General features: G+C 67.3%; 49 protein-coding genes, 1 pseudogene and 1 other annotated feature (1 of these 51 cut by a window edge). Of the genes and pseudogenes, 17 read left to right on the top strand and 33 right to left on the bottom strand.

Going from position 1 to position 50,295, the window contains the following annotated elements:
* The 5 genes and pseudogenes from CGK74_RS08050 to CGK74_RS08030 form a co-directional block, all read right to left on the bottom strand.
* Positions 1–407, bottom strand: a pseudogene (locus tag CGK74_RS08050) (transposase); the annotation flags it as partial.
* Positions 13–129: a sequence feature (AL1L pseudoknot), on the bottom strand. (Overlaps the previous pseudogene by 117 nt.)
* A 117-nt stretch (positions 408–524) precedes the next feature.
* Positions 525–1,247 (bottom strand): ABC transporter ATP-binding protein, encoded by a 723-nt coding sequence (locus tag CGK74_RS08045; protein WP_094267949.1) that lies wholly within the window; start codon positions 1,245–1,247, stop codon positions 525–527.
* A 1-nt stretch (position 1,248) separates the two neighbouring features.
* Positions 1,249–2,454 carry an ABC transporter permease gene (locus CGK74_RS08040; RefSeq protein ID WP_094267948.1) on the bottom strand — a complete coding sequence of 402 codons (1,206 nt, stop codon included), beginning with the start codon at positions 2,452–2,454 and terminating at the stop codon, positions 1,249–1,251.
* The gene (locus CGK74_RS08035; protein ID WP_094267947.1) at positions 2,451–3,602 is read right to left on the bottom strand and encodes an efflux RND transporter periplasmic adaptor subunit; all 1,152 of its coding nucleotides are present in this window, start codon (positions 3,600–3,602) and stop codon (positions 2,451–2,453) included. Before CGK74_RS08035 ends, CGK74_RS08040 begins: the two co-directional genes overlap by 4 nt.
* Entirely contained in the window at positions 3,590–4,201 is a 612-nt protein-coding gene (locus CGK74_RS08030) for a TetR/AcrR family transcriptional regulator (protein ID WP_094267946.1), read from the bottom strand. The genes CGK74_RS08035 and CGK74_RS08030 overlap by 13 nt, the downstream gene beginning before the upstream one ends.
* 78 nt (positions 4,202–4,279) lie before the next feature.
* On the opposite strand from CGK74_RS08030, the gene CGK74_RS08025 reads away from it, so the two are divergent.
* The gene (locus CGK74_RS08025; RefSeq protein WP_276206052.1) at positions 4,280–5,389 is read left to right on the top strand and encodes a DMT family transporter; all 1,110 of its coding nucleotides are present in this window, start codon (positions 4,280–4,282) and stop codon (positions 5,387–5,389) included.
* 60 nt (positions 5,390–5,449) lie between these two features.
* Here CGK74_RS08025 and CGK74_RS08020 read toward each other — a convergent pair whose 3' ends face one another.
* The 3 genes from CGK74_RS08020 to CGK74_RS08010 form a co-directional block, all read right to left on the bottom strand.
* Complete coding sequence (locus CGK74_RS08020) at positions 5,450–6,370, bottom strand: DMT family transporter (RefSeq protein WP_094267944.1); 921 nt, start codon at positions 6,368–6,370, stop codon at positions 5,450–5,452.
* A 61-nt stretch (positions 6,371–6,431) separates the two neighbouring features.
* On the bottom strand, positions 6,432–6,794 hold the full coding sequence (locus CGK74_RS08015; protein ID WP_094267943.1) for a hypothetical protein: 363 nt from the start codon (positions 6,792–6,794) through the stop codon (positions 6,432–6,434).
* Positions 6,795–6,930: 136 nt separating this feature from the next.
* On the bottom strand, positions 6,931–7,134 hold the full coding sequence (locus CGK74_RS08010; RefSeq protein ID WP_094267942.1) for a cold-shock protein: 204 nt from the start codon (positions 7,132–7,134) through the stop codon (positions 6,931–6,933).
* Positions 7,135–7,398: 264 nt separating this feature from the next.
* Between CGK74_RS08010 and arsS the strand changes: the two genes are divergently transcribed.
* The 7 genes from arsS to CGK74_RS18935 all read left to right on the top strand — a co-directional run bounded on the left by arsS (position 7,399) and on the right by CGK74_RS18935 (position 14,078).
* Positions 7,399–8,361: an arsenosugar biosynthesis radical SAM (seleno)protein ArsS gene (gene arsS, locus CGK74_RS08005; protein WP_094267941.1), complete on the top strand. Its 963-nt coding sequence runs from the start codon at positions 7,399–7,401 to the stop codon at positions 8,359–8,361.
* Between the two features lie 20 nt (positions 8,362–8,381).
* Positions 8,382–10,526 carry an FAD-dependent oxidoreductase gene (locus tag CGK74_RS08000; protein WP_094267940.1) on the top strand — a complete coding sequence of 715 codons (2,145 nt, stop codon included), beginning with the start codon at positions 8,382–8,384 and terminating at the stop codon, positions 10,524–10,526.
* A 79-nt stretch (positions 10,527–10,605) separates the two neighbouring features.
* A complete protein-coding gene (locus CGK74_RS07995; RefSeq protein ID WP_094267939.1) occupies positions 10,606–11,376 on the top strand; it encodes a DUF3047 domain-containing protein in 771 nt (256 codons plus the stop codon).
* Between the two features lie 3 nt (positions 11,377–11,379).
* Positions 11,380–12,123: a TIGR04283 family arsenosugar biosynthesis glycosyltransferase gene (locus tag CGK74_RS07990; protein ID WP_240498665.1), complete on the top strand. Its 744-nt coding sequence runs from the start codon at positions 11,380–11,382 to the stop codon at positions 12,121–12,123.
* Complete coding sequence (locus tag CGK74_RS07985) at positions 12,120–12,776, top strand: TIGR04282 family arsenosugar biosynthesis glycosyltransferase (RefSeq protein ID WP_094267937.1); 657 nt, start codon at positions 12,120–12,122, stop codon at positions 12,774–12,776. Before CGK74_RS07990 ends, CGK74_RS07985 begins: the two co-directional genes overlap by 4 nt.
* The gene (locus CGK74_RS07980; protein ID WP_094267936.1) at positions 12,773–13,888 is read left to right on the top strand and encodes an FAD-dependent oxidoreductase; all 1,116 of its coding nucleotides are present in this window, start codon (positions 12,773–12,775) and stop codon (positions 13,886–13,888) included. Before CGK74_RS07985 ends, CGK74_RS07980 begins: the two co-directional genes overlap by 4 nt.
* Before the next feature lie 37 nt (positions 13,889–13,925).
* Positions 13,926–14,078, top strand: a complete 153-nt coding sequence (locus tag CGK74_RS18935) for a hypothetical protein (protein WP_165770056.1) — start codon at positions 13,926–13,928, stop codon at positions 14,076–14,078.
* A 2-nt stretch (positions 14,079–14,080) separates the two neighbouring features.
* Here the strand turns inward: CGK74_RS18935 and CGK74_RS07975 are convergent, their stop codons facing one another.
* From CGK74_RS07975 to CGK74_RS07960, 4 genes are all read right to left on the bottom strand, one after another.
* Entirely contained in the window at positions 14,081–14,776 is a 696-nt protein-coding gene (locus tag CGK74_RS07975; protein ID WP_094267935.1) for an alpha/beta hydrolase, read from the bottom strand.
* 173 nt (positions 14,777–14,949) lie between these two features.
* Positions 14,950–16,173, bottom strand: a complete 1,224-nt coding sequence (locus CGK74_RS07970; protein ID WP_094267987.1) for a ComEC/Rec2 family competence protein — start codon at positions 16,171–16,173, stop codon at positions 14,950–14,952.
* Between the two features lie 17 nt (positions 16,174–16,190).
* A complete protein-coding gene (locus CGK74_RS07965; protein ID WP_094267934.1) occupies positions 16,191–19,232 on the bottom strand; it encodes a hypothetical protein in 3,042 nt (1,013 codons plus the stop codon).
* A gap of 46 nt (positions 19,233–19,278) precedes the next feature.
* Positions 19,279–20,289, bottom strand: coding sequence for a patatin-like phospholipase family protein (locus tag CGK74_RS07960; RefSeq protein WP_094267933.1), 1,011 nt, complete (start codon positions 20,287–20,289; stop codon positions 19,279–19,281).
* Positions 20,290–20,501: 212 nt separating this feature from the next.
* Between CGK74_RS07960 and CGK74_RS07955 the strand changes: the two genes are divergently transcribed.
* Entirely contained in the window at positions 20,502–22,298 is a 1,797-nt protein-coding gene (locus CGK74_RS07955) for an EAL domain-containing protein (protein WP_094267932.1), read from the top strand.
* Positions 22,299–22,314: 16 nt separating this feature from the next.
* Here CGK74_RS07955 and CGK74_RS07950 read toward each other — a convergent pair whose 3' ends face one another.
* On the bottom strand, positions 22,315–22,746 hold the full coding sequence (locus tag CGK74_RS07950; protein WP_240498664.1) for a MarR family winged helix-turn-helix transcriptional regulator: 432 nt from the start codon (positions 22,744–22,746) through the stop codon (positions 22,315–22,317).
* A 91-nt stretch (positions 22,747–22,837) separates the two neighbouring features.
* Here CGK74_RS07950 and CGK74_RS07945 point away from each other — a divergent pair, with 91 nt between their 5' ends.
* On the top strand, positions 22,838–24,019 hold the full coding sequence (locus CGK74_RS07945) for an aminotransferase-like domain-containing protein (RefSeq protein ID WP_094267930.1): 1,182 nt from the start codon (positions 22,838–22,840) through the stop codon (positions 24,017–24,019).
* A 72-nt stretch (positions 24,020–24,091) separates the two neighbouring features.
* On the opposite strand, the gene CGK74_RS07940 is transcribed toward CGK74_RS07945, so the two are convergent.
* The 8 genes from CGK74_RS07940 to CGK74_RS07905 form a co-directional block, all read right to left on the bottom strand.
* A complete protein-coding gene (locus CGK74_RS07940) occupies positions 24,092–24,670 on the bottom strand; it encodes a flavin reductase family protein (protein WP_094267929.1) in 579 nt (192 codons plus the stop codon).
* Positions 24,671–24,709: 39 nt separating this feature from the next.
* Positions 24,710–25,870 (bottom strand): GGDEF domain-containing protein, encoded by a 1,161-nt coding sequence (locus CGK74_RS07935; protein ID WP_094267928.1) that lies wholly within the window; start codon positions 25,868–25,870, stop codon positions 24,710–24,712.
* Positions 25,871–25,912: 42 nt separating this feature from the next.
* Positions 25,913–26,632 (bottom strand): molecular chaperone TorD, encoded by a 720-nt coding sequence (torD, locus tag CGK74_RS07930; protein ID WP_094267927.1) that lies wholly within the window; start codon positions 26,630–26,632, stop codon positions 25,913–25,915.
* Positions 26,629–29,148: a trimethylamine-N-oxide reductase TorA gene (gene torA, locus CGK74_RS07925; protein WP_094267986.1), complete on the bottom strand. Its 2,520-nt coding sequence runs from the start codon at positions 29,146–29,148 to the stop codon at positions 26,629–26,631. The genes torD and torA overlap by 4 nt, the downstream gene beginning before the upstream one ends.
* Before the next feature lie 16 nt (positions 29,149–29,164).
* Positions 29,165–30,388: a pentaheme c-type cytochrome TorC gene (torC, locus tag CGK74_RS07920; protein ID WP_094267926.1), complete on the bottom strand. Its 1,224-nt coding sequence runs from the start codon at positions 30,386–30,388 to the stop codon at positions 29,165–29,167.
* A gap of 75 nt (positions 30,389–30,463) precedes the next feature.
* Complete coding sequence (locus CGK74_RS07915) at positions 30,464–30,649, bottom strand: periplasmic nitrate reductase, NapE protein (RefSeq protein WP_094267925.1); 186 nt, start codon at positions 30,647–30,649, stop codon at positions 30,464–30,466.
* Positions 30,650–30,935: 286 nt separating this feature from the next.
* Positions 30,936–31,172: a DUF2789 domain-containing protein gene (locus tag CGK74_RS07910; RefSeq protein WP_094267985.1), complete on the bottom strand. Its 237-nt coding sequence runs from the start codon at positions 31,170–31,172 to the stop codon at positions 30,936–30,938.
* A 137-nt stretch (positions 31,173–31,309) separates the two neighbouring features.
* The gene (locus CGK74_RS07905; protein ID WP_094267924.1) at positions 31,310–32,254 is read right to left on the bottom strand and encodes an MBL fold metallo-hydrolase; all 945 of its coding nucleotides are present in this window, start codon (positions 32,252–32,254) and stop codon (positions 31,310–31,312) included.
* A 150-nt stretch (positions 32,255–32,404) separates the two neighbouring features.
* On the opposite strand from CGK74_RS07905, the gene trmA reads away from it, so the two are divergent.
* From trmA to CGK74_RS07890, 3 genes are read left to right on the top strand one after another with little or no spacing between them, the layout of a single operon-like run.
* A complete protein-coding gene (trmA, locus tag CGK74_RS07900) occupies positions 32,405–33,499 on the top strand; it encodes a tRNA (uridine(54)-C5)-methyltransferase TrmA (RefSeq protein ID WP_094267923.1) in 1,095 nt (364 codons plus the stop codon).
* Between the two features lie 47 nt (positions 33,500–33,546).
* The gene (locus CGK74_RS07895) at positions 33,547–34,149 is read left to right on the top strand and encodes a lipocalin family protein (RefSeq protein WP_094267922.1); all 603 of its coding nucleotides are present in this window, start codon (positions 33,547–33,549) and stop codon (positions 34,147–34,149) included.
* A complete protein-coding gene (locus CGK74_RS07890; protein WP_094267921.1) occupies positions 34,146–34,397 on the top strand; it encodes a VF530 family protein in 252 nt (83 codons plus the stop codon). The genes CGK74_RS07895 and CGK74_RS07890 overlap by 4 nt, the downstream gene beginning before the upstream one ends.
* 67 nt (positions 34,398–34,464) lie before the next feature.
* On the opposite strand, the gene CGK74_RS07885 is transcribed toward CGK74_RS07890, so the two are convergent.
* Positions 34,465–36,564, bottom strand: a complete 2,100-nt coding sequence (locus CGK74_RS07885) for a putative bifunctional diguanylate cyclase/phosphodiesterase (protein ID WP_094267920.1) — start codon at positions 36,562–36,564, stop codon at positions 34,465–34,467.
* A 162-nt stretch (positions 36,565–36,726) separates the two neighbouring features.
* Here CGK74_RS07885 and CGK74_RS07880 point away from each other — a divergent pair, with 162 nt between their 5' ends.
* Positions 36,727–38,541, top strand: a complete 1,815-nt coding sequence (locus CGK74_RS07880) for a M61 family metallopeptidase (RefSeq protein ID WP_094267919.1) — start codon at positions 36,727–36,729, stop codon at positions 38,539–38,541.
* Between the two features lie 55 nt (positions 38,542–38,596).
* Here CGK74_RS07880 and CGK74_RS07875 read toward each other — a convergent pair whose 3' ends face one another.
* From CGK74_RS07875 to CGK74_RS07830, 10 genes are all read right to left on the bottom strand, one after another.
* Positions 38,597–38,803 carry a hypothetical protein gene (locus CGK74_RS07875; RefSeq protein WP_094267918.1) on the bottom strand — a complete coding sequence of 69 codons (207 nt, stop codon included), beginning with the start codon at positions 38,801–38,803 and terminating at the stop codon, positions 38,597–38,599.
* A 243-nt stretch (positions 38,804–39,046) separates the two neighbouring features.
* On the bottom strand, positions 39,047–39,769 hold the full coding sequence (gene arsH / locus CGK74_RS07870) for an arsenical resistance protein ArsH (protein WP_094267917.1): 723 nt from the start codon (positions 39,767–39,769) through the stop codon (positions 39,047–39,049).
* Positions 39,762–40,184 (bottom strand): arsenate reductase (glutaredoxin), encoded by a 423-nt coding sequence (gene arsC / locus CGK74_RS07865; RefSeq protein WP_094267916.1) that lies wholly within the window; start codon positions 40,182–40,184, stop codon positions 39,762–39,764. The genes arsH and arsC overlap by 8 nt, the downstream gene beginning before the upstream one ends.
* Positions 40,185–40,221: 37 nt before the next feature.
* Positions 40,222–40,566, bottom strand: coding sequence for an ArsR/SmtB family transcription factor (locus CGK74_RS07860; RefSeq protein WP_094267915.1), 345 nt, complete (start codon positions 40,564–40,566; stop codon positions 40,222–40,224).
* A 75-nt stretch (positions 40,567–40,641) separates the two neighbouring features.
* Positions 40,642–42,054 (bottom strand): MATE family efflux transporter, encoded by a 1,413-nt coding sequence (locus CGK74_RS07855; protein ID WP_094267914.1) that lies wholly within the window; start codon positions 42,052–42,054, stop codon positions 40,642–40,644.
* Positions 42,051–42,629, bottom strand: coding sequence for a hypothetical protein (locus tag CGK74_RS07850; RefSeq protein ID WP_094267913.1), 579 nt, complete (start codon positions 42,627–42,629; stop codon positions 42,051–42,053). The genes CGK74_RS07855 and CGK74_RS07850 overlap by 4 nt, the downstream gene beginning before the upstream one ends.
* A gap of 93 nt (positions 42,630–42,722) precedes the next feature.
* Positions 42,723–44,183, bottom strand: a complete 1,461-nt coding sequence (locus tag CGK74_RS07845) for a Y-family DNA polymerase (protein WP_094267912.1) — start codon at positions 44,181–44,183, stop codon at positions 42,723–42,725.
* A 6-nt stretch (positions 44,184–44,189) separates the two neighbouring features.
* Positions 44,190–44,882: a translesion DNA synthesis-associated protein ImuA gene (gene imuA / locus CGK74_RS07840; protein WP_106408399.1), complete on the bottom strand. Its 693-nt coding sequence runs from the start codon at positions 44,880–44,882 to the stop codon at positions 44,190–44,192.
* 32 nt (positions 44,883–44,914) lie between these two features.
* Complete coding sequence (gene lexA, locus CGK74_RS07835) at positions 44,915–45,523, bottom strand: transcriptional repressor LexA (protein ID WP_094267911.1); 609 nt, start codon at positions 45,521–45,523, stop codon at positions 44,915–44,917.
* Positions 45,524–45,637: 114 nt separating this feature from the next.
* On the bottom strand, positions 45,638–46,681 hold the full coding sequence (locus CGK74_RS07830) for a zinc-dependent alcohol dehydrogenase family protein (RefSeq protein WP_240498663.1): 1,044 nt from the start codon (positions 46,679–46,681) through the stop codon (positions 45,638–45,640).
* Positions 46,682–46,899: 218 nt separating this feature from the next.
* Here CGK74_RS07830 and CGK74_RS07820 point away from each other — a divergent pair, with 218 nt between their 5' ends.
* The 3 genes from CGK74_RS07820 (at position 46,900) to CGK74_RS07810 (ending at position 50,035) form a co-directional block, all read left to right on the top strand.
* The gene (locus tag CGK74_RS07820; RefSeq protein ID WP_094267908.1) at positions 46,900–47,382 is read left to right on the top strand and encodes a peroxiredoxin; all 483 of its coding nucleotides are present in this window, start codon (positions 46,900–46,902) and stop codon (positions 47,380–47,382) included.
* Positions 47,372–47,857 carry an FKBP-type peptidyl-prolyl cis-trans isomerase gene (locus tag CGK74_RS07815; protein WP_094267907.1) on the top strand — a complete coding sequence of 162 codons (486 nt, stop codon included), beginning with the start codon at positions 47,372–47,374 and terminating at the stop codon, positions 47,855–47,857. The genes CGK74_RS07820 and CGK74_RS07815 overlap by 11 nt, the downstream gene beginning before the upstream one ends.
* A 72-nt stretch (positions 47,858–47,929) precedes the next feature.
* Positions 47,930–50,035 carry an ABC transporter ATP-binding protein gene (locus CGK74_RS07810; RefSeq protein WP_240498662.1) on the top strand — a complete coding sequence of 702 codons (2,106 nt, stop codon included), beginning with the start codon at positions 47,930–47,932 and terminating at the stop codon, positions 50,033–50,035.
* Positions 50,036–50,053: 18 nt separating this feature from the next.
* Here the strand turns inward: CGK74_RS07810 and CGK74_RS07805 are convergent, their stop codons facing one another.
* On the bottom strand, positions 50,054–50,295 hold the 3' end of the coding sequence (locus CGK74_RS07805) for a transglycosylase SLT domain-containing protein (RefSeq protein WP_094267906.1). 1,252 nt of this gene lie beyond the right edge of the window; the window shows 242 of its 1,494 coding nt (coding positions 1,253–1,494); its start codon lies beyond the right edge, outside the window; its stop codon occupies positions 50,054–50,056.

Here is a 50,295-nt window from a genome sequence, read left to right as displayed (position 1 = left end):
CCAGTAACAGGACGGGGCCATCTGCAAAACCCGGCAGATGGGCTCGACCCCGAACCTGTGACGGTGTTGGTCGATGAAGCGCTTCAGCTCTTCAAACGGCGGTCGAGCTCCGCCTGGGCGAAAAACGCGCTCGCTGCCTTGAGGATGTCGTTGGCACGGCGCAACTCCTTGTTCTCTCGCTCCAGTTGTTTGAGGCGCTCGCGCTCACTGTTCGTCAGCCCATCGCGCTGGCCACCGTCAATCTCCTCGCGCTTGACCCAGTCATGCAGGGTCTGCGGCACGCAGCCAATCTTGGGGGCGATCGATTCAATCGCCGCCCACAGCGAGGGGTACTCGCCTCGGTGTTCCTGCACCATGCGCACAGCGCGCTCACGCACTTCCGGTGAAAACTTCGATGATTTGTTCATGGCTCCATCTTCTCAAGAGTTGGAGCCTCCTCAAAACCCGGGGCGATTCAAACCCCCGCCGTACCGTATTTCGACTCGACCTGTTTGTTGACAGGTTGCCGATGTGAATGACTGGTCTCAGGCGCTGAGACTGCGACCTTCTCCCGCCTCTTCGTGCGTCACCCCGTCGCGTATGTGATAGATCCGCTTGAAGGTCGGGATGATCTTCTCGTCATGCGTCACTACGATGATGGCGGTCTGAAATTGGGAGGCCATGTCATTCAGGATGCGGACCACCGCCATCGCTCGGGCGCTATCGAGCGGTGCCGTCGGCTCATCGGCGAGGATCACCGGCGGGCGGTTGACCAGACCGCGTGCGATCGCGACCCGCTGTTGTTCCCCGCCCGACAACTGGGACGGCATCGCCTCGGCGCGGTGCTGGATGTCGAGCGCGGTCAGTAGCGCCAATGCCTGCGCGCGCGCTGCCGCGTTGGGTATGCCGGCGAGCATCGGCAGCAAGGCGACGTTGTCCGTCACATTCAGGAAGGGAATCAGGTACGGGGCCTGGAACACGAAGCCGATCTTGTCCCGTCGAAGGGCGCGCAGGTCGCGCACCTTCCAGCCGTTGTCGAAGATTGACTCATCACCAAGCGTCATCCGTCCGGCAGTGGGGTCGATAACGGCACCAAGGCATTTCAGCAGGGTGCTCTTGCCGGAGCCAGAGGGGCCGATCAGGCCGACCACTTCGCCCGGCGCGACATGCATGTTCACACCTTTGAGCGCATCGACAGCCGTATCGCCGTGCCCGTAGCGCTTGACCAGACCTTCGATGCGGATACCTCTGCCTGCATGGATGCTCATCTCAACCCCCGATCGCTTCGGCCGGATCGACCCGTAACGCAAGCCGAATCGATACCAGGCTGGCGAGCACGCAGATGATCATCACCGCCGCAAAGCCGGCAATCGTGTCGGCGGGCACGAGCAGGACATACTTCGGAAAGAACGGTGCCGAGAAGGTGGCGGCAATCTTGCCGACCACAAAGCCGATCAGTCCGAGCGCCACCGCCTGCTGCAGGATCATCCCCGCGATCGTCCGGTTGCGCGTGCCGATGAGCTTGAGCACGGCGATCTCACGGATCTTGTCCATCGTCAGCGTGTAGATGATGAAGGCGACAATGGCCGCGCTCACGACCGCAAGGATGACGAGGAACATGCCGATCTGTCGGGCCGAGGTGGCGATCAGCTTGCCCACCAGGATGTCTTCCATCTGTGCCCGGGTATAGACGGTAAGCCGCTGCCAACGCCGGATCGAGTCCGCGACCTCGTCAGGCGCGTAGCCCGGTTCGAGGGTGACGAGTACGGCATTCACATAAGGGTTGGTACTCTGCGACGCCAGCACCGCATCGAGCAGGCCGGGCACCCCGGGACGGTTCAGTGCCGGGTTGGCCTCGGTGCGACGTCGGCTCTGCCAGATGGCGTCGTTGTCCTTCAGGAACTGCGCCTCCTGCGCGTCCTTGAGCGGTATGAACACCATCGGGTCGCCGGACGAAGACACCATGCGCCGGGTAAGGCCGACGACGGTGTATTGATTGCGCCGGATGCTGAGTCGGTCGCCTATCCGGAAGCCGGTCGCGATATCGGCCACCGCTTCGTAGTGCCCGCGCGTGATCTGCCGCCCCGCAACCAGATAGGGCGGCCAACCGGGCACCTGCCCTGGTTGCCCGGCCGTAATGCCGACAACCATCGCACGCACGTCCTGCGTGCCTTTGCGCACCTGCATGGTGAGATAGGTGATGTTGGCCGCGCGCTCGACGCCACGCAGGCCAAGCAGCCCCCGGTAGGTGTCGTCATGCACGCTGGAGGACTCCGCGTAGGGCCCGAGCGTATCTCGCTGCACCACCCAAAGATCTGCGCCGCTGTTGTCGAGTAGCGCCTTGCCATCATCGACCATGCCCCGATACACGCCTGCCATCACCAGCGTGACGCCAATCAGCAGACCCAGGCCAATCCCGGTGAAGACGAATTTCCCCCACCCGTGCAGGATGTCGCGGCTGGCAAGGCTGATCACCTTTCAGCTCCGGGCAGCGAGGGAACGACATCAATGCGGCTGTCGCGGCTGAGTGCTCGCTCGCTGTAGAGCACAATCTCATCCCCCTCCGTCAGTCCCTCCCGAACCTGAACCCGCCCGTCGAGATCCGTCGCGCCCAACTTGAGCGGCGCAAACTGCAAGCGTCCTTCCTTCACCTGCCATACGCCCACCTCACCGGCCTCGCGCCGCAGCGCTGCGTTTGGAATCACTACGGCGGCCTGCACGAGGGGCAGTGCGACCGTGACCTCTGCCAGTTCGCCTATCGGCGGAATGGGTTCGGGCGGATGCTCGAATACGACCTTGGCGAGGAGTTCCTCGGTGACGGCATCCGCTTTCGGTTCCACCCGCAACACACGCCCCGGCAACGTCTCTGCGCTGCGCGAGCGCAGGACGATATCGGCGGATAGGTCACTGGCCAGGCCGCCCGCGTTGACCTGGTCCAGACGCAGGTTGATCCAGAGGCTTGCGGGATCGATCAATTCCACCACCGCCTGTCCGGCGACGACCGTGGTGCCCGGTTCGGCCTCCCGCAGGGTCACCACGCCATCGACTGGCGCAACGAGTTTAAGGTTGTCCAGTTGGGCGACGAGGGCGGCACGCTCCGACTGCGCGCCCGCAAGTGCTTCTCGCGCCGCGATGAGTCCGGCTTCGGCAATCTCACGCTCCTGGCGCCGCGTGATCGCGAGTTCCTCGCTGGTGGCTTGCAGTGCGCTGAGCTTGTCGTAGCGCCGCGCTTGCGCCTGGGCAAAGGCTTGGCGTGCCTCGGCCTCACGGATGCCTGCCTGGGCGCGCTTCAGCGTAGCCTCTTGGGCACGGACGCGATCAGACAAATCGACTGCATCCATCTCGCCAATCAGCTGGCCCGCTCTCACCCGGTCGCCGACATGCACATCGACGCGTTTGACCCGGCCTGCCAGGGTCGGACCGATGCGATGGGTGTGGCGCGCCTCTACGGTGCCGATGCCGAACAAAGCGGGGGAGACTGTGCCCTCCTGTGCGCGCACCACCGTCACCTTGACCGGCGCCAGAGGACCTGAGCGCATCGCGACATAGGCGAACACGAGCACGAGCGGCACGATGATCGCAATCATGGCAACGGTGCGCCCCTGCAGCTTCAGTGCGCGCATGTCGAGCCCCGGATACCGGCAAGATAGATGGCGAAAACCCGTGGTGCGTTATCGCGGATCAGCCCCATGTCGCCCGCGATCAGGGACTGCATGACCAGGCCCTGGATCGTGCCGACGAAGAGCGTAGCTGCTGCATCAAGGTCAAGTTCCGGCGAGATCTCGCCCGCCGCCTTGCCCGCCTGAAGATGCACCCGGATACGCTGGCCGTAGCGCTGGAGCAAGGTCTGGGCCGCCCGTTTGGCAGGCGTGGCCTCCGCACGTTGAAGTTCGCCGAACAGCATGCGCGGAACACCGGGGTGCTCGGTCACGAAGTCAACATGCGCCTCGAACATCGCCTGCAGGGCGGCGAGGGGCGATGCGCACGCGGCGGACGCGCGATCGACGCGGGCAAGCAGGCGATCGGTGACCCACCCCATGACCGCCTCCCAGATCGCGTCCTTGGTCGGGAAGTGTCTGAACAGGGCGCCTTGCGTCAGCTTCATGTGGCTGGCGATCGCCGCAGTGGTGATGTCGCTGGGGTTTCGTTCGGCCGCCAGAGCCACCACAGCTTCGACGGTCACCTCTCGACGTGTTTCAGCTGGAAGATGCTTGGTGGGCACGGGCTATTCCTAAAAGTAAGTGAGCAATTACTATCTTAATCACAACTCAATGCTCCGGAAAGCATTTTTTGGGTTACGGTGGCTTTCGCCCACGGAAATTCGGTCATTGCTTCGACTGGGATTCTGCTTCAGCCTGTGCAGGCCATGAACAACATCTACGTCATCCGCGCGCTGCTCGCAGCGGCCTTGTTCGGTGCGAGCACTCCGTTCGCCAAGCTGCTGGTCGGTGAGATTTCGCCCTGGCTGCTCGCGGGACTCTTGTACCTCGGGAGCGGGTTGGGGTTGGCCGTTGTGCGGCTGGTGCGGGATCGGGGCTGGACGCCGTCCGGACTGGCCAACGGCGAATGGCCCTGGCTGCTCGGGGCAATCTTCTTCGGCGGGGTACTTGGCCCACTCGCGTTGATGTTCGGGCTGACACGCACCAGTGGCTCGACGGCCTCGTTGCTGCTGAACCTCGAAGCCGTGTTGACCGCCGTGATCGCGTGGGTCGTCTTCAAGGAGAGCGCAGGCCGGCGCATCGTGCTCGGCATGCTCGCCATCGTCGCGGGCGGGGTGGTCCTGTCCTGGTCGGGTGGTGACGCAGAAACCCGCGACGGGGTCGGACCGCTTGCCATCGTCGTCGCCTGCCTGTGCTGGGCCATCGACAACAATCTGACGCGGCGTGTCTCGGCCTCGGATGCGCTGTTCATCGCCGGCGCGAAAGGTGCCGTGGCGGGCTCGGTCAACGTCGTGCTGGCCTTCGCGCTCGGGGCGAGTCTGCCAGGTGGCCCGATGCTGCTCGGAACGCTGGCCGTCGGCCTGCTGGGCTACGGCATCAGCCTGGCGCTTTTCGTGCTGGCGCTGCGCGGACTGGGCGCGGCGCGCACCGGCGCCTATTTCTCGACTGCGCCCTTCATTGGTGCGGCGGTCTCGGTCGTGCTTCTGGGCGAGTCAACCTCGACGGCGTTCTGGATCGCTTTCGTCCTGATGGCTTGGGGCGTGTGGCTGCACCTCACCGAACACCATGAGCATGAACACGTACATGAGTCGATGGAGCACCGTCACCGCCATGTCCATGACGCTCACCATCAGCACGCGCATGCGTTCGCATGGACCGGCGACGAGCCCCACGAACATTGGCATCGGCACGAGGCGATGGTGCACAAACACCCGCACTTCCCCGATATCCACCACCGGCATCCCCATTGAACAAACCTGCATCGAGCAGGATCGCAGCGACCCGGCTGGTTTAAGCGGAAGCAGGGGGGCTCATCGCGATCCCCTGGAAAAAAGACGCGTCAGCGAGCCCGGCGGCGACGCGCCGAGCAGGGCGCCCAGCGATACGACGACGATGCCGATGACTGTCTTGATGCCCAGTGCTTCGTCCAGGATCAGCCAGCCGCCGACCGCGGAGAACGCGGGCACCAGCGCGAGCATCATCGACGCCTGGCAGGCGCCGATCTTCTGGTTCGCGTAGCTGTACATGCCCGCGGCCAGCAGGGCGGCGATGATGCCCTGGTACACCGCCTGCAGCCCGATCTCGCCCCAGCCGGCGTTGGCGATGTTGCCCGGCAGCCACAGCAGGTAGACCGGCATGTAGGCAAGCAGCGAAAAGCTCGCGATGCCGAGGATGCCCAGCTGCGGACGGATCTGCCAGCGTCGCATCAACAGCCCGAAAATGGCCCAGCTCAGCGCGGCAGCGAGGAAGAGTCCGTCACCGATCCATTCGTCCTGGGCCGATGCGGCAAACAGGCTCTGGAACCCGATCAGCACGAGTCCGGCGCTCGACAGCAGCAAGGCGAGCACGGTCTGGCGCGCGACGTGAAAGCCCGCCATGACGGCGACGATGACGACGGTCCAGAATGGAATGCCGCCATTCACGAACACGCCTGCGTGTGCGCTCGGCGCGAAAGCAAAACCCGAATACACCAGCAGGCCGTAGCCCAGTCCGCCCACCAGGGCCAGCACCGCGTGACGCGGCCACTCCCGCGGCGGTACGAGCTTGAGGAAGAAGGGCAGCGCAAGGGTGCCCGACACGCCATAGCGCATCGCGGCGAGATCGAAAGGCGTGAAGGTCGCCGTGCTGCCGAAGCGCGACACGATGTTGAAGCCCGACCAGCAGATGACCACGACCAGCGCGGCCAGCAGGCCTTTGGTCGTGTCGGAAAGTGCGATGAAATGGCTGCGCAAATCGACCTCTCGTTCTGGAAGTGGGAAGGAGGTGGGTGATTCTCTCGCAGACAGCGCTTGCTTACTCGATCGGCGCGAAACCGTAGTAGGAGCCGTAGGCGGAGGGGCTGGGCGCGTAGGCGGCGACCTTGATTGCGTCGGCCACGCTCACCGTGTCGGTGAATCCATCAATGCCGCGCTCGTCCTGCATCCATCGTGCCTCGACTTCCTGCTCCGTCATCCCGTCGAGCTGGAGATTCTCGTCGAGACGCGCCGATCGATATTCGAAGGCGGTGTCGTGGGCGATGAAGAGCGTGTGCGAGCAGGCGGTGATGCGGGTCTCGTCGACCGGGTCGGCGCCCATGACGCGCACGCCACAGAAGGGGCAATGGACCGGCGTGTAGTAGACGGTCTTGAGTTCGGTTCGCTGTATGAGCTGGGACATCGGGCTTTCCTTGTTCGATGGGCGTGAGCGGGCAGGACGCCGCTCCGGAGGTGTTCCGGGGGCCGGAAAGCAAAAGGCCCGACGTCTGTCGGGCCTTTGGACGACCTGCGCCGAAAGCGCGAGGCCGCAGTGCAGCTTAGGCGGCGCGGATGTTGGACGCCTGCAGACCCTTGGGGCCGTTCGTCACGTCGAAGGTCACGCGCTGGCCTTCGGTGAGGGTCTTGAAGCCCTGGCCCTGGATGGCCGAGAAATGGGCGAAAAGGTCATCGCCACCGGCTTCCGGCGTGATGAAGCCAAAACCCTTGGAATCGTTGAACCACTTGACGGTACCTGCTGCCATGTCTTGAATCTCCTGAAAATGGGGAAAGCCCCCTGAGTGGGGCGAGTATCAAGACAGCGAGGTATGACTTGGGGGAATACGACCGAAAGAATCGGAGAAACCAACAAACAAACTGCACGACTTGAATATCGCTGCGGCGCAGTATGCGCGAAAGTTGGCAGCAGGGATAGCGATATCTTCGTTCGGGCGTCCCGACCGGCAAATATTGTTGTAAGGATTTGCCTGCTTCGCCGACTAAGGAAGAAACCGACCAGGAGCAATGCAATGCGCGATACCTTCCCCCTGTTGGTCAAGACCGACTTCCCCGCGCTCACGCGCGGCCGTCTCGAAGTACTGCAGGCAAACCTCGGCTATCGCTGCAACCAGGCCTGTCTGCACTGCCACGTGGCGGCCAGCCCGCGCCGCACCGAGGAAATGAGCTGGGACACGATGGCGCTGCTGCTCGAGGTCGCCCGCCGACATCGGGTGCGCACGCTGGACCTCACCGGCGGCGCGCCGGAGATGAATCCCAACTTCCGGCGGCTCGTGACCGAAGCGCGGGCGATGGGGCTTCATGTCATCGACCGCTGCAATCTCACCATCCTGGGCGAGCCGGGCTATGAATGGCTGGCTGACTTTCTGGCCGCACAGCGGGTCGAGGTCATTGCCTCGTTGCCGTGCTACCTGGAGGACAACGTCGATGCCCAACGGGGCGAGGGCGTGTTCCGGCAAAGCGTGGAGGGCTTGCGCAGGCTCAACGCGCTCGGTTATGGCCAGGCGGACTCAGAGCTTGTGCTGAACCTGGTCTACAACCCGCTCGGCCCCAGCCTGCCGCCCGACCAGCATGGACTGGAGCAGGCGTACAAGCGCGAGCTGGCGGCACGCTACGGCATCGTCTTCAATCAGCTCTTCGCGCTCGCCAACATGCCCATCCAGCGCTTCGGCAGTCAGCTCGTTTCGCGCGGGCAGTTCGAGGACTACATGGCCTTGCTCAAGGGCGCTCACCGGCTGGAGAACCTGGGCGGGGTGATGTGCCGGGCGCTGGTGTCGGTCAGCTGGCAGGGGCAGGTGCACGACTGTGACTTCAATCAGATGCTCGGGCTGCCGCTCGGCGCCCGGTCACAGGTCACGCGTCTGTCGGATCTTCTGGGTGATGGCCTGGAGGACGGAGAAATCCGGGTTGGCGAGCATTGCTATGGCTGCACCGCCGGGCAGGGGAGCAGTTGTGGCGGCGCGCTCGAGCATTGAGCGCATTGGCAGGCATCCGGATGAATCCGCGCAAACTCACCGTCCTCGTAGTCCTCGCCGCCGCGATCGGCAGCTTCTTCCTGTTCGATCTCGGCCAGTACCTCAACCTGCAGACGCTCAAGGCGCAGCAGGCCGCCATCGCGGATTATCGTGACCACAACCCGGTCTCGAGTGTCGCCCTCTACTTCGTCATCTATGTGCTCGTCACGGCATTGTCGGTACCCGGCGCGGCCTTGCTGACGCTGGCAGGTGGCGCCGTCTTCGGGGTGCTGTGGGGGACCGTGATCGTCTCCTTCGCGTCGACCCTGGGCGCCACCGCGGCTTTTCTCATCGCGCGCTTCCTGCTGCGTGACTGGGTCGGGCAGCGCTTCGGCCGGCGCCTGGCGGCCATCGACGAGGGCATCAAGCGCGAGGGTGCGTTCTACCTGTTCACGCTGCGCCTGGTGCCGGTGTTTCCCTTCTTCCTGGTCAATCTGCTGCTGGGCCTGACGGCGATGCGCACCTGGACCTTCTTCTGGGTGAGCCAGCTCGGCATGCTCGCGGGCACCGTGGCGTATGTGAATGCTGGCACCCAGCTCGCACGCATCGACAGCCTGGGCGGCATCCTGTCGCCCGCCTTGCTCGGCTCGTTCGCCATCCTCGGCGTGTTCCCGCTGCTTGCGCGGCGCGTGGTGGAGCGCATCCGCCGCAACCGGGTCAATGCGCGCTGGCCCCGGCCGAGGCGGTTCGACCGCAACCTGGTGGTGATCGGCGGTGGCAGCGCAGGTCTGGTCACGTCATACATCGCCGCGGCCGTCAGGGCCAAGGTGACGCTGGTCGAGCGCCACAAGCTGGGCGGCGACTGCCTCAACACCGGCTGCGTGCCGTCGAAGGCGCTGATCCGCTCGGCGAAGTTCCTGTCGCACGTCTCCCGCGCGTCCGAGTTCGGCATTGCCGCGGCCGATGCGCGTTTCGACTTCGCCGAAGTCATGGAACGCGTGCAGCGCGTCATCGCCCAGGTCGAGCCGCACGACTCGGCCGAGCGCTACACCGGGCTGGGGGTCGATGTTGTGCAGGGCGCCGCGCGCATCGTGTCGCCGTGGGAAGTCGAGATCGACACCGCCGACGGCGAGCGCCGACGCCTTACGACGCGCGCCATCGTCATCGCCACCGGCGCGCGACCGACGGTGCCCGAACTGCCGGGCATCGAGGACATGGGCTATCTCACCTCCGACACCGTCTGGTCGCTGCGCGCGCTGCCGCGCCGCCTGCTGGTGCTGGGCGGCGGACCGATCGGCTGCGAGCTGGCACAGGCCTTCGCCCGCTTCGGCGCCCAGGTCATTCAGGTCGAGCGCGGGCCGCGCCTGCTGTCGCGCGAGGACGCGGACGTGTCCGAGCTGGTGATGCAGCGCTTTCGCCACGAGGGCATCGACCTGCGCCTTCAGCACCAGGCCAAGGCCTTCATCAAGGACCGCGAACAGAAGATCCTGATCGCCGAGCATGCGGGCGAGGAGGTGCGCATTGCCTTCGACACCGTGCTGATCGCGCTCGGGCGCAGCGCCAATCTGACGGGCTACGGGCTGGAGGAACTCGGCGTGCGCTGCGGACGCACGATCGAGACGAATGCGCTGCTGCAGACCAACTACCCGAGCATCTACGCTGCGGGCGACGTGGCCGGACCTTACCAGTTCACCCACACCGCAGCGCATCAGGCCTGGTATGCCGCGGTCAACGCGCTGTTCGACCCGATCAAGACCTTCAGGGCGGACTACCGTGTCATCCCCTGGGCCACCTTCATCGAGCCCGAGGTTGCCCGCGTCGGGCTTAACGAGCAGGAGGCCCGCGAACAGGGCATCGCTTACGAGCTCTCCACCTTCGGCATCGACGACCTCGACCGCGCCATCGCCGACAGCGAGGCGCACGGCTTCATCAAGGTGCTGACGGTGCCGGGCAGGGACCGCATCCTGGGGGTGACCATCGTCGGCGAGCACGCGGGCGACCTCATCGCCGAGTACGTGCTGGCGATGAAGCAGGGCATCGGGCTGAACCGCATCCTCGGCACCATCCATATCTATCCGACCCTGGCCGAAGCCAATAAGTACGTCGCCGGCAACTGGAAGCGGGCACACGCACCCGAGCGCCTGCTGCAATGGGTGGAACGCTTCCACACCTGGCGTCGCGGATAGGCATCAAGGCTCAGGCGCCGTTCGACCCCAAGGCACGCAAGAAAATGATCCTCCTGCACACCCGGATCGAGGCCATCCTATGAACCCGCGTCGTCACGTCTCCTGGGCCACCGGCCTGCTGCTCCTGCTGCTCGCCCCTGGCGCGCTGTCCGCCACGGTCTGGGTGGGGCGCTTTGAGGGAGAAGGGCGTCCACCCGACCCCTGGCGCATCCAGCAACTCGACGAGCGCATTCCGCCCACTCGATACACGCTACGCGAGTGGGATGGCGTGCCTGCCGTCGAGGCGCAGGCCGAGCGCAGCATGGCGCTGCTCGGCCGTCCGATCGAGGTGGACCTAGCGGCAACGCCGCACCTGTGCTGGCTGTGGCGGGTCGATGCGCCAGTGGCAAACGCCGACATGACGCGCAAGGCCGGTGACGATTACGCGGCGCGCGTGTACCTGACCTTCGACGTCGCGCCCGAGGCACTCGGCTTCGGCACCCGGACCAAGCTGGCCCTCGCGCGCTCGATCTACGGCAACCAGGTGCCCGACGCCGCACTCAATTACGTGTGGGACAACCGCCACCCGATCGGCACGCTGCGCGACAATGCCTACACCGATCGCGCGCGCATGCTCGTGCTGCGATCGGGTGCGGAGGATGCCGGGCGCTGGGTGCTGGAGCGGCGCAATGTCGCCGAGGATTTCCGGCGCGCGTTTGGCGATCTGCCGGCCAAGCTGAGCGGTCTGGCACTGGCTTCCGATACGGACAACACGGCGAGCGTGGCGCGTGCCGGCTTTGCGCAGTTCCGCTTCGTTGCCGATGCCGACGAATGCGAGATGTCGCGGGCGGGGGCCATGCATGGAGGCTGAAACGTGAGTGATCCGATGCCGGAACCGGAACGGGCGCCGAGGTCCGTGGCCGATGGCGCCGAGAGCGGATTGTCGATCGTGATGCCGGTGCTCGATGAGGCCACCGGCATCGTCGCGCGCCTGCAGTCGCTGCAGTCGCTGCGCAGGGAGGGGGTCGAACTCATCGTTGTCGACGGCGGCAGCCAGGATGACACCGTCGCACTGGCCGGGCCCCTGGCGGACCGGGTCGTGGCTACGGGTCGGGGGCGCGGGCGGCAGATGAATGCCGGTGCCGTCTGCGCCCGCGGCACAACGCTGCTTTTTCTCCATGCCGACACCGCGCTGCCCCCCGACGCAATGTCGGCGGTGCGCCATGCGCTCGCAGGCGGTGCCGCGTGGGGGCGCTTCGATGTTCGGATCGTGGATGGGCCTGCGGGCGTCGCGGTGGTCGCCTGGGCGATGAACCTGCGCTCGCGCATCACCGGCATCGCGACCGGAGACCAGGCCATGTTCTGCACACGCGAGGCCTTTTCGGCGGCGGGTGGCTTTCCCGAGATCGCGCTGATGGAGGACATCGTGCTCTCGCAGCGGCTGCGTGCGATCTCGCGTCCCGCCTGCCGGCGCCAGCGGGTGGAGACGTCCGGTCGGCGCTGGGCGCATCATGGGCTGGTGCGCACGGTGCTGACCATGTGGTGGCTGCGGCTGCGCTTCTGGCTCGGCGCCTCGCCGGATGCGCTTGCCCGCGCCTACGGATACACCCCCCGATGAACGAAATCGCCTCGACGCGCATCGAGCTGGCGATCCTCGCCAAGGCGCCGCTGCCCGGCCTGTGCAAGACCCGGCTTATTCCGCACCTCGGCGCGGCCGGTGCGGCAGCGCTGCAAGGCTGGCTGCTGCAGCACACGGTGGCCACCGCGGTGACCGCCGACATCGGGCCGGTCAGTCTGTGGTGTGCCCCTGACGAGACGCATCCCGACTTCCAGCGCTGCCGGGCTTTGGGGGACGTCCGTCTGCTGCCCCAGCCACAGGGCGATCTTGGCGCACGCATGCATGCCGCCGTTGCCGCATCGCGCACACCGGCGGGCACGCTGGTCATCGGCACCGACTGCCCGGTGCTGACGCCCGACTTGATCCGGCAGGTGGCCGATGCCCTTGACCGCCACGATGCGGTGCTGGTCCCGGCCGAGGATGGCGGCTATGTGCTGATCGCGCTGCGTCGCGCAGATCCACGGCTGTTCGAGGCCATCGACTGGAGCACGGATCGTGTCATGGCACAGACGCGCCAGCGCCTGCGCGCGCTCGGCCTCGACTGGCACGAAACAGCGCCGTTGTGGGATGTCGACCGCCCGGCGGATTTCGAGCGGCTGGCCACACGCTTTCCGGCGCTGCGCTCGGTGCTCGCCTCGTCGGGGCAGGCATGAAACGGCTCGTACTTGCAGGCGCAGGGCACGCCCACCTGCACGTGCTGCGCGCCCTCGGCGAGGCACCGTGGCCGGGCGTGGAGGTCGTCCTCGTGACACCGTATCCGCGCCAGATCTACTCCGGCATGGTGCCGGGCTGGATCGCCGGGCACTACCGTCTCGACGAATGCGTGGCCCCCGTCCTGCCGCTGGCGGGCGCGGCGGGTGTGCGCGTCGTCGGGGATGCCGTGTGCGCGCTGGATGCGAACCGGGGCCATGTCACGCTGGCGGACGGAGGCAGCATCGAATTCGACGTGTTGTCGCTCGACACCGGCGCACGTCTCGCCCTGGGCGCAGGCCTTGCGAATCATCCGGGGCTGCTGCCGGTGCGCCCGCTCGAGTCCTTCGTCGAGAAATGGACGCAGGTGCTGCCAATGCTCCTTGATGATGACAATGCACGCGTGGCGGTGATCGGCGGCGGCGCGGCGGGCGTCGAGCTTGCACTTGCGGTCGCGTACCGGCTGCGTCGTGAAACCGGCGTCACCGCGCCGCGGGTGATGCTTGCGTGTGGGGGTGGGTTGTTGCCCGGGCACGCGCCTGGCGTTGTCCGGCGGGCACGCGCGGCACTGGCAGGGCAAGGCGTCGAGCTTGTCGAGCAGCGGGTGCGGGCCGACGGATCCGCGCTGGAGACCGAGGCGGGCGTTCCGCTTGCCGCTGACTGGGTGATTGCGGCAACCGGCGTCGGCCCGCCGGACTGGCTCGCGCAGTCGGGGCTGACGCTCGCGCCGGACGCCTTCATCGCGGTCGGGCGCGGCCAGCAGAGCGTGTCGCACGCGAACGTGTTCGCCGCGGGCGATGTTGCCTCGCGCATCGATGCACCACATGCCAAGTCGGGCGTCTACGCGGTGCGTGCCGGACCGGTACTGACCGGGAACCTGCAGCGTGCGCTTGCGGGGCGTCCCCTCGAGCCCTATCGGCCGCAACGCCGCAGCCTCTACCTGCTGGCCGCGGGCCCTCGCGAGGCGATCGTCTCCTGGGGGGCATTCTCGGCGAGCGGCCGGCTCGCGTGGCGATGGAAGGACTGGATCGACCGGCGTTTCATGAGGCGGTATCAGTGCCCGGGCAAGCGGTGAGCTAGACGTCCCGGCGTGCTGGCGACCTGAGCGGTCGATGGCGGTGCAGCTTCAAGCTTCCCGCCGGAGCGAATCGGTGGCGGCGACCTCACTTGTTGTTGCCGCCTTGCTTGCTGAGGGTATCGATGTAGGACATGTCGCGTTGAACCTGCTTGGTGTTGAAAAACCGGCCTGGCAGCCGCTCATCTGACGCTAGCGCGCCTGGCTGATGACGCGCGCCAGCCATGCCCCGATATCGACGACCTCGTCCAGGCACACCGAGTGCGGCATCGAATACGTGCGCCACTCGGGCACAACGCCGACCTTGCGCACCACGTCGAGTGCGTGTTCGCCGAGCTCGAGCGAGACGACGTCATCGTCGGTGCCATGCGCTGCAAAGACCGGAATGCGGCCGTTCGGCGCGGCGAACTCGTCGAGCAGCAGGGCGGGGCTCGGAATGTAGGTCGACAGGGCGATGATGCCGGCCAGCGGCGCGGGGTGGGTGAGGCCGGTCAGGTAGGCGACGGCGCCGCCCTGGGAGAAGCCGGCGAGGACGATGCGCTCGCTCGGGGTGCCCCGGGCCGCCTCGCGCGCGATCAGGTCGCGGACGATGGTGCGGGACTCGACAAGGCCGGCCTCGTCGATCTCACGGCTGCCGGGCGCGAGGGAGATGATGTCGTACCAGGCGCGCATGACGTAACCGCCGTTGCAGGTCACCGGCCTGTAGGGAGCGTGCGGGAAGATGAACCTTACCGCGGGTGATTCGGGCAGGTTCAGCTCGGGGACGATGGGTGCAAAGTCGCTGCCGTCCGCGCCCAGCCCGTGCATCCAGATCACGGTGAACTGCGGGTTCGACCCCGTCTCGATCTCGAGCGCCGGGGTGTCGGGGAGGGGGGCGAGAGTGTTCATGCCGGTCGTCAGGGTGATTGGGGAGCAAACTGTACGAGTTTTCCCCAGCGGATGGGGATACGGTTGTGAGTCGCGCTGTGGATAAGCGGCGCGAGCCCTTGCGAGCCGCGGAAACGAAAGGGCTGCTCATTCATGAGGCAGCGGGTTTGCACGGCCTGAGTGGTGACGCACTGTCAGAACGAGACCGCCTGCCCTTTCGGATGCGTGGCACGGTAGCGCCGGCTGGTCTGATCCGCCCGGTTGCTCCAGGGTTCCGTGCAGCGCGTGAGGTAGTTGAAGTGCAGCGTTGGCCGCCCCGCCCCAGCGTGGCGCTCGAGGATGAGGTCGAGCGCGCGCTTGTGCGGGTGGCGGAACAGCGCGCCGCTCGTCGACACCAGGTAATGGTTGCAGCGCAGGCGGTCGAGCAGGCTGGCGCTGAGATTGGCGACACTGCCGTGGTGCGGCAGCTTGAAGGCGTCGAGGGCGAGGCGCTTTGTCGGGTCGCCGAGCAGGGTGGCGAGCGAGCTCTCCAGCACGCCCGGCCAGGCATCGCCGGCCAGCAGCAGGCGCACTTCGGGCGAGGTCGCCGGGTATTCGAGCAGCAGGGCGATGCTGCTGCCATTGGCGGCACTGGCGTCGCCGCCGAAGGGGGCATCGCCACCCGGTTCGCCACTGCCGCGGCCGAGGGTGTCTTCCAGTTCGGCGCCGAGGTCGCTGTCGTCGTCCTCGGGCAGTTCATGGCGGCCGCTCATCGCTTCGGCCTCGTCGGCGTCGTCTTCCGCGCCGAGCACGTCGCCGAGGGGGCGCAGGCTGCGGCTGGCGGCGAGCCGGGCGCGCAAGGCGGCGACGTCGCCCGAGGCGATGCCGGCACGGTCGAGTTCCTTTTTCCAGCGGTCCTTGAGAATCAGCAGGCGTTCGTGGTCGGGCGACAGCAGGGTGAGCCGGCAGTCGCCCGGCAGCTCGACCGTGGGCAAGGCGGGTTGCAGGCGGTCGATGGCGGCCAGCGCCTGGTCGAAACCGAGGTTCCACACCGCGGTGCCGGTGCGGGCTTCGTAGTCGGCGATCAGCACGCCGAGGATTTCGCCCTGCAGCGCGCCCAGCGGCTCGCCCGCCGGGTCGGGTACGGCGTTGAGCTGGTCGCGGCCGTTGAACCAGATGCGGTCGAAGCGGCAGTGCAGGGCTTCGGCGTCGAGCAGCAGGCGGATCACGCCCTCGATGTGGTCGGCGTCGACATGCGTGATCACCAGCAGGTCGAAATGCCTTTCGCTGGCCGGCAGATGCAGGATGCGCTCGCGCAGCGCGGGATAGGTGTGGGCGGGGCCGCCGTCGATCAGGATGCGATGGACGGTAGTGCCGCTGCCGTACTCGATCCACAGGCAGTCACCGTGGGCGGCGGGAAGCATCTCGATGCGCAGCATGTTGCGGGTCTCCGCGGTCAGGGAGGCGTCGGTGCGGGAGACTGGTGGCGCGCCGGCAGGTGCCATTCGGCGTCGCCCATGGCCACCAGGGCGAGCACCATCAGGAAACCGTGCGCCAGCATGCGCCGCCGCACGCGACGCAGCACGCTGCCGAAGTCGGCGTCCGGCGTGTTGACTGCCGCCAGTTCGGCGAGCAGCTCGCAGGCGAGCGGGCCGGCGTGGCGGCCGAGTACCTTGGCCATCGTGCCCAGCACCAGGCTGGCGTGGAAATCCTTGAAGTTGCTGGCGAGGCTGCCATAGCCGGTTTCGGCGACGTCGGTCGCGGTCATGCAGCCGAGCAGTAGCACGATGGGCCCCGGTTCGATGGCGGCCGGGTTGATCAGCGCCTCGTTGAGCTGCGGGCGGTAGCGCCAGCGCCGGTGTTCGTCGAGCGCCTTGTCGCCGATCTCCAGGTAGTCCAGGCCGGCGTCCAGGTCGTGGTGGGCGAGCAGGATCAGCAGGGGCGGGCTCTTGGCGGCCAGCGCGCGCTCCCACTCGTCCCAGTCCGCGGCGATGGTGGGGGCCGCGATGCTTTCGGCCAGCGCCTTGCGCAGGTCCGTGCGTTCTTTCTCGGGCACGCGGTCGGTGCTGGCGCACAGCGCAGCGTCGAGCGGGCGCAGGTCGCGCCGGCGCCAGGCGGGCAGCGACAGATCCTGCATGTGTGCACTGTCGAAGCGTTCGATGACCTTGCGGATGGCCCAGAAGCCGAGCGGACAGATCGTTTCGCTCCAGCTGCCGCCAGGGCTCGCGCCCGCGGCATCGCAGCTCGGGCAGCGGCAGCCGTCGCCGGCCAGTGCCTCGTGCCAGCCGCTGCAGAAGCGCGCGCCCTTCCTGGGGAAGCCGCGGTCATAGACGAACTCCAGCGGCACGTGGCGGCTCTCGTCCTTGTTGATGAGCTGGATGCGATCGCCCGGGTCGCTGAAACCCTGGCCGCGCAGCTTCTGGTACAGCGCGGCGCCGTGGCGGGCGAGGTTGCCGAACAGCTCGATCACGTCAGGGTCATCGACGTCGAGCAGCGCCTCGCCTTCCTGCACGCCCTGCTGGCTGCGGCGGCGCACCAGCGAGGCCTCCTTGAGGAACAGCTGTTCGTTAAGGAAGGTGGTGAGCGGTGTCGTGTTGCCGAGGTCGAAGATCTTGCCGCCGCTGCCGTCGAACATCTGCATGTAGCCGGGGCCGAAGGTGAGCGTGGCGCTGACCGGCGTACGTTCCTGCAAGTGGATGACTTCGCGCTGGCCGAACTGCACCTCGATCGACGGCTCGGCCAGCCCGTCATCCGCGGTGCCGGCCGGCAGCACCGGCGCGCTCACGCGGACGGCCTCGAACACCTTGCCCATGAAGGTGAACACGATGTCGGCATCGAGGCGGTCGATGTCGGCCGGGACGTCGAAGCTGAGGTCGCAGTCCTCGCTGCGCGCCGTGCGTTTCGCCGGCAGATGCAGGCCGCCGGCCGGCCCGTTGCCGTGGCGGTCGGGCTGGCCATCGCGCTTGCCGATCCAGCACAGTTCGACGACGAGCTTCAGGCCCTCGGGCGGCAGTTTCACCTGTGGAATCGTCGCGTTGGCGGTCGGAATGCCGGCCTGCGGCAGGCCGATCCAGCAACGCACGGTGTTGCTGGCACCGGCGACGAAATAGTGATGGGTGTGCTCGTCGTGGAGCAGCAGGGCGTTGACGCGGCGGTTGTCCTGCTGGTCCGAGTCATCCGCCTGCGTCGTGCCCATGGATGACGGTACGTGGCCGGTTGCAAGGTGGCGGCCGCCCCGCGACACGGGCTCGGCTTCGTCGAGGTCGAGATCCGCGAAATCGACATCGTCGAGCGCAAAGTCTTCCAGCCCCGCGCCGCCGGCGTCCGCTTCGCACTCGGCGACGTCGAAATCGCCGCTATCTTGCGCCGCGCCTGCCGCCGCGGGCGCTGCCGCCGCGGCGTGCGGCGCGTCGTCGATCAGCGCCGGGCGTTCGCCGCCGCCGGCGCTGGGGCCGGCGCCACGATAGGGCGACAGGGCGCGGCCGGTCTGGGCATCGGCGGCGAATCCGATCAGCTGCATCAGGCGAACGCGCGCCTCGGGCGCCAGATCGGGGCGATCGACGGCGAGCAGGGCGGGAATGTAGTCGCGCACCCGTTCGCGCGCGATCATCCAGCCCACCTGGGCGTCGTCGAACTGGGGTGCGGCTGCCTGCAACTGGCGTTCCGCGAGTTCGGCCGCCGTGGCGGCGGGATCGAGTTCGCCGAACAACACCACCGGTCGCGGCGCATGCGGCGGCCGTATTGGACCGCCCTCGGCGTCCGCCGTGCCGGTTGCCGCCCAGGCCGTCAGGCGCAGCGCGCGCGCCGCGCCGCCGCCGATCCGCCCCGCGGCCTCGTCGGCATCGAGCCGAGCGAGCACTGCGAGCAGATGGTCGCGCATTGCATCCGGGACTGGCCGAACCGCCTCGATCGCCGAATGGGCGCTCCAGGGGTCGCCCCAGAACAGGGGCGGCAGGGTGTCGTCGCTGGCGAACACCGAATCCAGCTCGGTGAAGTCGTCCAGCCGCGCCAGGCACAGGGCCCGCCAGAAGCGCGCGTCATCGCCGTCCTGCGCGCCCGGGGCGGGCAGGTCCGCGGCTGACACGCCACGGTCCTCCAGCGGCATGGCCGCCAGCAGGCGATAGTTCTCCATGTGACCGGACGCCAGCCCAGCCACCAGCGGCGCAATGCGGCTCGGGTCGGCTACCGCTGCCAACGCGTCGGCAATCGCATCCCGATCCGGCTCGTCGTCGTCCTTCGCCATCCCGCGCAGATGTTCGCGCAGCGAGCGCAGCGGTACCCGCGCTGCGAAGGCGAGCGCCTCCCGCCGCGCCGGTGAGCCGGCAGGCTCGGCAAACACCACGCGCCACGCCGAATCGGCAATCGAGTGCCAATGCTGCTGTTCGAGCGGAAGATGCGTGGCGGCTTCGAGTGCGGCAAGGCTCACCCGTGGCTCGGGGTCGGCATGAGCGAGCTGAAGCAGCGGCTCGACGAGCGTGGAATCGAAGTCGTCGTCCATCGCAGTCTCTCCTGCAGGCACCGTCGGTGGGCGCGTGCCTGCGCCCTCAGCCGCCCAGTAGTTCGGGCATGTAGGTGTTCAGCCGATGTGTGATCAGCGCGCCCGCGTGGCGGGTGAGCACGTCGATCTCGGCGCGGGCAAGCTTCTTCAGGTTGGTGCTGATCGAGGAGGCGAACACCGCGTCGCCCGCCTGCGCCTGGCCTTCCTCGCTGTCGATCGAGAACCATGCCGGCTTCGCGCCGCCCGCCTTGGCCGCGTTCAGCTCCAGGCGCTTGAACTGCAGGCCGCGCACCTGTTCCATCATGATGTCCAGCGCGGCGACCAGCACGGCGGAACCGGCCTCGGTCGGTCGCTCGTCGATGCGGAAGGGCTTGCCCGCATCGCTGACGATTACGTAGTCCAGCGCATTGCGCTTGCGCAGCAGCGGATTGACGCCGAGGTTGTCATACACGCCGCCGTCGGACAGTGTCACGTAGTCGACGCCGGCCGCGGGGTATTCGCTCTGGTCGACCCGCAGCGGCGGGAACACCGGCGGGAAGGCCGACGAGGCCGCCACCGCCCGGCTCAGCCGGAAGTCGTGCGCGGCCGAGGCGCCCAGTTGCCACTCGCCCATCTCCGCCGGCAGGTTGCCGCCGGTGACGAAGAAGAACATGTTGCCGGTGGCGAGGTTGGTGGCGTTGATGTAGAGCCGCGGGCCGTCCTTGAGCGAGCCTAGCGAACGCTTGCCATACAGGTCGCGCTCGTAGCTGGCGGCCAGCTTGTCGAGGCGGCTGTGGAAGGGATCGAGCACGCCGCCGATCACCGAGGACACCGCGATCGACGTGCTTGCGAGATAACGCTCGAGCTTGTCCAGCGCATCGTCCTCGCCCCAGTGGCTGGCGAGGAAGGCGCCGGCGATGCTGCCGCCGCTGACGCAACTCAACAGGTCGATCTTCCACAGCAGACCCGCTTCCTGCAGCTTGCGGAACACGCCGAGGTGAAACGCCGCTGCCCTAAAGCCCCCGCCAGACAGCGCCAGCCCGATCCGTTTTGATTGACCGCCGATCTGAATCGTCATCGCCCCCTCCCGTGTTCGTGCTTGTTGATGAAGCGAGGCGCTGCATCGGTCCCGCTCCCTCCTTCATTTGTAGGAGACAAGCCGTGCCGGAGCAAAGCCGGCGTGAAGGGCTTCACGGTGCCGATGCAGGAGGCGCTTCGGCGCCGGAGATGGTCATCGAAACTTAATCTGACCGCGCCACACTCGCCAGTCGCCATCAGACCGGAAACGTCATGCTGCACAACGCGGGACTCGCCGTAACCTTGCGGAAACTGCTTGAACGGCAAAAGCTGCACTTCGTCTTTCAGCCCATCGTCGATATCGCGCGCTCGACCGTGCTGGGCTACGAGGCGCTGATGCGGGGGCCGGCGGGCACTCCGCTCGAACGACCGGACGACCTGCTGCGCGTCGCCAAGCACTGCGGGCTGGCCTGCGAACTCGAGATCGCCGCATGCAAGGGTGCGATCCGCGAATTTGCCGCGCTGCAGCTTCCGGGCAAGCTGTTCCTCAACCTCAGTGCACCGCTCATCGCCGCGTTCGGCCGTGAAGGCGGCGGCGAGTTGCTGCGTTGCGCGGTGGATGCCGGCCTGTCGCCGGCGCGCCTGATCCTCGAACTGACCGAACACGAGCGCGTGGAGGACACCGCCGCCCTGCAGACGGCCTTTGCCAACCTCGCCGGGCAGGGCGTCGGGCTGGCGCTGGACGACTTCGGCGACGGTCGCTCGAGCCTGCGCCTGTGGGCACAGCTCAAGCCGCAGATGGTGAAGCTCGACAAGTTCTTCGTGCGCGGCATCCACCGCGACAGCCGCAACGTCGAAGTCGTGCGCGCCATCCTCAACCTGTGTGCGGCCTTTGGTACCCCGCTGGTGGCCGAGGGGGTGGAGGAGGCGGAAGAACTGGCGGTGCTGCGCGACCTTGGCTGCCATTTCGGCCAGGGTTATCTGTTCGGACGGCCGGCGGCCCGCCCGGAAGCGGACTTCGGCGAGGCGGCGCGCGCGGTGCTCAGGTCGTCCAAGATCGCCGTGCTGCCCAATTCGGCGCCGCGCCCGGACATGGCCGAGACGGTCGGTCGCCTCAAAGTGCCGGCGCCGACCATCGCGGCGAGCGCCTGCAACGAAGACCTGATGCAGCTCTTCACCGATCATCCGGCGCTGCAGGCGGTGGCGGTGGTCGACAGGCACTACCCGGTCGGCCTGGTGAACCGGCGCAACTTCGTCGACAAGTTCGCCCAGCGCTACTCGCGCGAGATCTATGGTCGCCGTCCCTGCACACTGTTCATGAATCCCACCCCGCTGCGCGTCGAGGCCAGCGCGCCAATCGACTCGCTCATCGCGGTGCTGACGGGCGACGACCAGCGCTACCTTTACGAAGGCTTCATCCTCACCGAGGACGGCCGCTACGCTGGCCTCGCCACCGGCGAAAGCCTGGTGCGCGCCGTCACCGAGCGACGCATCGAGGCTGCGCGCCACGCCAATCCGCTCACCTTCCTGCCGGGCAACATCCCCATCACCGAGCACATTCGCCGGCTGCTGGATGCCGGTGTCGGCTTCGCCGCCGCCTACTTCGACCTCAACAACTTCAAGCCCTACAACGATCTCTACGGCTACTGGCGTGGCGACGAGATGATCAAGCTCGCCGCGCAGCTCATCGTCGCGAATGTCGACCCGTCGCAGGACTTCGTCGGCCATGTCGGCGGCGACGATTTCGTGGTGCTGTTCCAGAGCGAGGACTGGCACCTGCGCTGCGAGCGCATCGTGCACAGCTTCAACCGCCGCGCGCGCGAGCTGTTCGACGAGAGCGAACTGGCCCGCAATGGTTTCGAGAGCGAGGACCGGCGCGGCTTCAAGGCCCTCTTCCCGCTCACCACCATCGCCGCGGGGGTGGTGCAGGTCAGCGACGGCCGCTTCCTGGGGCCGGAGGAGGTCGCCTCGGCTGCTGCGGCGGCCAAGAAGGCGGCCAAGCAATCGGGCAGCGGCATCAAGGTGGCCAGCGGCGAGCGTGCGCCGGTGCTGATGATGGCAGCCGGCTAGGGCGGACGCGCTTCGTTCAGCTGGCGGCGAGCCGCTGCATTACCGCGTGCCAGCCATCGGTCGCGTCGCCGCCGCAATCGGCAAAGGCGCGGCCGAGGAGGTCGGTCTGGATCTTGGTGAGCTGCGCTTCGAGCGCCTGGCCGTGTGCGCTGAGCGACAGTTGCCGCACGCGGCGGTCCTCGGGCGAGGTCTCGGCGCGGATCAGGTCGCGCTCGATCAGTTCGCGCAGCGGTGCGTTGAGCGCCTGCTTGCTCACGCCCAAGGCGTCGATCAGGGCGCCGACCGAAATCCCCGGATTGCGGCCGATGAAGTAGAGGATGCGGTGGTGGACCCGCCCGAGGCCACGCGCTTCCAGCAGGCGGTCGGGGCCTGCGGTGAAGGCGCGGTAGGCGAAGTAGAAACGCTCGATCGCGCGGCGCGGATCCTTGTCGTCGAATGTGTCTGGCATGAATGAGTCAGGCGTAGATTGGTCAAGCATGTTGACATGATAGGTCGGTCCGCCTATCTTGCAAAAAGGTCAACAACATTGACGCTTAACCATGAACAGCCGACAACAGCCCAAGCTCTCCGAGCGCGTGGAACGCCTCCAGCCTTCCGCGATCCGCGAGATCCTCGCGGTCATCGATCGTCCCGGCATGATCTCGTTCGCGGGCGGACTGCCGTCGGCGGACAGCTTTCCCGACCTGTCGGGCATGGACCTGCCGCGCGAGGCGCTGCAGTACGGCCCCAGCGAGGGCGAGCCCGCACTTCGCGCGCAGATCGCGGCCGAGCTCAACGCCATCGGTCTGCGCTGCACCGCCGAACAGGTGCTGGTGCTGTCCGGCTCACAGCAGGGCATCGATCTGGTGGCGAAGCTCTTCATCGACCCGGGCACGACGGTCGCGGTGGAAGAGCCGACCTATCTCGCCGCGTTGCAGGTATTCCGATTCTTCGGCGCACGCCTCGCACCGCTGCGTCCGCGACAGGCATTGGCCGGGCTCGACGCCGAGGCGCCGCCCGCGCTGGCCTATGCGATCCCGAGCTTCCAGAACCCCACCGGGCACTGCTACGACGCCGCCGAGCGCGACGCACTGGCCCGCGCCTGCGAGCTCCTGGGCGTGCCGCTGTTCGAGGACGACCCGTATCGCGACCTGGCCTACGACGCCTGCGAACGCACGCCGGTGTGCGCGCGGCTCGAACACGCGCCCTGGATCTATCAGGGCTCCTTCTCCAAGACGCTCGCGCCCGGCCTGCGCCTGGGCTATCTGGTGGCCTCGCCCGACCTGATGCCGCTGCTCGTGCGCCTGAAGCAGGCGGCCGACCTGCACAGCAACCGCGTCAGCCAGCATGTCGTGCTGGCGCAATTGCGCTCGCCGGACCGCGCCGAGCGCATGCGGCGGGTGGTGGACGCCTATCGCCGCAAGCGCGACTTCTTTGCCGCCGCGCTGCAACGCCACTTCGGCGATCTCGCGCGCTGGCAGACACCCCCCGGCGGACTGTTCTTCTGGCTCGACCTGCTGGCCCCGATCGATACCCGCGCACTGCTGCCCGAGGCGATCGAGCGCGGCGTGGCTTTCATGCCGGGCGAGCTCTTCTTCGCTGGCGACGTGCCGGCCCACGGCACCATGCGGCTCAACTTCAGCCATGCGGATGAGGCGGGAATCGAGCGGGGGCTGGCCGTGCTCGCCGAGCTGGTCCGGAGCAGGATCGGGCACCCGGTGGCCGACATGGCGGAAGCCTGAGCTGCTTCGGTACGCTGCGGGCGCGAAGGCGGAAGGGCGCCTGGGCTCGGGGTGCGGCGCGCGGCGCCTCGCCTACAAGGGCCTGGCCTGGATGACCGTGCCCGCGCAGACGAAATTGCCGGCACCGAGGTGGTGCAGGGTGTGCAGCGCCGCGTTATCGGCGTGCAGGTTCCACTTGCCGTCGGTGAACACCGCCGGGTTCGCCGCGGCGGCGACCACTTCGGCAAAGCAGGTGTCATAGGCGTCCTCGGTATGGCGCTCGGGAATCAGGCGGCATTCCATCCACGCCGCGCAGCCCGCCTCGAGCAGCGGCACGCCGAGCACCGGCCCGCTCACGGCGTTGATGCCGAAGCGCGCGAACTTGTCGCCCTCTCGGCCGCTGCAACTGCCCACTGCAAACGTCAGGTCGGCCAGTGCCGCGCCCGGAATGCACACCCCGATGCTGCCACTGGCCGCGATCAGCTCGCGGGAGAAGGTGTGCTTGTCGATCACGATGGCGATGCGCGGCGGCGTGAACTCCACCGGCATCGACCACGCCGCCGCCATGATGTTGCGCCGCCCGCCATGGGCGCTGGTGACGAGCACCGTGGGGCCGTGGTTAATGAGGCGGCTGGCGTGTTCGAGGGCGACGGGGAGGAAGGGCGTGGTCATGAGAAAAAGGAGCCGTGGTCGGTTGGGGTAGGATCGAGGCTATTCTGCACCGACCGCCTCCGCAGCGGCCATCACCACCCGGTTGCGGCCCGCCGCCTTCGCCCGGTAGAGGGCGGTGTCGGCCTCTTTCAGCAGGGCATCGCCCGAGGCCCGATCCGATGGGATGCGGCTGGTGCCGCCGATGCTGACGGTAACGTGTGCGGCGACGTCGGAGCGCGCGTGCGGCAGTGCGAGCGCGGTCACGGCGTCCAGGATGCGGTCGGCGACTTGCTGCGTACCCTCCCGGTCGGTGTCGGGAAGGATCACGACCAGTTCTTCGCCACCGTAGCGGGCGAGCAGGTCGGTGCCGCGGAGCATGGCGCCGCTGACGGTCGCGGCGACAAGCTTGAGGCAGGCGTCACCGGCCTGATGGCCGTAGTGGTCGTTGTAGCGCTTGAAGAAATCCACGTCGATCATCAGCAGGCCCAGCGGCGAGCGGGAGCGGAAGGCGTCGCTGCAGGCTTCCACCAGGCGCTTGTCGAAGTAGCCGCGGTTGGCGATCTGCAGCAGGCCGTCGGTCTGGGAAAAAAGCTCGAGGCGTTCGTTGGCCTCGCGAAGCTCGGCGTTGGCCTGCCCGAGTTCGGCGGTGCGCTGCTGCACCCGCTCTTCCAGCCGTGCGTTGGCTTTGGCGAGTTCGGTGTTCTGCACCGAGAGCACCTGATACAGCTTGCCGACCAACTGGATCAGCGCCCGGGTGGCGCGGTCATGGGCTGCTGTCTCCTGGTCGAAGGCGGCGGCCGGGGAGACGCCGGCGTGGATCAGGGCGATCTGGCGCGCCATGGACTGGTCGATGCCGAGGATGTGCAGGCCGAGCCAGGAGGTCAGGAAACCGACGATGGTTTCGGGGTGCTCGACCAGCGTGGTGCGCTGGCTCCACATTGCGCCGACCTGTTCGACGAATTGCGCGTGCAAGGCCTGATGCGCCTCGAGATGCCGCGCGTCGATCCCGGCTTCGCGCATCACCTGCTCTTCATCGCGGAAGTGGTGCTCGGTGTAGTCGAGTACCTTGCGGTAGGTTTCCTCGAGCAGGGCTTCGCGGCGCACATCGGTGGAGAACAGCCAGTCGTTGAGCGCGTTGAAGAGATTCACCAGCTCCTGGTGCTGCTCATCGACCTGCGCAAGCCCGGTGACGAAATTCTGGTCCCAGACGAATGCTTGCATGTGTTTCCCCCTGCGCAGTGCGTAACGAGCGCATGTTACCCGCTATGGGGAGCCGGGGCGGGATTGCAGGCGAGCGGGGGCGCTGGCAGCGACGTCGTCCAGGAACGCCAGGTCAGCGCGCACGAAGCCGAGCAGCAGCATCGCCAGCGCCGGGTAGAAGTCGAACTGCGGTCGTGCCTGGCGGCAGCGTTCGGCGAAGCGGGGTAGCCAGCCGAGCAGCGTGGCGCGCAGGAAGTCGGCCTGGCCCTTTGCGGCATGGGCGATGTCTTCACCGCTGGCGTCGCGTTTGGCAAGGTCGGCCATGAAGGCGAGTGGGACGGCGAGGTGATCGGCCGGTTCGCGGAAACCGGGCTCGATCGCGAGCTCGTGGGCGGCAAGGAACTCGCGCATGCGCGCTTCTGCGGCGCCGTAGAGGGGTGAGGCGGTGCCTTCGCCCTCATACGCCGAGGCGTAGGGCAGGGCGCCGGTCTTGGCGTCGAGCAGGAAGAGCTGGGCGTAGTCCGCCGCCAGCTCGAGCCGCGGCAGAGGAAGCGCACGCAGCGAGGCGATGGCGGTGTCGAGACGGTTCAGCTCGGCGCTCAGGCCGAGTTCGCCCAGGCCCGCGAACGGGGCGAAGCGCCCGTTCGCGAAGTGGGTGCGGAACGTCTCCTCGGACACCTCCAGCGCGTACAGCGCGGAGAACCAGCCGTAGAGCCGGCTGCGCTGTGCGCTGGCGAGTTGCCACTCGGTACGCTCGAGGGCGGTTTGCTCGGGGGCGTTCATGCCGGCTTGACCTCCCTGCCTTCAGGATCGACTTCGATCGGTCCGCCGAACGAGGTGACCTTCGGCGGCGTGCCGACGAACTTCTCGATCTGCACCAGGCAGGTGTTGGCGCTGGTGGCTTGCGCCAGGCTGGAGGTGCCGATGTCTATCGTCAGCGTGTTGGGGTCGCCGTAGGTGTCGAGCGCGCCAATCTCCGGCCCGGTCGGCCCGTACCAGGCGCCTTCCTGGATGCGCACCACGCCGCGCGGGAAGTTGTCCGACACGTGCGCGCCGGCCAGCAACTGGCCGCGGTCGTTGAACACCCGCACCAGGTCGCCATGCCTGATGCCGCGTGCGGCGGCGTCCTCGGGGCCGATGAACACCGGCTCACGCCCCGCGATGGCGTAGGTCTCGCGCAGCGGCTCCGATTCGCACAGCTGCGAGTGCAGGCGCTTGTCCGGGTGCACCGACTGCAGCCACAGCGGGAAGCGGTCGGAGCCGGGGCCGCCGTGCGAGCGCTCGGTCTTCTCCATCCATACCGGGTGGCCCTTGCAGTCGGCGTAGCCGTAGCGGTCGATCTTGCGGCTGAAGATCTCGATGAAACCGGACGGGGTGCCGAGCGCGTTGACCTCGGCGTCGTCGCGGAAGTCGGCGTGGCGCACCCAGGGCTTGCCCTCGGGGAACATCACGTAGCCCTTCTTCCAGAACTCGGCGAAGGGCGGCATGGCGATGTCCTTGAGGCCGTTTTCCTTGCGGCAGTCCTCGTAGATCTTTTCCACCCACTGCATTTCGTCCATGCCGCGAGTGTATTCGGCGTCGCGGTTGAAGCGCCGGGTGAGGCCGCGGAAGATCTCGAAGTCGGGACGCGAGTGGAACAGCGGGTCGATCAGCTTCTGCATCGCGATGATGCCGCGGTTGCTGTACGAGCCATAGCCGTCGAGGTCGTTGCGCTCGAAGGGCGTGCAGGCCGGCAGCACGATGTCGGCAAAGCGGCAGGTGGCGGTCCAGTTGTAGTCGATGGCGACCACGGTCTCGAGCTTCTGCCAGGCTTCCTTCATGCGGTTGCGCTGGGGCTGGCGGTGCCACTGGTTGCAGCCGCTGAAGATCGCCATCTTGTAGGGCGGCAGCTTGACCTTGCCGCCGTTGAAGTCGATCTCCTTGCCCGGTTCGAGCAGGGCGTCGATTACACGCGCGATGGGCACCACCGCGCTATAGCCCTTGTAGTCGGTGTTGTCGTGCTTGGGTTTGCGGCCGGGGTCGAGGTTGAGCGGGAAGGCGCCGGGCATGGCCGCGCCCGACGAGGACACGCCCACCGAGCTGTAGTGGTGCGCGTAGCTGATGCCGCCACCGGGCAGACCGATCTGGCCGAGCATGGCGGCCAGCACCGCGCCCATCCAGTAGGGCTGCTCGCCGTGCTGCTGGCGCTGCACCGCCCAGCCGAAGATGAGCTGGGTGCGGTGCCTGGCCATCAGGCGGGCGAGCTCGCGGATACGTTCTGCCGGTACGCCGCAGATCTTCTCCGCCCATTCGGGCGTCTTCTCGACCTGGTCTTCGATCTTGCCTTCGAGGTAGGGCAGGAAGCGGTCGAAGCCCAGCGTGTAAGTGTCGAGGAATTTCTGGTCGTGCAGGCCTTCCTTCACCAGCGTGTGCGCGATGGCGAGCATCAGCGGCACGTCGGTCATCGGGTTGATGTACTGGTGCTCGGCGGCGCCGAGGTAGTTCAGCGTCTTGCTCTTGACCGGGTCGATGCAGATCACCTGGATCGACTTGTCGGCAACCTTGGCCTTGAGCTGCTCGAAGTAGGCGTAGGACTCGTGGGTCTCGGTGTTCCAGCCCACCTGCAGGTTCTTGACCGGGTCGTTGGCCCAGAACACGACGAGCTTGCTCTCCTTGAGGATCACGTCCCAGGAGGTGCCTTGCGAATACACCTCGGTCGAGCCCAGCACGTAGGGCAGGATCATCTGCCCGGCGCCGGTCGAGTAGTCGCCGATGGTGCCGACGCTGCGGCCGTGCATGCCGATGCCGCGCACCATGTGGTTGCCGCAGCTATGCACCTGGCCGACCGAGCGCCAGCCCACGCCGGCAGTGTGGAGCGCCCACGGGCCGTAGTCCTTCTGGATGCGCTCGAGTTCTTCGTAGAACAGGTCGAGCGCTTCGTCCCAGCTCACCCGCACGAAGCGGTTGTCGCCGCGCTGGCTGGTGTCGCTGAGGTGGCGCTTGCGGTACCAGTCGAGGCGCACCATCGGGTAGCGCACGCGGGACGGGCTGTAGATCAGGCCGAGCAGGCCCTTGACCATCTCCGTGGGGTGCTTGTCGAGCTCGAAGGGGCGGATATCGACCACGCGGTCGCCGACCACCTTGGCGCGCACGGCGCCGAAGTGCGAGCCGCTGATCTTCCAGGTGGTGATGTCGTCGCTGACTGCGGTGGCTTCGCCAGCCGCGAAGGCCGGGGCGGCGGTGAGCAGGCCGGGCGCGACCAGCGCGCTGCCCGACATGGCCGCCATGGCCTTGAGGAAACCTCGCCGAGAGTAGTTCATGGTGTTCAACTCCTGATCAGGGACGCGCGGTCTGCAGGGCGGAATCGGGCGAACCGGCGCCATGCGACGTGCTGAAATCGGACGAATGGGTCTGCAGGTACTTGAGCACCACGCGGGCGGTGTCGTCATCCATGCTGGTGAAGCTGACCATGCCGCCGAAGAGGCCCGGCCAGGTGTTGGCGTCGAAGTGCGCTTCCTCGGGCTGGCGGTGGCACACGCTGCAGCTGCTGCTGTAGCTGGCGCGGGCGATCGACCACACCGGTTCGACGCTGTCGAGCACGCTGCCCTTGCGCATCCACGCGGTGGCGGTGACCTGCTGCCATTCGAGGCCGGTCATCGGGTCTTCCTTGGTGTCGAGCACCTTCACGAAGCTCGCATCCAGCGCCACCTCCTTGTCGAGCACGGCGCTGGTGATGTTGAGACCGAAGTGGCTGTACCAGACGCGGCCGTAGCCCTTGTTCTTGCGCCACAGCGCCAGCTCGACGCGCTGCGCGTCGCCCTTGGTCTCGAGCACCTTCACCTGGGTGGCCACCTCGATCGCGCCGATGCGCTTCGTCATGCCTTCGTCGGCATAGAGCTCCTGCGGCACGACCAGGAAGTAGTCCTTGCCGGCATCCACGCTCTGGCCGGCGGCGGAGGACACCAGGGTGTCGAAGGCCGGGTTGCGCGCGCCCTTCATCTCGGGCAGCTGGTGGGCGACGCCCTTGTGGCAGTCGACACAGCTCTGGTTGCGCTCGGCCGCCTTTCGCATCGCCACCTGCGAGGCCGGACGCATCTTGTCGAAGTCCATGTCCTTGTAGTCGTGGCAGGCGCGGCATTCCTTCGAGCCGTTGGCCGAGAAGCGCTTCCACTCGCGCTGCGCCAGCACGATGCGGTGCTCCTTGAACTTCTCGCGGGTGTCGATGGTGCCCAGCAGCTGGCCCAGCACCTCGCGGCTCGCCTGCATCTTGCGCGCCACCTTGTCGGTGAAGTCGTGCGGCACGTGGCAGTCGGGGCAGCGCGCGCGCACGCCGGTGCGGTTGTTCCAGTGCACCGTCTTCTGCAGCTCGGGCAGCAGGTTGTCGTGCATGGTGTGGCAGCTCAGGCAGAACTCTTCCTTGTTGGTGGCTTCCATGGCGGTGTTGAAGCCCTGCCAGGCCAGCACGCCGGCGATGAAGCCGCCGGTGACGAGCACGCCGAGGCCGATCCTGACTGACGGCTTGAGGAAGAGGTCCCTCAGGGACCGAAGTAGGTTTTTCATGTTGTCGCTCCTGAGTTTTGTCCGATTCCTGGGCTGGCGGTGGTGCCGCACCCCCTTGTGTCCCTGTCGGGCAGATCAGGACGGGGGGCCGAAGAACAGGATCTGCAGGAACCACACCACGAAACCGTAGGCCGCAATCGCCAGCGTCATCGTAATGGGCAGTCCGACGAAGGCGAGCAGCAGGAACCTGGGCCACTCGTTCTTGCGCCCGGAGGGTTCTGCGCCGGACGGGGCAGTACGCCCGCTTGCTTGATTGTTCACGTCTCAATCTCCGTGTTCGCGTTTTCACCGGACAACGACCGCTGCATAACGCAACGCATGTGCTGCCTGTACTTGCAGACCAGGTTAGCCCGGTGGAAAAACCACACCCCGATCATAGTCATGGGGTGTTAACGCCGATGGGAGATTTGTGAACGGCTGCGGCGCCTTTGTTAATGCCGTTAACAAAGGCGCCGCAGGGAGCGCGCAAGAGGACACGTGTGGCCCGCCAGGCGCAGGTCACTCGATGTCGAGGCCGGGAAAGAACGGGATTTCGGGAAGGCGGTACTCAGCGACTGCGCAGCGCCGCACTGAGCTGATCGACGACTTCGGCCCAGTCTGCATCTTCGGCCAGCTCCTCGCGCAGGAAGGCCGCCTGCGCGGTCGTCCAGCATGGGGCGTCGGGGAGCTTGATGAACTCGGGCAGCGGAGAGTGCGCCTTGATGAAGGCGGCAATGTCCTCGTCGCCATTGGGCAGGCCGAGTTGGGCGAAGAGGTCCTTCATCGTGTGGGTGGCATTTTCCATGGTGAACTCCTTCATTTGGGGGAAAGCCGCGACCAGAGGCGCAAGTCCTGCGACAGTACCTTGATGTCTTTCATGGGCTTGCTCCTCACGGGTTGATGTTGAAGGTATAGCCGACGCGGCGCGATGTGGCCCGGATGTCACTGGGCAGCTTCGAAACGCAGGTAGGCACGGCTGACGTTCCCGCGGTGCAGTTCGTCGTAGTTCGCGAGGCGGGCGAACTGGGGCGCATCGCCCAGTTGCGCCACGGCGGCGTCCACGCCGGCCATGTCCTCAGCCAGTGCCTTGACGCCACTGACGATGAAGGCAAGGTAGTCGCCCGTGTCGGCCTGCGCCTTGGCCACATCGGTGACAGAGCCGTGGCCGGGCACGATCACGGTCGGGTCGAGCGCCTTGATCGCCTCGAAGGCTTCGAGCCAGGTTTCGGCGTTGCTCTGCGGCAGGATGCCCAGCATGCGGTCCACATAGACATGGTCGCCGGTGAAGGCGATGCGTTCCTGCGGTAGCCACACCACGACGTCGCCCGGGAAGTGCGCATCGGCAAAGTAGTGGATCTCGATGCGCCGGCCGCCCAGGTCCAGGGTTTCGTGCGTGCCGGCGAGGACGCGGCTGGCGGTGACCGCCTCGGTGCCGTCGAGACGTTCCTTGAGCACCGGCCGCAGGCTGTCGAGTTGGGCGAGGGCATTCTTCTGCTGAAATTCCACGGTACGTGAAAGGGCGATCAGTTCGGCGCCCCGGCTGCGGAAATGGCCGTTCCCCAGCCAGCGGTGATCCTGCACGCCGGTGTTGATGACCCAGCGCACCGGCTTGCCGGTCAGTCGCGTTGCCTCGGCTTCGAGCAGCCGGGCACCCTGTGCCGAGGCGCCGCTGTCGATCAGCAGGGTGCCGTCGGCGGTGTCGATGACGCCGAAGTTGGCGTTGAGGCCGTGGTTGGCGTAGGTCCGGCCGCCGATTTCGCCGACGAGGGCAAAGATGCCGGGCTTCACGGCGTGGACCTGCAGGGGCGCTGGCTCGCCGGCCGTGGCGTGCGGCAGGACGGCGGCGAGGGCCAGGGCGGTGGCGAAGCGGCGGATGAGTGTGTTCATCTGGATAAGTAGTGTTGGCTAATATTCCGGACATTATCACCAAAAGGTCCGGCTGCTGCGGTCGGTGTCCGGTGTGCGTCCGACGGGCGTGATTCGGGCCCGGGTTATACTCCGCCCCCTCCGTTCCGCCCCGCTGACGCTTCTGCCGCCATGTCCCTCGACCGCATCGACCCCGCCCAATATGAATCGCAACTGGCCGACAAGCTCGCCGCCTTCAAGGCCGACTTTGCTGGCCTGGGGCTGCCCGAGCCGGAGGTGTTCCGTTCCGCGCCGCTGCATTACCGGATGCGCGCCGAGTTTCGCCTGTGGCATCACGGCGGGCGCATCGACTACGCGATGTTCGAGAGCGCCGGGGACAGCAAGAAGGTGGTGCTGATCGAGGATTTCCCCGCCGCCGCCAAGCCGATCTGCGACTTGATGCCGCGCCTGCGCGATACCCTGCAGGAAAGCGAGGTGCTCAAGCGCAAGCTGTTCCAGGTCGAGTTCCTGGCCACCCACAGCGGCGAGCTGATGGTGTGCCTGGTCTATCACCGTCCGCTTGGCGACGACTGGGTGGAGGCGGCGCAGGCGCTGGCGGACCGCTTCGGCGTGCAGCTGATCGGCCGCAGCCGCAAGCAGAAGATCGTTCTGGGGCGCGACTGGCTGCTCGAATCCTTCGAGCTGGATGGCCGCACGCTGCGCTATCAGCAGATCGAGGGCAGCTTCACGCAGCCCAACGTGGGCGTGAATCGCCAGATGCTGGGCTGGGCCAGCCGCCAGGTGGCGGATGCGGGCGGCGACCTGCTGGAGCTGTATTGCGGCAACGGTAACTTCACCATTGCGCTGGCGCCGGCCTTCGACAAGGTGCTCGCGACCGAGGTCAGCAAGTCCTCGGTGCGTGCGGCGCACTACAACCTCGACGCCAACGGCGTGGACAACGTCACCATGGTGCGTATGTCGAGCGACGAGATCAGCGACGCGCTCGCGGGCGGTCGCGAGTACCGCCGCATGAAGGAGGTCGCGCTCGACAGCTACCGCTTCTCCACGCTGTTCGTCGATCCGCCCCGCAGCGGGCTGGACGCGGCCACGGTGGAGCTGGCGCGCGGGTTCGACCGCATCCTCTACATCTCCTGCAACCCGGTCACGCTGCGCGACAACGTCGCTGCGCTGCAGGACACCCACGAGATCGCCGCAGCAGCGGTGTTTGACCAGTTTCCCTACACGCACCATCTGGAAAGCGGCCTGCTGCTGAAGCGTCGGGCCTGAGCGCCGGTCGCAGGGAACGCGGGCGCGGGAAGCCAGTCGGAGACGCCATGAAGATCAAGACGACATTCGCAATGCTTGCGTGCGCGCTGGGCCTGCAGTCGGGCCTGGCGGCCGCTGAAGGGACGATTGCGGCCGAGCCGCTGCAGACGATCGCCACGCTGGACGTGCCGCGCTACATGGGCACCTGGTACGAAATCGCCAAGTACCCGAACTGGTTCCAGAAGAAGTGCGTCGGTGATACGCGTGCCGACTACAGCTTGCAGCCGAGCGGACAGATCCAGGTCATCAACCGCTGCCGCGAGGAGGATGGAAGCCTTTCCGAGGCGGTCGGCCAGGCGCGCCAGATCGGGCCCGCCGATTCGCCCCGGCTCGAAGTCCGCTTCGCGCCCGCGTGGCTGTCCTTCCTGCCGATGGTGTGGGGCGACTACTGGGTGATCGATCTCGATCCGGGCTACCAGCTCGTCGCGGTGAGCGAGCCCAGCCGCGACTACCTTTGGGTGCTGTCGCGGACGCCGGTTGTCGATGCGCAGGCCTACGAGCGACTGCTCGAGCGACTGCGGGCGCGCGGGTTCGATCTGGCGCGCCTCGAACGGACGCTGCAGTCCGATGCAGCAGCGAACGCCGCGCCGGTGTCCGGAGAAAGACAATGACGCAGCCCCAGCCCAACAATCCGCTGCATGGCCTGACGCTGGAACGGATGCTCAACGCGCTGGTGGAGCGTTTCGGCTGGGCGGAACTGGGGCGGCGGATAAACATCCGCTGCTTCAACCACGAGCCCAGCATCGCGTCGAGCCTCAAGTTCCTGCGACGCACGCCGTGGGCGCGGGAACAGGTCGAGACGCTGTATCTGGACTTGGTGGGCGCTCATTCCCAAGGCCGCGCTCAAGCGCGACATTGAGGGCACGGCTGCCGGGCGTTGGCCGGCTAGGGTTCAGGCGCAGGATCCGCTCTTTTGGCAGACTCGTTCAATTGGGTTGCGGCGCTGACGGATTCGCGATGACCGAGGCCTCGAATTCCCGTAAAGGCAGCGGATGCCCAAACAGGTATCCCTGATAGTCCTTGCATCCGCTTTGTGCCAATAGGGCCAACTGATCTTCAGTTTCGACGCCTTCTGCGATCACGGACAGGCCGAGGCTGTCGCCGAGAGCGAGGATCGTCCTCACGATGGTGGCGTCGCTCGGATCCGTCGTTACATGGCGCACGAACGACTGGTCGATCTTCAATTGAGTCAGCGGCAGACGCTTGAGGTACGCAAGCGATGAGTACCCCGTACCAAAGTCATCGAGCGAGAAGCCGATCCCCAGCGAGCAAAGTCGTTCCATGTTCCGGATTGCCTCTTCGGCGTGCTCGAGCAAGACGCTTTCGGTGAGTTCTATCTTGAGTCGATTCGCTGGCGCGCCCGTGCGCTGAAGCAGCTCCGCCACTTCTTCGGTGAATCCGGGCTGCTGAAACTGTCTCGCACTGACGTTGACGGAGAGGACCAGTCCGGAGGTTTCCGGACGGCCTGCCCAACTGGCGAGCTGCTTGCACGCCGTCTCAAGCACCCAGTGACCCAGCGGGACGATCAGACCCGTCTCCTCTGCGAGCTGGATGAACGCACCCGGGGATAGAAGACCCCTCGTCGGATGCCACCAGCGCAGCAATGCCTCCGCGCCCGAGGACAGGCCGTCGAACGTGGTCTGCACCTGATAATAGAGTTCGAACTGACCGGAACGGATCGCGTCGCGGAGATCTGCATGCAGGTTTGCACGTTCGGTGACCGCGGCTTGCATCTCGGGGTCGAAGAAACGCACCGCATTGCGTCCCGCCGACTTGGCTTGGTACATGGCTGTATCGGCTTGCCGCAGCAGATCGGTCGCGGTAGCGTCCGGCCCCCCGAAGCTCGTGATACCGATGCTGACGGAGCACTGGTACAAGATCGTCTCGCCGTTCTGGCCAAAGCTGAGATGGAAGGGTCTGCTGAGCTCCTGGCTGATTCGGTCGGCGACCATGTTGATGTGTCCAAGCCGATCGAAGATGCCATCCAGATTCTCGAGTAGAACCACGAACTCGTCGCCGCCCAGCCTTGCAGCGGTATCGCCCTGGCGGATGCACCCACGTAGCCGCTCCGCCGCCTTTACGAGCAGTTGGTCGCCGGCCGCATGGCCGTGGGTATCGTTGAGTTCCTTGAAATGGTCGAGGTCGATCAGCAGCACGGCGCCGTCGTTGTCGAGATGCGCATGTCCGGCGAGTGCATGCTCGAGGCGGTCAAGCATCAAGCGGCGATTCGGCAGGCGAGTCAGAGGGTCAAAGAAGGCCAGGTCGTGGATCTGCTGCTCCATTTGCCGGCGCGCAGTGAGCTCGCGAGACAATACGCTGAAGCGCTGCGGCCGGCCCTCGACCTTGGCCATCGGCGCCACTGACAACTCGAACCAGCGGGTGCCATGCGGCGTCTCGACCTTGAACACTTTGCCGCTGGAGCGTCCTTTTTCCGCCGCTTCACGCAGGGCATCAAGAACGATTCGTGCCTCTTCCGGGGGCAATACCTCGCTGACCGCGCGCCCCATGAAAACAGAGGGGGCGGCAGGCAGAAGTGAGTCGTCCGGTGTGTGATATGCATAGCAGCAACCGTTGATGTCGAGCTCGAACATCGGATCAGGCAGCGCCTGGATGATTGCCGCAAAGTCGTCCTTGAGCGCAACGAGTTCCTCTTCCTGGCGTTTGCGCTCCGTGATGTCGATGGTCAGGCCAGCTACGCCTTCGACATCACCGTGCGCATCGAACAGTGGCTGTTTGAAACTGAGGCAGCAGCGAAGCTCCGGACTATGTGGAAATCGGAGGTACACTTCCGAGGCGATTGGCTCCCCTCCCTCGATGACGCGCAGGTCGTTCGCACGCTGGACATCCGCAAGCTCGGGCGGAAACAGCTCGTGGTCATTGGCCGTGACGACCTCCGAGCGAGGCCGGCCAACCAGTTCGCAGGCGAAATCGTTAGCGTAGACGTAGCGCCCGTCAACGTCCTTCATGTAGATCGGGACGCTCAACCGGTCGATGGCTTCACGCAGACGCGCGTTGTCCTCTTTCATGGTTCTCCCCACTGATCCCTTGCCTTTAGTTATTTTTTGCAGCGAATGCGCATTATCGGCCCTGGCGAGGCACACGTAGATTCGTGTGACTCTGATGATTCGACGCCGAATCGGCAATTGCATAATGCACAGTCAGACCACTTCACTGGACATCGCCTTACCATGCCTTCTGCCGCGCTGCCCCCCATCGAATACCGCATCCGTCCCGCCCATCCCGATGCCCACCTGTTCGAGGTCAGTTGCACCGTGCGCGATCCCGATCCGGCTGGCCAGGTGTTCCGCCTGCCGGCGTGGATTCCGGGCAGCTACATGATCCGCGAGTTCGCGCGCAACATCGTGAGCCTGCGCGCCGAGCTAGATGGCCAGCCGTGGCGCGTGGAGAAGCTCGACAAGCACAGCTGGCGCGCCGCGCCGCTGCGGGCTGGCGGCACGCTGAGCCTGCACTACGAGGTCTACGCCTGGGATCTGTCGGTGCGCGCCGCGCATCTCGACGAAACCCACGGTTTCTTCAACGGCACCAGTGTGTTCCTGGCGGTCGAGGGGCGTACCGACCGCGCCTGCCTGGTTGACATCGAGCGGCGCGAGGGGGCGGACTACCGTGACTGGAAGGTGGCGACGGCGCTGCCGCTGGCGCGTGGGATCCGCGGTGCGGCGCGGCCCTACGGCTTCGGCGTCTATCGCGCGGCGGACTACGACGAGCTGATCGACCATCCGGTGGAGATGGGCACCTTCACCCTGGGTCACTTCGAGGCGGCGGGGGTGACGCACGACATCGTGCTGACCGGACGCCACGATTGCGACCTCGAGCGTCTGGCCGAGGATCTGCGCCGCGTGTGCGAGTGGCAGATCGCGCTGTTCGGTGCGCCGCCGCCGATGGACTACTACGCCTTCCTGACCATGGTGGTCGGCGACGGCTACGGCGGGCTGGAACATCGCGCGTCGACCGCGCTGCTGTGCAGCCGTGCTGATCTGCCGTGGAAGGGCATGGAAGGTCTGTCCGACGGCTACAAGACCTTCCTCGGCCTGTGCAGCCACGAGTACTTCCACACCTGGAACGTCAAGCGCATCAAGCCGGCGGCGTTCACGCCCTACGACCTCACGCAGGAGAACTACACCCGCCTGCTGTGGGCGTTCGAGGGCTTCACCTCCTATTACGACGACCTCGCGCTGGTGCGCAGTGGCGTGATCACGCCTGACGACTACCTGGGGCTGCTCGGCAAGACGGTGTCGAACGTGCTGAAGGGCAACGGGCGGACCAAGCAGAGCGTGGCCGAGTCGTCCTTCGACGCCTGGACCAAGTACTACCGCCAGGACGAGAACGCGCCCAACGCCATCGTCAGCTATTACGCGAAGGGCGCGCTGGTGGCGCTGGCGCTGGACCTGCAACTGCGCGCCGGCAGCGACGGAAACCGGAGTCTGGACGACGTGATGCGCCTGCTCTGGCAGCGCCACGGCCAGACCGGGCAGGGCGTGGCCGAGACGGGCGTCTTCGAGGCAGTGCGAGAGGTGGGCGGCGACACCCTGGGCCCTAAGCTGGCGCGCTGGCTCCAGAAGACGGTGGAGGGCACGGACGACCTGCCGCTGGCCAGGTTGCTGAAGGGGTTCGGCATCGACTACCACGCCGAGCCGGCATCGAAGGCGCCCTGGCTGGGCGTGAAGCTGGCCGCCGGCAATGGCGAGGCGAAGCTCGCCAACGTGTTGGATGGCGGGCCGGCACAGGCGGCCGGATTGTCGGCTGGCGACGTGCTGGTGGCGCTGGATGGCCTGAAGGTGGGCAGTAAGAGCCTGGACGACATGCTGCTTCGCCGCCGTCCGGGCGACGAGCTGAAGCTGCACGTGTTCCGTCGTGACGAGCTGATGAGTTTCAGCGTGACGTTGGCCGAGGCGCCGGCAGACAAGGTGAGCCTGAAGCTTGCGACCAAGGCCGGTGCCGCGGCCCTGAAATTGCGTCGGGGCTGGCTGGGCAACCCGGCCTGAGCGGCCGCGACACCGATTCAATCCGGAACGCGTTTCAACCTTCGGCAGGCTGGCGTCACGCCGGCTTCGCAATCCCCGCGCCGAACATCGCCTGCCATTCCTCGTCGGACAGGGCGAGCTCGCTGACTTCGGGCAGGCGCGGCTCGGGCCGCTTGCGCCGCTCGCCGATCCCGCTCGGCGGGCCGCCGAGCGTCGTCCGTCGGTCGATGCCTGAACGTCGGTCGTTTCCGGAGCGGCGGTCGGAGGTGTTTGCGATCGTCATTTCTTTCGGCGCGGGTGGTCGGCGCACGGTGCGCCGGAGGCTGGTAGGGATCTTTGCGCGCGAGCGACTCGAGCGGCAGAGCCAGCAGTTCCGGGCATTGCCTTGTCGTCCTGCGCAGATGTAAGGCTACGACGCCGTTGCCCGCAATGCGGTGAAATACGCCACGAGTCGACGTCGACCGGCCAGGAGAACTGCAGTGAACCAAGCTGCATGCTGGATGCCACCCGTAGTGGCCTATCACGCTCAGATCGCGCGCTGATTGACCCGCTTCGACAATTCCTCGGCGCTTTCCTTGCGCTCGCTGTAGCGATCGACCAGGTACGGTGCGATGTCGCGCGTGAGCAGGGTGAACTTCACCAGCTCCTCCATGACGTCGACCACGCGGTCGTAGTAGGGCGAAGGCTTCATGCGGTCGCTGTCGTCGAACTCCATGAAGGCCTTGGCCACCGACGACTGGTTCGGGATAGTGAGCATGCGCATCCAGCGCCCCAGTACGCGCATCTGGTTGACGGCATTGAATGACTGCGAGCCGCCGCATACCTGCATGACGGCCAGGGTCTTGCCCTGGGTCGGGCGCACCGCACCGACCGACAGCGGGATCCAGTCGATCTGCGTCTTCATGATGCCGGTCATCGCGCCGTGGCGTTCGGGCGAGCACCACACCATGCCTTCGGCCCATTGCGTCAGCTCGCGCAGTTCGACGACCTTGGGGTGGGTGTCGGGGGCGTCGTCGGGCAGCGGCAGGCCGCTGGGGTTGAAGATTCGGGTCTCGGCCCCCATGGCCTGCAACAGGCGGGCGGCTTCCTGGGCCAGGAGGCGGCTGAACGAGCGCGCGCGCAGCGAACCGTACAGCAGCAGGATGCGCGGTGGGTGCGAGGACGGCTGTGCAGCGCGCAACAGCGCCGGATCGGGAACGCGGAACAGTGCCGGCTCGATGTTGGGCAGATCGGGTAGCGGCTCAGACACGGCGCCCCTCGGCGTCCATCACCTTCTCGCCATCCTCCTTGGTGAAGGCGCCGCGTTGGGGCTGTGGCAGGATGCCGAGCACCACTTCGGACGGCCGGCACAGGCGGGTGCCCTGCGGGGTGACGACGATCGGACGGTTGATCAGGATCGGGTGGGCCATCATCGCGTCGATCAGCTCATCGTCCGACCTAGCCGGATCTGCCAGTCCAAGCTCGGCGAACAAGGCCTCCTTCGCACGCATGATGCCGCGCACGCCGAGGCCGGCGGCGGCGATGAGTTCCACCAGCTTCTCTCGGGTGGGCGGCGTCTTGAGGTATTCGATGACGCGCGGTTCGGCGCCGCTGTTGCGGATCATCGCCAGTGTGTTGCGCGAGGTGCCGCAGCGCGGGTTGTGGTAGATGGTGATGTCGGTCATGGGCGTTGTCGTCCTCGATCGGGGGGCGTGTGAGGGGTCAGCAGCTGCGGCCCGGGGTGCAGCGCGACGTCGCGTCCAGCGTCAGGCATTGCTCCGGTTGTCCTGCACAGCACTCGGCCGTGAGGTAGCCGATCAGTTCCTGCATCAGCGGCATGTTCGCGCGATAGCGCAGGAAGCGGCCTTCCTGCTCCACCGACACGAGACCGGCGGTGCTGAGCGCCTTGAGGTGGAAGGACATGTTGGTGGCGGGCAGCTCGAGCGCCTGCGCCAGTTCGCCGGCGACCATACCTTCCGGCCCTTTGCGCACCAGCAGGCGGTAGACGTCCAGGCGGATGCCGGACGACAGGCATTCGAACACGGACAGGGCGGTGCGCTTTTCCATGGCTTAACTATACAAGAGAGGTTGAAGTGTTGTCTGCCGCGAGTGGGTTGCGGTGCGTGCTCGACCCGCGCTGGATCATCGCCCCGATGCCGCCACCAGGCCACCCTGGCGACCCATGACGCGATACAGCAGCCAGCCGAACAGCGCGGTGGCCAGCACCGTCGCTGCCACGCTGGCCTCCCAGAAGCCAGCCACGGTGGGGGCCGTGTCGCGCCCGAAGGCGTGGTAAGTGGCCCAGTAGCCCCCGCCCAGGCCCACGCCCCAGAAGCACAGCGTGTGCAGGAACATCGGCAGCAGCGTCACCTTGAAGCCGCGCAGCGCGTGGGCCGCCACGGTCTGGGTGGAGTCGGTGAGCTGGTAGATGCAGATGTAGGCAACCAGGCCCAGCGCCACGGCACGTACCGCGGGATCGGTGGACGACAGCGCGATCACCGGTTCGCGCAGGAGCCACAGGCCGATGCCGATGGCGGTGGCGAAGCCGGCTGTCAGGTACAGGCTGACGCGCACCGTTGCCCGTGCCCGTGCCCAGTCGTGCGCGCCGGCGGCCTGGCCGACCAGCACGAGGGTGGCGATCGACATGGCCAGCGGCAGCATGTAGACGAGGGCAGCCAGGTTGGCGACAACGCGATGACCGGCGACGGCTTCGGCGCCGAGGCGGGCGATGAAGAGCGCGATGAGGGTGAAGGAGGTGATCTCGATGAAGGTCGAGAAGCCCATCGGTACGCCCAGCCGCAGCAGTGCGCCAATCTCGCGCAGGCGCGGCGGACGCCAGTCGAAGAAGATCGCGTAGGGGCGGTAGGCCGGACTGCGGATCAGGTGCGCGAGGCCACAGATCAGGCCGAGCCAGGCGACGATGGCAGTCGATACGCCGCAGCCGGTGCCGCCCAGCGCCGGCAGCCCGGCGAAGCCGAACAGGCCGTGGGTCAATGACCAGGCGAGCGGGATATGGGTGCTGGTGACGACGAAGCTGATCGCCATCAGCACGCGCGGCCGGCCGACCGCATTGTTGAAGGCGTAGAAGGTGCGGTACAGCAGCACCGCGGGCAGGCCGAAGGCCGTGGCCTGCATGTAGGCGCCGGCGCCTTCGGCGATGTCCGGTGGCACGCGGGCGAGTTGCAGCAGGGGTTCGGGGTAGCCGAGTACCAGGGTGCCGGGCACGGCCAGCATCAGCGCTAGCCAGAAGCCTTGCTGCAGGGCCGGGCCGATGGCGTGCAGTCGGCCTGCGCCGAACAGGTGTGCCACGGTGGGCGCCACCGCCTGCAGGATGCCGACCAGCAGCATCACCACCGAGATGTAGAGCCCGCTGCCGACGGCGACCGCGGCCAGGTCGGCGGTGCCGTAGCGGCCGGCGATCAGCGTGTCGGCGATCATCATGCTCATCGACAGCACCTGCGCGACGAGCACTGGCCAGGCGTGGTGCAGCAACTGGCGCGTGATGGCGCCGGCGGTGGGGGCGGGCAGCGGGCTGCCCGGCGCGGCGGTGCTCAATCCTGTGCCGCGGCGTTCGGGAACAGGCGCGGACGCCAGTAGCGCCAGGCGAGGAAGCCGAACAGGCCTGCCATGATCAGCCAGAAGCCGACCCCCTGCCAGAAGGCGATCGGGTCGGTGGCGAGGAAGTAGTCGCGCGGCGGGCGCACGAAATGGATCCGGCCTTCGTACAGTGCCCGACCCGCAGAGCCGACGGCGACCAGCGCCGGGGCGAACCACACGAGGAGCCCGCTTGCGATGATGACGCGGTCGAGTAGCGCGCAGCTGCGGCTGCGGGGCTGGTAGACGCTGTCGACGCCGAACCAGATCGCGAGCAGGAAGCCGATGCCGGCGGCGAGCGGTGCGATGGCCAGCGCGGCGCCGAGCAGGGTGGCGGCGCCCATGAAGGCCGCGCCTTCGAGCGGCATGATCTGGTTCCAGATCGGTTCGAGCCGGCTGAACAGCCACCACGACACGGGCAGTGCGACGAGGAAGACGAGCAGGCCCAGCAAGGCGCGGCGGCGGGCGATGTCGCCCTTGAGTGCGCCCTTGAGCGAGGTGTCGTCGGGGATGGAAACTTGGGAAGGAGAGGACATCGTGTTGTTGTGCCCGGCAGGCCGGGTGCGTGTGGGTGCGGGCCGCAGTTTACTACGTTCGTCCGCTGTGTCCGGCTGCTGCCGCGGCGTGCGTCAGCCGAAATAGCCCTGCAGGTACCAGCCGCCCGGCGGCGCGAGCTCGTGGTAGATCCAGCACAGGGTGTTGTCGCTGCGCTGTGCCAGGTAATAGTCGCGCCGCACGTCGCCGTCGTCCCACCAGCCGCTTTCGATGCGTTCGGCGTCGCCGAGCAGGGTGTAATGCTGCGGGCTGATCGCCGTTGCTTGTGGCAGCAGCCAGAAGGGGCGCTGGCGGTCGGGGAGGGCAGCGTCCGGGTTCGAGGCTGCGCCTGGCGTCGTCGCGCGCCGCCGGCCCGGCTGCGCTTGCGCCTGACTTTGCCATGCGGCCTCCGGGCGGTGGTCGGCCACCGGGGCGAGCTGGCGGATCGCGTCCTCGCCCAGCCGAGCACGCAGGCGGTCGACCAGCCGCATGGCTTGGTCGCGCGCCTGACCCGGGGCACCGAACAGGTCCTCGGCCCGAGGCGCGTGTGCCAGCAGATGATCGGCGTCGAGTCCCAGCGCACAGACTTCTGCGGGCAGCGGCAGGCTGTCGAGACGCTCGCGGGCGATCAGGGCCAGGTGGGCTTCGTCGTTGGCGGCCTGGCCAAGGATGATGTCGAGCGTGGTGGCGGGCTGGCGCTCGTGGATCAGCCGCAGGCGGCAATGGTCGATGGCCGCGTGGCGGGCCTGCAGCCAGGACGCCAGGCTGGCGAACAGGCGACGGGCGGCGAAGAGCAGGGCTTCGCTGTTGTGGGTGGGGGCGGGCAGCGCGAGTTCGTGGTGGAAACGCTCGGGCGGCGCGAACCAGAGGCGCGGGTCGGGCTGCTCGCCGCGCGCACGGGCGAGCAGCAGGCTGACCGATTGGGCCTGCCGGCGCGCGAGGCCGGCCGCGGGCAGGGCGCGGACATCGCCCAGGGTGCGGGCGCCGAGGCCGTGCAGCAACTCGAGTGTGGCGGTGGAACAGTCACCTTCGCTGCCGAGCACTGCCAGCGGCAAGGCGTCCAGCCCCCGCTGCCAGTCCTCGCTCGCGGGCAGGCCCTGGCCGCAGGCGGCGAGCCAGCGCGCAGCCAGCGGGGTGGGGGCGCAGGCCAGCCGGGCAGACACCCCGAGTTGCACGAGGCCTTTGCCGAGTTCGTGTTCGATGCGGGCCTGGCCGCCGAACAGGCGCAAACTGGCCTGGATCTCGAGCAGCACCGTGTCGGGCGGGGCGAGGCTGATGCGGGGGGTGAAGCGCCCGGCCCAGCAGGCGATCTCGGTCAGCAGGGCGGTTTCGCGTTCAGGCTGGCGCGGCCGCAGTTGCAGCGCAGGGGCGACCGCCTGCGCGGTCGAGAGCGGTTGGCCGGGCTGCACGCCGAGGGCAAGGGCGGCGGTGTTGGCGCACAGGATGCGGGCTGTCCCCACCCGGTCGACGACCGCGAACGGCGTGTCGGCGTGCGCGAGGCCACGGGTAAAGACCTGCAGCGGCAGGTTGGGGACAAGGAGTGCGAGCCAGAGCATGACGCATCAGCCGACCAGGGTCAGGCGGGGTGGTGGCGTCTGGCCTGGTGTCGCGGACGGCTCCTGCGGCGGTTCCTGCCGCGTGCCGCTGCGCAGGGTGAGGTGGATGGGATGCGCGGCGGGCGGACCGCGCCGCTTCAGGATGTCGATGCGCAGGCCGTCCACACTCGGAGACAGTTGCAGCCGCAGTGCGGCGGGCGAGGCGTGGCGTGCCGCGGAGGGGGTGCGGAACAGGAACAGCGGCGTGGCGCTCTCCTCGGCAGCAAGCTGCAGACGACGCAGGGCGGCGGTGTCCAGGCGTGCGGGCCAGGCCAGCACCAGCGCACAGCTGCCACCGGCCGAGGCCTGGCGCGTGGCCCACAGCACTTCGTCGGCGGTCGCGGGCTGGATCAGCAGAAGGCGCTCGAGCGGCACGCCGGCCGCGGCCAGCGCCGGGGCGTAGGGCAGCAGCGGCGGGGCGATCCAGGCGATCCAGCGTTCGGGCGGCGTACGCTGCATCAGCGGCAGCAGCAGCGAGATCTCGCCGACGCCGGGATGCTCGGCGAGCAGTTCGATGAGGGCGCCCGCCGGCCAGCCGCCGCCCGGCAGTTCGGCGTCGAGCTCGGCAAAGCCGGTGTGGAGGGTGGCGCCCTGTGCGTCGGCAAGCCGCGTGCCCTGCCACACGAGGCCTGCCGGCAGGCGCTCGAGAACCAGGCCCACGATGTGCTCCGTGCGATGAAGAGGGAAGGCTGTCAGTGATCCTTGCGGATCAGCCCGACCATGATGCCCTCGATGGTCAGCGGCGCGTGCCGGGTGTCGACCACGATGGGTTCGAAATCGGGGTTGGCGGGCAGCAACTCGACGACAGGCCCCTTGCGCTGCAGTGTCTTGACGGTGACGTCGTCGTCCAGCCGGGCAACGACGATCTGGCCATTGCGGGCCTCGGCACTGCGATGCACGGCGATGAGGTCGCCGTCGAGGATGCCGGCGTCGCGCATGCTCATGCCGCGCACGCGCAACAGGTAGTCGGCGCGCGGCGAGAACAGTGCGGGGTCGAGCTGGAAGCGGGCCTCGACGTGTTCGGCGGCGAGGATCGGGCTGCCGGCGGCGACGCGGCCGACCAGCGGCAGGCCGAGCGCCTCGGCCAGGCGGATGCCGCGGGCGCGACCTTCCTCGAGCAGGATGGCGCCCTTGGCGGCCAGCGCGCGCAGGTGGGTTTCGGCTGCGTTGGGCGAGCGGAAGCCGAAGGCGGTGCATACCTCGGCGCGGGTGGGCGGACGGCCCTCGCTTTCGACGGTGCTGCGGATGAAGTCGAGAATTTCCTGCTGACGGGCAGTGAGGTTTTCGCTGCGGGCGCTCATGACAGCCTCCTTGTGGTGGCTGTAATTTTAAACAGTTATCGGCTAACGGCAAGCCCTGATTGTCAGCCCTGATTGCCCGCCTTGGCGCGGCTTTCGGTGGGGCATGGTCTTGCCTCAGGGAATCAGCACCGCCGCGCCCTGCAGTTCGCCCCGGCGCAGGCGGTCGAGGGCGAGGTTGGCGTCGGCCAGGGCGAAACGGGTCACCTCGGTGCGCACCGGCACGCGCGCGGCGAGGGCGAGGAATTCGTCGCCGTCGCGCCGGGTGAGGTTGGCGACCGACACGATGCGGCGCTCGCCCCACAGAATGCCGTAGGGAAAGGACGGGATGTCGCTCATGTGGATGCCGGCGCACACGACGATGCCGCCCTTGCACAGGGTTCGCAGCGCAGCCGGCACCAGTTCGCCGGCGGGGGCGAAGATCAGCGCCGCATCGAGGCGCTGTGGCGGACGCTCGTCCGAGGCGCCGGTCCAGCGGGCACCGAGGGCGCGTGCGAAGTCGCGGCTTGCGGCGTCCTCGCGGCGGGTGAAGGCGTAGACCTCGCGTCCCTGCCACACCGCGACCTGGCAGATGATGTGCGCGGCGGCGCCGAAACCGTACAGGCCGATGCGCCGCGCGTCGCCCGCCATTGCCAGGGCGCGGTAGCCGATGAGGCCGGCGCACAGCAGCGGCGCCGCCTCGGCGGCATCGAGCGTGTCGTCGAGCGGAAAGCAGTAGCGCGCATCGGCCACCGTGTATTCGGCGTAGCCGCCGTGGATCTGGTAGCCGGTGAAGCGGGCGTGGTCGCACAGGTTTTCCTGGTGCCGGTTGCAGTAGCTGCAGCGGCCGCAGGTCCAGCCCAGCCAGGGCACGCCCATGCGTTGCCCGAGACCGACGCCCGTCACGCCCGCGCCGAGGGCGGCGACGCGGCCGACGATCTCGTGGCCGGGCACCATCGGCAGCACGGGATCGGGCAGTTCGTCGTCGACCAGATGCAGGTCGGTGCGGCAGACGCCGCAGGCTTCGATGCGCAGCAGGATCTGGCCGGGCAGCGGCTCGGGCACCTGCAGGTCGACGGTCTTCAGCGGCTCGCCCGGGCGTTCGAGCACCATGGCGCGCATGCTGCGGGGAAGGTCTGCAGCCGTGGGTTCGATGTGGCTGGAGTGGAGCGTGGACGACATCACGGAGCCCTCTGTGCAATGTGCGATGATGCAGTGCGTCTTGAGCGCACCGCGCTTCTGGGCTATTGCTTCATGCAGGTGGCCGCAGCAGGCACCCGAGCGGTCGGTCAGATCCAGGGAGGAGTGAAACCATGTTCGTCCAGCCCCCACCCCAGCCCGGGCCCGGTAGAGTTCGCCGGGGGTCTCGGCTAGAATCCGCCTCACGTCAGGGAGACCCAATGCTGCAAAGCGGAGACATCGCACCCCCGTTCTCGTTGCCGGATGCGGACATGGAGATTTTCGATCTCACGTCGGTGGCCGGCAAGCACCATGTGGTTCTCTATTTCTATCCACGCGACCGTACGCCGGGCTGCACCCTGCAGGCGGCCGACTTCAGCGATCACGAGGACGATTTCGCCCGCCATGGCTGCATCGTGGTCGGCGTGAGTCCCGACGACTGCCTGACCCACGCTGAGTTCCGCGACGAGGAAGGTCTGTCGATCCGGCTGTTGTCGGATGCCGACAAGGAGGTCTGCCAGTTGTATGGTGTGTGGCAGCAGAAGGAAGTCGACGGCGTGAAGAAGATGGGCGTGCGGCGTTCGACCTTCATCATCGACAAGCATGGCACCATCCGCCACGCGTTCTACGATGTAGCACCCCGCGGCCATGCGGCTGCGGTTTTTGATTTGGTCAAGAAACTGGAATCCGACAATGCAGAATGAAATTGCAAAGAATAGCGTCGTGACGCTCAACTACACCGTCCGCGACACGGACGGCGCCGTCATCGACGATGGCCAGCACCCGCTGGTGTATCTGCACGGCGGATACGACGGCATCTTTCCGGTGCTGGAAGAGACCCTGCACGGCAAGAAGGTCGGCGATACCTTCCAGGTCAAGCTGCAGCCCGAGGACGCCTTCGGCGACTACGACGAGGAGCTGATCCTGGTCGAGGATGCCAAGCTGTTCCCCGAGAACATCGAAGTCGGCATGAGCTTCGAGCGCGTGTCGGACGACGGCGAGGAAGAACTGATCTACCGCGTCACCGACATCGCCGACGGCAAGGTCGTGGTCGATGGCAACCATCCGCTCGCCGGCGTGGCGCTGGTGTTCGACGTCACGGTCGCCGAAGTGCGTGCCGCGAGTGCCGAGGAAATCGCCCATGGCCACGTCCATGGCGCAGGCGGACATCACCACTGATTGCCCGCGGGCCGCGCAAGCGGCCTTTTTTTCGACCCTGCCGGCCAATTACCAATTCCAACGCGCCTTGCAATGAGTTCGTCCGACCCCGTCGTGGCCTCCGCTCGCCTGTTGTCGACGCGGTCGATCCCGCCGTCGCCGTCGTCCTTGCCCTCGTCGTCTCCGCTGTTGTCCGTGTCCGGCCTCGGTGTCGTCATCGAGCGCGGCAACACCGAGCTGCGTCCGGTCGATGGCGTCGACCTGACCATTGCGGCGGGCGAGACTTTCGCGCTGCTGGGCGAGTCGGGCTGCGGCAAGTCGATGACCGCGCTCGCGCTCACAAGGCTCCTGCCTGACAGCGGGCGCATCGAACGCGGCGAGGTCCGGCTGAATGGCGAGGATCTGCTGCGCCTGCCCGAAGCCGCCATGCGCAGCGTGCGCGGCGGGCGCATCGGCATGATCTTCCAGGAACCGTCGACCAGCCTGAACCCGGTGATGACAGTGGGTGCGCAGATCGCCGAGGCCCTGGCGCAGCGCGGCATGCGGGGTGCGCAGGCCGACGCCGAGGCCTGCGGCCTGCTCGAGGCGGTCGGCATCCCCGACCCGGCGCGGCGCCTGCGCGACTACCCCTTTCAGTTCTCCGGCGGCATGAAGCAGCGGGTGATGATCGCGATGGCGCTTGCCGGTCGCCCGCAACTGCTGATCGCGGACGAACCGACCACCGCGCTGGACGTGACCATCCAGGCCCAGGTGCTCGACCTGCTGGCCGACATCCAGGCCGAGCGTGGCATGGGCATGCTGCTGATCACACACGATCTCGGCGTGGTCGCGCGCATGGCGCACCGGGTCGGTGTGATGTACGCGGGCGAGGTGGTCGAGACCGGCCCGCGCGAGGCCTTCTTCCGCGCGCCGCTGCACCCATATGCGCGCAAGCTGTTTGCGGCGCTGCCGGGCAGTGATCGGCGCGGTGCCCCGCTGGATGCGCCCAGCGGTTCCGTGCCCGCGCTCGACCGCGATTTCGTCGGCTGCCGCTTTGCCGAGCGCTGTCCGCTGTCCTTCGATCGCTGCGACGACGAGGCGCCGGGCTGGCACCGCATCGGCGAGCAGGCGGTGCGCTGCCACCTCTACGAAGGCGTCAGTGTCCTGCATTCGCAACCGCAGCCCGTTTCACTGGCGGCGGCGCTGCATCGTTCGCGCAGTGCGGCGCCGGTGCTGGAGGTGCGCGACCTGAGCGTGCATTTCCCGGTGCGCAAGGGCTTGCTGAAAAGACCCGTGGGCGAGGTGCGAGCGGTCGACGGCGTGAGCCTGCGCCTGGCGCCGGGGCGCACGCTGGCACTGGTGGGAGAGTCGGGCTGCGGCAAGACCACGGTCGGCAAGGCGATCCTGAAGCTGATCGCGCCAACCGCCGGCGAACTCTTCCTCGACGGCGAGAACATCACCACGCACGAGGGCGACGCCCTGCACGACATGCGGTGCGCGGTGCAGATGGTGTTCCAGGACCCGTTCGCTTCGCTCAACCCGCGCATGCGTGTCGGCGACATCATCGAGGAAGGCATGGTCAGCCTTGGCGTCGAGGCCGATCCGCGCGTGCGCCGCGCACGCATCGACGAGTTGCTGGAGCGGGTCGGGCTGTCGCCGGACATGCGCTGGCGCTATCCGCACGAGTTCTCCGGCGGGCAGCGCCAGCGCATCGCCATGGCGCGCGCACTGGCGGTGTCGCCACGGGTGATCGTGTGCGACGAGCCGACCAGCGCGCTCGATGTCTCGGTGCAGGCGCAGCTGCTCAACCTGATGCATGAACTGCAGACCGAGCGCGGGCTGGCCTATCTCTTCATCACGCACAACCTGGCGGTGGTCGAGTACCTGGCCGACGAGGTGGCGGTGATGTACCTCGGGCGGATCGTGGAGGAGGGGCCGGTGGACAAGGTACTGCGTGCGCCGCTGCATCCGTACACCCGCGCGCTGCTCGCGGCGGTGCCGCGGATCGCGGCTGCTGGCAGCGCCGATGATGCGGCGGCCAGCGGAGCGCCGCGGCTACCGAACGCGGACCTGCCATCGCCGCTCGATCCGCCGGCGGGCTGCCATTTCCATCCGCGCTGCCCGCATGCGACCGACGTGTGTCGCGCGAGCTATCCGCCGATCACCGAGTTCGGCCAGGGGCATCGCTTCCGCTGCCACTGGCCGCGGCTGGAGGCTTGATCCGGCCGGTCGCCTGATTCAGCGCTTCGGTGTGCCAGTCTGAGGCGTGCTCGTCGCACTTTTCGCTGCCGGCTTCTGTGCGGGCTTGGCGGCTGGCTTGGTCGGGCCGGGCTTGACCGTGTTCGGCTTGCTCGTGGCCGCCTTGCTCGAGCTCGCCTTCGTGGGGGACTTTTTCGTCGCGGGTTTGGACGACGACTTGGCGCCGGACTTCTTGGATGGCGCCGCCTTGGTGGCCGTACTCGTTGTCGATGCGCTCTGCA

Source organism: Thauera propionica, assembly GCF_002245655.1.
In the GTDB taxonomy this organism is placed as follows: Bacteria; Pseudomonadota; Gammaproteobacteria; order Burkholderiales; family Rhodocyclaceae; genus Thauera; species Thauera propionica.
This window is presented reverse-complemented; position numbering and strand designations above follow the sequence as displayed.

Bases quoted from the DNA above. Each gene is read 5' to 3' on its own strand.
- CGK74_RS08045 (WP_094267949.1), bottom strand. From the start codon at position 1,247: ATGAGCATCCATGCAGGCAGAGGTATCCGCATCGAAGGTCTGGTCAAG.
- CGK74_RS08035 (WP_094267947.1), bottom strand. From the start codon at position 3,602: ATGCGCGCACTGAAGCTGCAGGGGCGCACCGTTGCCATGATTGCGATC.
- CGK74_RS08015 (WP_094267943.1), bottom strand. From the start codon at position 6,794: ATGTCCCAGCTCATACAGCGAACCGAACTCAAGACCGTCTACTACACG.
- CGK74_RS08010 (WP_094267942.1), bottom strand. From the start codon at position 7,134: ATGGCAGCAGGTACCGTCAAGTGGTTCAACGATTCCAAGGGTTTTGGC.
- arsS (WP_094267941.1), top strand. From the start codon at position 7,399: ATGCGCGATACCTTCCCCCTGTTGGTCAAGACCGACTTCCCCGCGCTC.
- CGK74_RS08000 (WP_094267940.1), top strand. From the start codon at position 8,382: ATGAATCCGCGCAAACTCACCGTCCTCGTAGTCCTCGCCGCCGCGATC.
- CGK74_RS07995 (WP_094267939.1), top strand. From the start codon at position 10,606: ATGAACCCGCGTCGTCACGTCTCCTGGGCCACCGGCCTGCTGCTCCTG.
- CGK74_RS07985 (WP_094267937.1), top strand. From the start codon at position 12,120: ATGAACGAAATCGCCTCGACGCGCATCGAGCTGGCGATCCTCGCCAAG.
- CGK74_RS07980 (WP_094267936.1), top strand. From the start codon at position 12,773: ATGAAACGGCTCGTACTTGCAGGCGCAGGGCACGCCCACCTGCACGTG.
- CGK74_RS18935 (WP_165770056.1), top strand. From the start codon at position 13,926: ATGGCGGTGCAGCTTCAAGCTTCCCGCCGGAGCGAATCGGTGGCGGCG.
- CGK74_RS07975 (WP_094267935.1), bottom strand. From the start codon at position 14,776: ATGAACACTCTCGCCCCCCTCCCCGACACCCCGGCGCTCGAGATCGAG.
- CGK74_RS07970 (WP_094267987.1), bottom strand. From the start codon at position 16,173: ATGCTGCGCATCGAGATGCTTCCCGCCGCCCACGGTGACTGCCTGTGG.
- CGK74_RS07965 (WP_094267934.1), bottom strand. From the start codon at position 19,232: ATGGACGACGACTTCGATTCCACGCTCGTCGAGCCGCTGCTTCAGCTC.
- CGK74_RS07960 (WP_094267933.1), bottom strand. From the start codon at position 20,289: ATGACGATTCAGATCGGCGGTCAATCAAAACGGATCGGGCTGGCGCTG.
- CGK74_RS07955 (WP_094267932.1), top strand. From the start codon at position 20,502: ATGCTGCACAACGCGGGACTCGCCGTAACCTTGCGGAAACTGCTTGAA.
- CGK74_RS07950 (WP_240498664.1), bottom strand. From the start codon at position 22,746: ATGCCAGACACATTCGACGACAAGGATCCGCGCCGCGCGATCGAGCGT.
- CGK74_RS07945 (WP_094267930.1), top strand. From the start codon at position 22,838: ATGAACAGCCGACAACAGCCCAAGCTCTCCGAGCGCGTGGAACGCCTC.
- CGK74_RS07940 (WP_094267929.1), bottom strand. From the start codon at position 24,670: ATGACCACGCCCTTCCTCCCCGTCGCCCTCGAACACGCCAGCCGCCTC.
- CGK74_RS07935 (WP_094267928.1), bottom strand. From the start codon at position 25,870: ATGCAAGCATTCGTCTGGGACCAGAATTTCGTCACCGGGCTTGCGCAG.
- torD (WP_094267927.1), bottom strand. From the start codon at position 26,632: ATGAACGCCCCCGAGCAAACCGCCCTCGAGCGTACCGAGTGGCAACTC.
- torA (WP_094267986.1), bottom strand. From the start codon at position 29,148: ATGAACTACTCTCGGCGAGGTTTCCTCAAGGCCATGGCGGCCATGTCG.
- torC (WP_094267926.1), bottom strand. From the start codon at position 30,388: ATGAAAAACCTACTTCGGTCCCTGAGGGACCTCTTCCTCAAGCCGTCA.
- CGK74_RS07910 (WP_094267985.1), bottom strand. From the start codon at position 31,172: ATGGAAAATGCCACCCACACGATGAAGGACCTCTTCGCCCAACTCGGC.
- CGK74_RS07905 (WP_094267924.1), bottom strand. From the start codon at position 32,254: ATGAACACACTCATCCGCCGCTTCGCCACCGCCCTGGCCCTCGCCGCC.
- trmA (WP_094267923.1), top strand. From the start codon at position 32,405: ATGTCCCTCGACCGCATCGACCCCGCCCAATATGAATCGCAACTGGCC.
- CGK74_RS07895 (WP_094267922.1), top strand. From the start codon at position 33,547: ATGAAGATCAAGACGACATTCGCAATGCTTGCGTGCGCGCTGGGCCTG.
- CGK74_RS07890 (WP_094267921.1), top strand. From the start codon at position 34,146: ATGACGCAGCCCCAGCCCAACAATCCGCTGCATGGCCTGACGCTGGAA.
- CGK74_RS07885 (WP_094267920.1), bottom strand. From the start codon at position 36,564: ATGAAAGAGGACAACGCGCGTCTGCGTGAAGCCATCGACCGGTTGAGC.
- CGK74_RS07880 (WP_094267919.1), top strand. From the start codon at position 36,727: ATGCCTTCTGCCGCGCTGCCCCCCATCGAATACCGCATCCGTCCCGCC.
- CGK74_RS07875 (WP_094267918.1), bottom strand. From the start codon at position 38,803: ATGACGATCGCAAACACCTCCGACCGCCGCTCCGGAAACGACCGACGT.
- arsC (WP_094267916.1), bottom strand. From the start codon at position 40,184: ATGACCGACATCACCATCTACCACAACCCGCGCTGCGGCACCTCGCGC.
- CGK74_RS07860 (WP_094267915.1), bottom strand. From the start codon at position 40,566: ATGGAAAAGCGCACCGCCCTGTCCGTGTTCGAATGCCTGTCGTCCGGC.
- CGK74_RS07850 (WP_094267913.1), bottom strand. From the start codon at position 42,629: ATGTCCTCTCCTTCCCAAGTTTCCATCCCCGACGACACCTCGCTCAAG.
- CGK74_RS07845 (WP_094267912.1), bottom strand. From the start codon at position 44,183: ATGCTCTGGCTCGCACTCCTTGTCCCCAACCTGCCGCTGCAGGTCTTT.
- lexA (WP_094267911.1), bottom strand. From the start codon at position 45,523: ATGAGCGCCCGCAGCGAAAACCTCACTGCCCGTCAGCAGGAAATTCTC.
- CGK74_RS07830 (WP_240498663.1), bottom strand. From the start codon at position 46,681: ATGTCGTCCACGCTCCACTCCAGCCACATCGAACCCACGGCTGCAGAC.
- CGK74_RS07820 (WP_094267908.1), top strand. From the start codon at position 46,900: ATGCTGCAAAGCGGAGACATCGCACCCCCGTTCTCGTTGCCGGATGCG.
- CGK74_RS07815 (WP_094267907.1), top strand. From the start codon at position 47,372: ATGCAGAATGAAATTGCAAAGAATAGCGTCGTGACGCTCAACTACACC.
- CGK74_RS07810 (WP_240498662.1), top strand. From the start codon at position 47,930: ATGAGTTCGTCCGACCCCGTCGTGGCCTCCGCTCGCCTGTTGTCGACG.